Below are 56,497 nucleotides of genomic sequence, written 5' to 3' on the forward strand. Positions count from 1 at the left end.
AGCGCCGGCGCGCGGGGCCGCCACGCGCGGGGCATCCATGCGCGCCGCATCGCCGCCGCGGCCCTCGCGCGCCTCGGCGCGCTCGCCGCGTTCGGCAAAGCGCTCGTCGCCGCGCAGCTTGAAGATGCTCACCGCCTGGGCCAGCATCTGGGCCTGCTCCTGCATGCTCTCGGCGGCGGCGGCGGCCTCTTCGACCAGCGCCGCGTTTTGCTGGGTCATCTCGTCCATCTGGGTGATGGCCTGGTTGACCTCCTCGATCCCGCTGCTCTGCTCCTGGGTCGCGGCCGTGATCTCGCTCATGATGTCGGCCACCTGCTTGATCGAGGTCACGATCAGGTCCATGGTGTGGCCGGCCTCGTCGACCAGCTTGCTGCCGGCGTCGACCTTGTCGACCGAGTCGCCGATGAGCGATTTGATCTCCTTGGCCGCCCCGGCCGAGCGCTGCGCCAGGTTGCGCACCTCGGCCGCGACGACCGCGAAGCCGCGTCCCTGCTCGCCGGCACGCGCCGCCTCGACCGCCGCGTTGAGCGCGAGGATGTTGGTCTGGAAGGCGATGCCGTCGATGACGCCGATGATGTCGACGATCTTGCGCGAGCTCTCCTTGATCGAGCCCATGGTGTCGACCACCTGCGCCACCACGGTGCCGCCCTTGCTCGCCACCGACGACGCCGAAACCGCCAGCTGGTTGGCTTGGCGCGCGTTGTCGGCGTTCTGCTTGACGGTGCTGGTGAGCTCCTCCATCGAGCTGGCGGTCTCCTCGAGCGAACTGGCCTGCGCCTCGGTGCGCGAGGACAGGTCGGCGTTGCCCGACGCGATCTCCTGCGAGGCCACGGTGATGGTCTCGGTCCCCATGCGCACTTCGCCCACCGTCTTGGCCAGGCTCTCGTTCATGTCCTTGAGCGCTTTGAGCAATTCGCTCGTCTCGTCGCGCCCCTCGACCTGCACCACCGAGGTCAGCTCGCCGGCGGCGACCATCTTGGCCACCAAGACCGCGCCCAGCAGCGGCTGGGTGATCGAGCGCGTGATCACGATCGCGCAGATGACGCCGACCACGATCGCGACGGCGCCGAACACGATCAGGATCAGCAGCAGCGCGCGGTCGGCCGAGACCGACTTGGCCAAAAAGGCGCGCGCGGCCACGGCCTGCATCTCGACGAGCTTGTTGAGGGCCGTGAGCGAGAGCTCGTTGAGCGGGTCGATGCGCCCGGCGATGACCTTGGCCGCGCCCTCGCTGTTAAACGCGAGCACCTGACCGATCGCCTCCTTGAAGGCGACGTCGACGTCGCGGTCGAGCTTGGCGATCTCGTCGAGCAGCGATTTCTCCTCGGCGCTCAAGCCCTCGGTGAGCATCTTGGCGGCCGCGTCCTCGTAGCGCTTGCGCTGCACCTTGACCTTGGCCTCCTCCTTTTGCATCAGCGCCACGTCCGACTGCAGGCCGATGTTGCGCATCGCGATGCCGGTTTCGAGCATCGCGCTCTTCATCGCCACCGCGTGCTGGTTCTTGGCCATCGACAGCCGCAAGCCGTTGCTCAGGTCGTTCTTGTTGACGTAGTTGAGCACGTTGGCAAGCACGACGATGGCCGCGAGGATCAGCAATATGACGCCGAAGCCGATGGAAAGTCGGGTACCGATCTTGATGTCGCGCAGTGTCATGCTGGTCTCCTAGTATTTTCTGTTCTGAGCGGCGCGGTCGTCGCCGCGCCCGCCGCCTGCCGGTGTTCAGGCGGCCATCTTGTCCATCAGGCCCATCTCGCTCGACGACATCAGCTTGTCGATGTCGACCAAAATGAGCATGCGCTCGTCGATCGTGCCCAGCCCGATCAGGTAGTCCGAATTGAAGGTGCTGCCCATCTCCGGCGGCGCCTTGACCTGGTCCGGCATCAGGGTCGTCACGTCCGAGACCGAGTCGACCACCATGCCCATCACGCGCCCGCCGATGTTGAGGATGATGACCACCGTGAACTGGTCGTACACCGGCGTGCCGAGCTTGAACTTGATGCGCATGTCGACCACCGGGATGATGATGCCGCGCAGGTTGATCACGCCCTTGATGAACTCGGGCGCGTTGGCGATGCGCGTGACCGCCTCGTAGCCGCGGATCTCCTGCACCTTGAGGATGTCGATGCCGTACTCCTCGGAGCCGAGCGTGAAGGCGAGGAACTCGCTGCCGACGCCGTCCTTGTTGTCGCCTGCCTTGCCGTTTGCTGTGATCATGGTGTTTTCCTTTGCTGGTGTCTGTGTCTGGTCTGGCCGCCGGCGCCGCGCCTACGAGTAGACCGGGTCGTCGGCGATCTCGCGCGAGGAGCGCATCAGCGCCGACACGTCGAGGATCAGCGAGACGCCGCCGTCGCCGAGGATGGTGGCGCCGGAGATCCCGGTCACCTTGCGGAAATTCGATTCGAGGTTCTTGACCACCACCTGCTGCTGGCCGACCAGGTCGTCGACGAACAGGCCGGCCTTGCGCCCGTCGGACTCGAGGATGACGACGATGCCGTCGCACGGATCGGTGTAGCGCGGCGCGATCTCGAACATCTGGTAGAGCGGGATCAGGGGCAGGTATTCGCCGCGCACCTTGATCACCCGGCCCTTGCCGCTGATCTCCTTGATGTCGGCCGCGGCCGGCTGCAGCGACTCGATCACGAAGCCGAGCGGCAAAATGTAGACCTCCTCGCCGACCCGGATCGACATGCCATCCAAAATGGCCAGCGTCAGCGGCAGCGAGATCGAGATCGTGGTGCCGAAGCCCTTGGCCGAGCGGATCTCGACGGTGCCGCCCATGGCCGTGATGTTGCGCTTGACCACGTCCATGCCGACCCCGCGCCCGGAGACGTCGGTGACGGTCTCGGCGGTCGAGAAACCCGGCGCGAAGATCAGCTGCCAGACCTCGGCGTCGCTCATCGCGTCGGACACGGCCAGGCCGTTCTGGGCCGCCTTGGCCAGGATCCGTTCGCGGTTGAGGCCGCCGCCGTCGTCGGCCACCTCGATGACGATGTTGCCGCCCTGGTGGCCGGCCGAGAGGAACAGGCGCCCGGACTCGGTCTTGCCGGCGGCCAGGCGCGCCTCGGGCATCTCGATGCCGTGGTCGATGCTGTTGCGCACCAGGTGCGTGAGCGGGTCGACGATGCGCTCGATCAAGCCCTTGTCGAGTTCGGTGGCGGCGCCGTTGGTGATGAAGTCGACCTTTTTGCCCAGCTTGGTGGCGAGGTCGCGCACCATGCGCGGAAAGCGCGAGAACACGAAATCCATCGGCATCATGCGGATCGACATGACCGCCTCCTGCAGGTCGCGCGTGTTGCGCGTGAGCTGGCTGACGCTGTTGAGCAAGCGCTCGTGCAGCATCGGGTCGAGCGCCTCGCTGCGCTGCTCGATCATGGCCTGGGTGATCACCAGTTCGCCGATCAGGTTGATCAACTGGTCGACCTTTTCGATCGAGACCCGGATCGAGGACGATTCGGCGCCCGGCATGGCGACCGACTTGTCGTCTTTTTTGGCGCCCTTCTTCTCGACCACGATCTCGTTGAAGTCGATCTGGTCGAGCGGCGCGGCGGCGGCCGGCTCCTCCATCGGCGCGCTCGGAATCGAGGTCGAGACGCTCGCGGCGCTGGCGCGGATCTGTTCGATCGGCTGGAAGAAACCGTAGCCGTCGTCGGCGGCCGGCTTGGCGGGCGCCTCGGGCGGGTCGAAGAAGCCGAAGCCGAGGTCTTCCTCGGCCTGTTTTTTGGCGGCCAGGTCGGCCGCGACCTGGGCCGGCGTGGGCGCCAGCTCGGTCACCTTGAGCGTGTCCGGGTCGAGCACGAACGAGCAGATCGCGACGATGTCGTCGGCGCTCTCGCGCGTGCTCAGCGTGAGCGCCTGGCCGGCCGCGCCTGGCGGCTCGAGCTCGACGGCGCCAAGCAGGCCCAGTTCGGCCACCAAGGCGTCGGTGTCGGCCTGCGGCAGCGCCGGCAGCTCGACCCGGTAGCGCCGGGTGCCGGCCAGCGGGGCGTCGGCGCGCGGCGCGGGCGCGGCCACCACCATCGGCACCGGCGCGGCCGGCAGCACGATGTCCTTCGACAGCTCCTGGAGCATCATGCGCACGTCGGCGACCGACTCGAGGTCGACCTTGGCGCCGTTGCGGTGGCCGTCGAGCTGCATCTTGAGGATGTCCTTGGCCGCCAAAAAGGCGTCGACATGCTCGGCCGTGAGCGCCATCTGGCCCTTGCGGATGCGGTCGAGCAGCGACTCGAGCACGTGGGTGACGTCGCTCATGTCGTTCAGGCCAAAGGTCGAGGCCCCGCCCTTGATCGAGTGGGCCGTGCGGAACACCGCGTTGAGGTCCTCGGCGTCGGGCGCGCCGATGTCGATCGCCAGCAGCAGCCGCTCCATTTCGGCCAGCAGTTCTTCGGCTTCGTCGAAGAAGACCTGGAAGAATTGGCTAATGTCGATGGTCATGATGAAACTCCGTCAAGGTCACGCTGATGCATCCCTACCCCGTGCTGCCGATGCCGTCCGAAGCCGTCCATTGTCAACAGCGGCCATCAGCCGATGACTTTCTTGACAACCTCGATCAGGCGCTGCGGGTCGAACGGCTTGACCAGCCAGCCGTTGGCCCCGGCCGCGCGCCCCTTGCCCTTCATCTCGTCGGACGATTCGGTCGTGAGCATCAAAATGGGCACCTTTTCGTAGGCCGGCAGCGTGCGCAGCAGCTTGATCAGCTCGAGGCCGTCCATGCGCGGCATGTTTTGGTCCGTCAGGACCAGGTCGACCGTCTGCTGTTTGGCCTTGTCGAGTCCGTCCTGGCCGTCGACCGCCTCCACCACCAGGTAACCGGCGGCCTTCAGGCTGAAGGCGACCATCTGGCGCAGCGAACTGGAATCGTCGACTGCGAGTATTGTTTTAGCCATGCTTTGCTCCTGCCTTTTTTAAATCCGGGCATGTCGCCCATCCGTCGTCCAAATTGCCACACGGCGAGATATTTCTCACCAAAAACCTTTTATTAGAACAATTCTATATCGCCGCTCTCAAGATGCTGCTGATTAACTACTTTCCTCAAGACACTGCGCAACTCCAGCGACTGGATCGCCAGCGCCATGCTGACCTTGCCGAGCAGGTCGGCGATCTCGTCGCTGCCGCTTTCGTGCGCCATGCCGGCGCCGTGTTCGCCGAGCGTGTCGAGGAACAGGTGCAGCCCGCCGACCCGCTTGAGGGTGCGCGAGATCAGCTGGCTCGTCATGTCCTGGAACTGCATGCCGGTGACGGCGCTGTTGACGTGGGCGCCGATCTCGGCCGACATGTCGGCCAGCCGCGCGCGCTCCTCGTCGCTGACGGCGGCGCCCGACAGCAGCAGGTCGACTCCGGCCTGGCGCGCCGCCACCGTGGCGTGGATCGCCATGAAGCTGTCGGTGAGCTTTTCGATCGCCACCTCGAGCAGCTGGCCGGTCTGGACCAGGTCGGCCTCGACCTCGACCAGGTGCTTGCCGCCATGGTCGGCGACCCCCGACAACAATCGCTTGACGTGCGAGCCCAACACTTTTCTTCTCTCAGTCATGATCTCTCTCCGTTCTGGTGCGCGCTCATGGTGCCGCCTGGGCCGCGGCGGCCGGCGCGCCCACCTGCATCGAGGTGCTGTCGCGCATGACCGCCTCCTCCGTCTTTTTGTTCATCACGATGATGCTGATGCGCCGGTTGTTCGGGCTGTACGGGTCGTCCCGGTCGAGGTGGGCGGCCGAGGCCAGCCCCACCACGCGCATGATCTTGGCGTCGCTCATGCCGCCGCTGACGAGCTCGCGGCGGCAGGCGTTGGCGCGGTCGGCCGAGAGCTCCCAGTTGCTGTAGCCGGTGTCGCTGCTGTACGGGGTGGCGTCGGTGTGGCCCGAGACCCCGATCCGGTTGGGCACCTCGTTGAGCACGATGCCGATCACGTGCAGGATCTCGCGCGTGTACGGCTTGAGCTCGGCCTTGGCGAGCGCGAACATGGGGCGCTGCTGCTCGTCGACGATCTGGATCCGCAGGCCCTCGCTGGTGATGTCGAGCAGCAACTGGTTCTTGTATTTGTTGAGCAGCGGATTGTCCTCGATCACGCGCTCGATCTTGCTCTTGAGCGAAGCGAGGCGCGCCGCCTCCTGCTTTTCGAGCGCGGCCTTGGCCGCCTTCAGGTCGTAGCTCTGCCTCTCGGGCGGGATGGCGCCGCGCTTGACCTGGCCGTCGCGGCGGGTGAGGTCGGTGCCGCCGCCGGTCACGACCGACGAGCTGTCGCCGCTGCCCGAGCCGCCCAGCATGGCCACTTTGAGCGGGGTCTTGAAGTACTCGGCGATGCCGTCGAGGTCGCCCCGGGTGGTCGAGCCGAGCAGCCACATGAGCAGGAAGAAGGCCATCATGGCCGTCACGAAGTCGGCGTACGCGATCTTCCAGGCGCCGCCGTGGGCCGCGCGCTTGGTTTTGGTGATGCGCCGGACCACGATCGGGCGCATGCCGTCATCTGCCATCGCGCCTCCGCCGTTGGTGCCGGTTCATCGGTGTGTTCATCCTTGCGCCAGCCTGGTCTTCGATTTCTTGATGTGCTCCTCGAGCTCGGCGAACGACGGCCGCTCCGACGAGTACAGCACCTTGCGGCCGAACTCGACCGACAGCGCCGGCGCGTAGCCGTTCAGGCTCGCCAGCAGCGTCACTTTCACGCACTGGAACATCTTGCTCGACTCCTCGAGCTTTTGCTCGAGCAGGCTGGCCATCGGGCTGACAAAACCGTAGGCGATCAGGATCCCCAGGAAGGTGCCGACCAGCGCCTGGGCGATCAGGATGCCGAGCTCGGACGGCGGGATGCCGACCGACTCCATGGTGTGGACCACGCCCATGACGGCGGCGATGATGCCGAACGCGGGAAAGCCGTCGGCCAGTTTGGACAGGCAATGGACCGGCACCGAGCCCTCGTGGTGGTGGGTGTCGATCTCGTTGTCCATCAGGTTCTCGATCTGGAACGCGTCCATGTTCCCGGACACCATCAGGCGCATGTAGTCGGTGATGAACTCGACGATGTGCGGGTCGCGCATGATGCCGGGGTACTTCGAAAACAGGGGGCTCTCTTCCGGCGCGTCGATGTCGTTCTCGATCGACATCAGGCCCTCCTTGCGCACCTTCGAGAGCACGTCGAACATCAGCGCCATCAGCTCCATGTACAGCGCCTTGGTGTAACGCGAGCGCTGGAACAGGGTCGGCAATGCCTTCAGGGTGGCCTTGATCGCCTTGCCGTTGTTGCCCACGACAAAAGCGCCGAGCGCGGCGCCGACGATCATGAATAGCTCGACGGGCTGGAACAGCGACGCCAGATGGCCGCCGGTCATGGCGAAGCCGCCGAACACGGCCACAAAAACGAAGACGAAACCGATGGTGACTAACAAATGCGCTCACTCCCTAAAGGTGAAAAAAGCAGGGGACGACCTGGCGTTTTCAAGCAGACAACTTACAGACAAGGCCATGTCGCCTTGACAAGGACGGGAGGCTTGAAAGGCGCGTAATTTTTACAAATTGATGCTTGGAACTACAATAACGTGAGATCGCTGCCCCGGCAAGTAAAACTGCCCGGGGTGTCGCCTAAAAGTGCCATAGATAAAGTATCGTTAAGCTCCCGGCTACATTGATGCTTACATCGGGCGCGCGCCCGGCGATGACGAACGCATAACGGCCAGGCCGAAAGCGGCGCATTGGACCAGCAAAGCTTGCGGCGCGGGGGTGCGCCAGATGCGGCGAAGGGCAAGGCTTGCGCCCTGCCCTTCGTGGTCGGGGGCGGACGAACCGCCCGTCACGCCGCCAGCAGCGCGGCGGCGGCGGCGTCCTTGGATTTTTTGGTTTTGCCGGCGCGCGAAGGCATGTGGCACAGCCCGCACAGATAGCCGGTGTTGAGGTCGAGGCAGTTGACCACGAATTTGCCCTGGCATTTGTCGCACGGGGCCATCGCCAGCATTTTGCTGTTGAAGAAGCGCACCAGCGTCCAGGCGCGCGTGAGCGAGAGCACCGGCTCCTGGCCCGGCTCGGGCGGCATCTGCTCGAGGTACAACTGGTAGGCCTTCATGACGGCCTCGATGCCGGTGGCGCCGGCATGGTCGACCAGGAATTTATGGATGTTGATGAACAGCGAGGAATGGATGTTCGGCTGCCAGGTCAGGAACCAGTCGGTCGAAAACGGCAGCATGCCCTTCGGCGGGCTCACGCCCTTGAGTTCCTTGTAGAGCTTGAGCAGGCGCTCGCGCGACAGCGAGACCTCGGTTTCGAGCAGCTGCAGGCGGGCGCCGAGCTTGATCAGCGTGATCGCGAGCTGGATTTCCTGGGCTTCCGAGACGACGCTTTTTTTGCTCATGGTGGGCTCGCGGTGGGCGTTGCGGTCGTTGTTGTGGCCGGTATTGTGGTCGCTAAGTGTTGCGACAGCTTAGACGATTTCTTCGGCGGCCTGGCCGGCCATCAGGATCGCGGCGTGCGACTGGGCCAGCTGCTTGTCTTTGTTGTAATTGGTCAGCATCGACAGGATCGCGCTGTCGTCGAAGCGGAAACGGGCGAGCATCATGTTGCCGCCGGCCAGCTTCAGGATCTGGGCGTTGCTCATGCTTTCGATGAGGTCGGCGATCTCGCCGGCGATGCCAAGGCGGAAGATTGCGGTGACACGGTCGGCGCGGATCATCTGCTGGGCCAACATCAGGTAGCTCAGGTTAGCGTCGCGAATTTCGGCCATCATGTCGTTTGCAGTCATTTCCATCTCCTTGAACCGTTTTATTCCGGTCTGGCTTCGTATTGCCAGTGAGATATATTTTGACTGTTGGAAATTTATTCAGGAATAGGTGGCTGGCTGTATTTTCCGTCGGAGAATAGACGGAATGAACCGTAGGTGTTTGTCTTACAAACACTGCGCGGTCATTGTCGCGCCCCTTTGGGAAGGAGCGGAATGGGATGTGAAAAATTTACAAATTAACAGCGTTTTCGCCGCGCAGTTTCTGTCGTCTTATACCGGTTACGTCAAACTTTTGGGGAACTTGAGGGTTTTTCGAAAATAAATTCAAAAAGATTTTGAACGCTCCGAAAAGACCGGATTCCCGCCTGACTGAACCTGTAACGGCGGCGTTTTTGGGAACTTGAGGGTTTTTTTCGGATTTTTTGATTTATTTTTCTGAAACGAAGAAAAACGACCCACAACGCATCCCCGTCATCCCCGTCATCCCCGTCATCCCCGTCATCCCCGTCATCCCCGTCAGCCGCGTCATCCCCGTCAGCCGCGCGCCCCCCCCGTCATCCCCGCGCAAGCGGGGACCCATACAGAATGTGCAGCCATGCGGCGTGAAAAAGACCTGGGCCAAATATTTTGGGCGTCGCGTACACGCACGCTCAGCATGGGTCCCCGCTTGCGCGGGGATGACGGGGGGTTCGGGGATGACGGGTGGGTGCGGGGTTGACGTTGGGTGGGTGCGGGGTTGACGTTGGGGGGGCGGGGTTGGCGTTGGGGGGGGCGGCGGTTTCAAGGTCGTCTTCCTTAAATGTATACGATCATCCTCGCTCGCTTAATTTTGCGACATCATTTCTCCCGCTCCCGCATCCGCATCCGCATCCGCATCCGTATTCGCATCCGCATCCGCATCCGCATCCGCCACCGTCACCGCCCACCAAACCACACCGTCATTCCCGCGAAGGCGGGAACCCATCCTGAGCATGCACCTTGGTACAGTCACAAAGTTCACCCACACAACACCGCGACATCATTTCTCTGCCGAAGGCCATACATTTCTTGTTAAACTGCGCCTTCCGACCTCAACGCTTGAGGCTTAAAGTATTTTTTGAAGGGCCACGCATGGTATCCCCACTTTCCGGCAGCATCTCCCCCCTGCCCGCCAGCCGCGCCGCCTGCGCCGCGCTCGACGCCCAGGATCCGCTGGCGCCGCTGCGCGCCAAGTTCGACCTGCCCGAGGGCGTGGTCTACTTGGATGGCAATTCGCTCGGCGCCCGTCCCGTGGCGGCGCTGGCGCGCGCGCAGGACGTGATCGCCCGCGAATGGGGCCACGACCTGATCCGCAGCTGGAACACGGCCGGCTGGTTCGAGCTGCCCGGGCGGCTCGGCGACCGGCTCGCGCCGCTGATCGGCGCGGCCAAGGGCGAAGTCGTGGTCACCGACAGCACCTCCCTGAACCTGTTCAAGGCGCTGGCCGGCGCGCTGCACATGCAGGCCGGCGGCGCCGGGGCGGCGCGGCGGGTCATCGTGACCGAACGCGGCAACTTCCCGACCGATATCTATATGGCGCAGGGTTTGGCCGGCTGGCTCGCGCGCGGCTACACGGTGCGCCTGGTCGACTCGGTAGAGGAGCTACCCGCCGCCATCGACGCCGACTGCGCGGTCGTCATGCTCACCCACGTCAACTACCGCACCGGCTACCAGCACGACATGGCGGCCATGAGCGCGCACGCACATGCGCAGGGCGCGCTGATCGTGTGGGACCTGGCCCATTCGGCCGGCGCGGTGCCGCTCGACCTGCACGCGGGCGGGGCCGACCTGGCTGTCGGCTGCACCTACAAATACCTCAACGGCGGCCCGGGCGCGCCGGCCTTTATCTGGGTGCCCAAGCGCCACCAGGCGGCGTTCGCGCAGCCGCTGTCGGGCTGGTGGGGCCACGCCAACCCGTTCGCGATGGGACCCGAATTCGCCCCCATCGACGGCATCGGACGCGCCCTGTGCGGCACCCAGCCGATCATCTCGCTCACGCTGGTCGAATGCGGGCTCGAGGTGTTCGAGCAGACCAGCATGGAAGCGATCCGCGCCAAGTCGCTGGCCCTGACCGACCTGTTCATCGCCCTGGTCGAGGCGCGCTGCGCCGGCCACGGCCTTGGGCTGGTGACACCACGCGAGCACGCGCGGCGCGGCAGCCAGGTCGGCTTCACGCACGATCATGGCTTCGCGGTGATGGCGGCGCTGATCGCGCGCGGCGTCATCGGCGACTACCGCGAACCGGCCATCATGCGCTTTGGCTTCACCCCTTTGTACACCAGCTTCACCGACGTTTGGGACGCGGTCGAGATCCTCCGGGATATCCTCGACAACGGCGCTTACGATGTCGCCGCCATGCGCGGCGCGGTCACCTAAAAGAGAAAACAGCATGTCAAGCGATACGACTAAAGTAGACAATAAAGACAGCAATAAGGACGACAATAAGGACGACAAGGCCTGGCACGGCGCCAAGATGGACTTCAGCGATGCGATGAGCTACGGCGACTACCTCGGGCTCGATCGCATTTTGACGGCGCAGCATCCGCGCTCGCCCAACCACAACGAGATGCTGTTCATCATCCAGCACCAGACCAGCGAATTGTGGCTCAAGCTGATGCTGCACGAGCTGCAGGCGGTGCGCGTGAACATGCGCGCCGGCGAGCTGCCGCCGGCCTTCAAGATGCTCGCGCGCGTGGCCCGCATCATGGACCAATTGGTACACGCCTGGGACGTGCTGGCGACCATGACGCCGCCCGAGTACACCGCGATTCGCCCGTACCTGGGGGCCTCGTCGGGCTTCCAGTCGCACCAGTACCGCGAGCTCGAGTTCATCCTCGGGAACAAGAACGCCAAGCTGCTCGACGTGCACAAGACGGCGCCGCCCGCGTTCGAGATCCTCGACCGCGAGCTGCGCCTTCCGTCGGTGTACGACGAGGCCATCATGCTGCTGGCGCGCAGCGGCTTTGCGATCGCGCCCGAACGGCTGTCGGGCGACTGGACCGCGCCGACCACCTCGGACGAGTCGGTCAAGGCCGCGTGGCTCGGCGTCTACAAGGACCCGAGCCGCCACTGGGCGCTCTACGAGCTGGCCGAGAAGCTGGTCGACCTCGAGACCGCGTTCCGTTTCTGGCGCTTCCGACATGTGACGACGGTCGAGCGCATCATCGGATTCAAGACCGGCACCGGCGGCACGGCAGGGGTGAGCTATCTGCGCAAGATGCTCGACGTGGTGTTGTTCCCGGAGTTGTTCGCGCTGCGCACCGAACTCTAAGCTGTCCTGAGAATCCCTAGATCGATCAGCGCTTGCCGGCCGGCTGCCTGAACCTGCGCCGGTACTCGGCCGGCGTCTGCCCCACCAAGCGCTTGAACAGGCTGCCGAAGGTCGCCACGTCGGTGTACCCGACCTTTTCGGTCACCTGCGCCAGCGCCAGGCCGGTCGACTCGAGCAGCAGCTTGGCCTTGTCGATGCGCGCCGTTTGCAGATAGGCGAGCGGCGAGTGCCCGGTCTCGGCCTTGACCCGCCTTAGCAAGGTCCGCGGGCTCACATGAAAGGCCGATGCCATGCGGGCGAGGTCATATGGTTCGTCCATACGGTGGGCCAGCCACGCGTGCACATTGACGGCAAAACCGGCGTCGGGTTTGTCGAGCATGCGGCTGTCCACATATGCCGCCTGGCTGGCGCGCCCCGCTTCGAGCAATCCCATTCGGCCCACCGCGCGCGCCACCTTGGCGCCGGCCGTCTGCCGGATCAGGAGCATGGCCAGATCGAACGCGGCGCTGAACGAGCCGGTGGTGCTGACCCCCGCGTCCTCGAGCAGGATCGCGGCGGGGTCGATCCGCGCCAACGGAAAGCGCTGCGCCAGTTGGGCCGCGAACATCCAGGAGGTGGTTGCGCGGCGCCCGTCGAGCAGGCCGGCCTCGCCCAGCATGAACGCGCCGACGCAGATGGCCGCCACCGGCGTCCCTTTGGCGAACGTTTTGGCGATGTAGGCGGTCTGCGCGCCGAGGTGGGACAGCGGCTTGAGGCAGGCGGCGCGGTCGCTTAGGTCCATGCCCGGAACAACAAGCAGGCCGGGCGAGCGTGGCGGGCGCCGGGTACCGATCGTGATCCCGCCGGCCGCCACCACATTGCCGCCGCCAAGGCTGACGACCGACACCGCGAACACCGGCTCCGACCCGGGGCCATTGATGGCCAGCGCCACGCGGTTGGCCAGCAGCAGGGTGTCGCAGATGCCCAAGACCTCCATTCCCATGCAGCCGTCGTAGGCCAGCACTGCAATCGCGCGCGTCGCCATGCAGATTCCCGTGTTGTTGATCGATTTGGCGATAATGCCATATATATAGTCGGTATCGCCACTTCTATCGCCACTTCCAAGGCCGGATAATTTGTCCATTCAAACAGCAAGGAGCGCACATCATGCACATGGCCGTGGTTTTATTCGATGGTTACACGGCCCTCGATATCATCGGCGGATACGAAGTGCTGGCCAACATACCGGGCATGAAAGTCGATTTCGCCGCCGTCGATAAAGGGTTGGTGGCGGCCGACACGGGCCGCCTTGGCATCGTCGCCTACAAGCGCCTGGACGACATCGGCGCGACCGACCTGCTGTACATTCCGGGCGGGCCCGGGGTGCGGTCAGCCATTGCGGACGCAGCCCTTATGGACCATGTGCGCCGGCTGCATGCAAGCGCCAGCTGGACGGTCAGCGTTTGCAACGGGGCCGAGATCCTCGGCGCCGCGGGACTCATCGACGGCAAGGAGGTCACCACCAACTGGTTTGCGCGCGACCGGGTGCGCGCCTACGGGGCGACGGTGCTAGAGAAGCGCTTTCACCGCGACGGCACCATTGTCACCGGCGCTGGCGTCTCGGCCAGCATCGACGCCGCGCTCTACCTGGCGGCGCTGATCGGGGGCGAGGAACTGTCGCGCATCCTCCAGTTGGGGATCGAATACTACCCCGCCCCACCCTTTGGCAGCAGCACCCCGGACCTGCAGCCGGCACGCGCCAAGCAGATCATCGAGGGCGTTGAGAAATCGGCGTCGCAACGACTCGCCGCCCGCACTATCCCATTCTGAAGGATCCGTCATGCACATCACCCAACTGCGCAACGCCACCATCATCGTACGGGTTGGCGCGTACACCATTCTGGTCGACCCGATGCTCGCCTCAAGAGGCGCGCTGCCGCCGCTGCGTCTGGCCGACGGAATGCGCCGCAATCCAGTGGTCGAGCTGCCGGAAGGCGCCGATGCGCTGCTCGACACAGTCACCCATTGCCTGATCACGCACTGCCAGAAGGGGCACTTCGACCATCTGGACCGGGCAGGAAAAAAATGGCTGCGTGAACGGCAAATTCCCGTGATCTGCACCCCGCACGACGCCGGCCATTTGCGCAAGCGCGGCCTGAACGTGCAGGCGCTCGAGGCGAATCACGCCGACGGCCTGCCGTTCTTGGGCGGCACCATCCGCACGCTGCGCTGCACGCACGGGCTTGGGCTCATCGGACGCCTGATGGAGCATGGCGTCGGCTACCTGATCGATCTGCCCGGCGAACCGAGCCTGTTCCTCGCCGGCGACACCATCTTGACGGCGCCTTTGCGCGACTTCATCGTGCTGCACCAGCCAGATGTGAGCGTGGTGCCGGCGGGTGGCGCCCGCTTCGATCTCGGCGCCGAGATCCTGATGGACGCGGCCGGGGTGATCGAATTGACCCGGCTCGCACGCGGCATGGTGGTGGCGAACCACCTCGAGGCATTGAGCCATTGCCCGGTCAGCCGCGAAGATATGAACGAGGCCGCGCGCGCGGCCGGTCTGCTCCCGCGGCTGCGCATTCCGCGCGATGGCGAAACACTCGTCTTCCATGCGCACGCGTGCGGTTGAAGAGCGGCTGCATCTGTGTCATCATGCTTCGCATATATTTTTAATAACCATGCAAAGAATGTCATGAAAACCGTCGTCGCCGCCCTGCTCGTTCCCGTTGTCCTGCTCACCGCGTGCAAGAAAGAAACCGATCCCGTGCCACCGACGGTCAACACGGTCGTGGTCCCCGTTGCCACCACCGCCGCCGCCGAGCCCGCAGCCACGCCCGCGGAGCCAGCCGAGTTGACGGAGGAACAAAAGGAAATGGCGCGCAAACAGGCGCAGCTCGATTACACGACCATGGATGACGGCTACATCAACGAGCCTTTGGGGCAATGGGCGACCGGCGCGACGGCGACATCTTCCTACGGCGGCTTCGATCCGGTCAATGCGACCGGCAAGGTCGATGGCGAATACTGGCGAAGCAATGGCGGCACGGTCGGATTCGATTCGATCGAGCTGAGCTTCTCCAAGCCCGTGCTGGCCACCGAAGTGCGCGCCGCGTTCGACCAGGGCAGCGGCATCGAAAGCGTTACCAAGGTCGAGTTGCAAGACACAGACGGCAAATGAAATGTGGTATGGTCGGGTATCAGCGATGTCAAGCAAGACGACCGCGGCCGCCGCACTTGGTTCAACCGCACGTTTCCAAAGACCACGTACACGGTCAGGGGCGTGAAGTATACGATGATGAACACTGGCGCCACCAAACCTGAAGTCGACGCTGTCCAAATTCTTGGTGAGTAAGTTTCTTTTGCGTTAGCGGAGGTGAGATGGAATGCGAAGTCCTGATCCTGGCCGGCCTGTGGAATTCGGGGCCGGAGCACTGGCAAACGCAGTGGGAGCGCCGGCACCCTGACTGGACGCGGGTGCCGCATCGCGACTGGAACAATCCCGAGTGCCGCGAGTGGGTGGCCGAGCTTGACGCGGCCATTGCCGCGTGCGAGGGGCCGCCGGTGCTGGTGGCGCACAGTTTGGGGTGCGTGCTGGCGGCGCAATGGGCCAGGTCGGGGTCGTCACTCAAGGTGGCGGGCGCGTTTTTGGTGGCGCCCAGCGATGTCGAGGCGGCGTCTTATCCGATCGATACCAATGGGTTTGCGCCTGTGCCGATGGAGGCGTTGCCGTTTGCGAGCGTGGTGGTGGCTAGCGCGGATGATCCGTACGTGAGCGTGGAGCGGGCGCGGGCGTTTGCGAAGGCTTGGGGCAGCCGGTTTGAAGAAATCGGGGATGCCGGGCATGTGAATGAGGCAAGCGGGCACGGGGCTTGGGCCCAGGGCGAACAGTTGTTGATGGCGTTTTGTCGGGAGATTGGGGTCGAAAAATAGGATGCGTCCCGTGCTCTCATACTCAGCATGGGTTCCCGCTTTCGCGGGAATGACGGGGGGGGGGCGCGGGAATGACGGGGGGCGCGGGAATGGCGGAGGGCGCGGGAATGGCGGGTTGGTGATACGGCGCAGTAATATAAACCGTCATTCCCGCGAAAGCGGGAACCCATAGTGAGCTGGCACAACCGCGGCGCATCCAATTTTTTCCCGCGCACGTTTGCGAAAAATGCACCCCACCCGAACGCCCGCCCCTGACCATAGGGGAATGGATAAGCAAAGCTACGTCTACATCATGGCCAGCGCCAGAAACGGCACGCTCTATATCGGCGTCACATCCGATCTGGTAAAACGCGTGTGGCAACACCGTGAAGGCCAAGCGGATAGTTTCACAAAGATGTACGGCGTAAAAATGCTGGTATGGTTCGAAGCCCACACCGACATTGCCGAAGTAATCACAAGAGAAAAACAACTGAAAAAGTGGAATCGCAGCTGGAAGGTCGATCTGATCCAGAAGGATAATGTGCGCTGGCGTGACTTCTACGAGGATATTCTAAGCCGATAAAAACTGCGGAAACCACGGCGCAGCCGCGGTTTCCGCCACTTCAATTACTTGCCCGTCGAGGCGAGCAACATCTCATTCAAACGCTTCACAAACGACGCCGGATCGGCCAGCGAGCCGCCCTCGGCCAGCAGCGCCTGGTCGAACAAAATGTGCGACCAGTCGCCAAACTGGGTGCTCGCCGCGTCTTCGTACTTGAGGCGCGTCACCAGCGGGTGGTTCGGGTTGATCTCGAGAATAGGCTTGGACTCCGGCGCGTTCTGCCCCGCCGCCTTGAGCATGCGCAGCAGGTTGCCCGACAGTTCGTTCTCGTCGGCCACCAGACACGCCGGCGAATCGGTCAGGCGGAACGTCACGCGCACATCCTTGGCCTTGTTGCCAAGCGCGCCCTTCATCCGCTCGACCAACTCCTTGTACGAGGTCTCGGTCTCTGCGTGTTCCTTTTTCTCGGCTTCGTCCTCGAGCTTGCCCAGATCGAGCCCGCCCTTGGCCACCGACACCAGCTCCTTGCCCTCGAACTCGGTCAGGAACGACAGCATCCACTCGTCGACGCGGTCCGTCATGAGCAGCACTTCGACGCCCTTCTTGCGGAAGATCTCGAGGTGCGGGCTGTTCTTGGCCGCGGTGTAGTTGTCGCCGGCGACGTAGTAGATCTTGTCCTGGCCTTCCTTCATGCGCGCGATGTAGTCGGACAGTCCGGTGTTCTGGTCGGCGTTCTCGTTCGCGGTCGAGGCAAAGCGCAGCAGCTTGGCCAGACGGTCCTTGTTGGTCGCGTCCTCGCCTATGCCCTCTTTGAGCACCTGGCCGAACTCGGTCCAGAAGGTGGTGTACTTGTCTTTTTTCTCTTGCTCGTCGGCGTTGGCCAGTTCTTCGAGCATGCCCAGTACGCGCTTGGTCGAGCCTTCGCGGATCACCTTGACGTCGCGCGACTCCTGCAAAATCTCGCGCGAGACGTTGAGCGGCAGGTCGTTCGAGTCGATCACGCCTTTAATAAAGCGCAGGTAGGCCGGCATCAGCTGCTCGGCGTCGTCCATGATGAACACGCGCTTGACGTACAGCTTGATGCCGCTGCGCTTGCTGCGGTCCCACAGGTCGAACGGCGCGTGCGCCGGCACGTACAGCAGCTGCGTGTATTCGCTGCGGCCTTCGACACGGTTGTGCGTGTGCGCCAGCGGCGCCTGGAAGTCGTGCGAGACGTGCTTGTAGAATTCGTCGTACTGCTCGGGCGTGATGTCGGCCTTGTTGCGGGCCCATAGCGCGCTGGCCTGGTTGACGGTCTCGTACTCGTCTTTGAGGACGGTCTCTTTTCTCTCCTCGTCCCACTCGTCCTTTTGCATCAGGATCGGCAGCGAGATGTGGTCCGAGTACTTGCGGATGATGCCCTTGAGCTTCCAGGCCGAGAGCAGTTCGTCCTCGCCCTCGCGCAGGTGCAAGATGACGTCGGTGCCGCGCGAGACTTTTTCGATCGCCTCGACGCTGTAGTCGCCCTCGCCCGCCGACTCCCAGCGCACGCCCTCGTCGGCGGCCGCGCCGGCGCGGCGCGTCTCGACCGTGATGCGGTCGGCCACGATGAAGCCCGAGTAAAAGCCCACGCCGAACTGGCCGATCAGGGCCGCGTCGGCCTGCTGGTCGCCCGACAATTTGCCGAAGAACTCCTTGGTGCCCGACTTGGCGATCGTCCCCAGGTGCGAAATGACGTCGTCGCGGTTCATCCCGACGCCGTTGTCGGAAATGGTGATGGTGCGCGCGGCCTTGTCGAAGGCGACCTTGATTTTCAGTTCGTGGTCGTTTCCGTACAGGGCGTCGTTGTTGATCGCCTCGAAGCGCAGTTTGTCGGCCGCGTCGGACGCGTTCGAAATCAGTTCGCGCAGGAAAATCTCCTTGTTCGAATACAGGGAGTGGATCATCAGTTGCAGCAACTGCTTTACTTCAGCTTGAAAGCCAAGGGTTTCTTTTTCGGCGACAGCCATTTTTTTCCTCGTTTGAGACAGGTTGAAGGGATAGTCAATGTTGGCAGATGGGGATTATAAGAGCGATTTCAAGGACCCCGGCAAAACCGGCCTTACGCCCCCCGCATGGCGCCGATTTCGCGCTCGAGGAACTGCCAGATCGACGGTTCCTGGATCGCCGGCAGGTTCATGCGCATACGCGTCGACGGCAGCTGGTTCGGCGAGAACAGGCTGCCGGGGGCCAGCAACAGCCCGCAAGCGAGCGCGCGCTCGGTCAGCACGTTGGTGTCAACGCCCGTGTCGACCCAGGCGAACAGGCCGGCGCGCGGGGGCGCGTCGACCCGCATGCCAAGCTGCTCGATGCGGCGCACGGTCTTGTCGCGCAGCGTGTCGAGGCGGGTGCGGATGCGGTCGGCGTGCTTGCGGTAGGCGCCCTCGGACAGGATTTTGTACACCACGCGCTCGCCGATGTCGCTGGTGGTCAGGGTGCCCAGCATTTTGCGGTCGCACAGACGCTGCGCCCATTCGGGCGATGCGGCGATGAAGCCGACCCGCAGGTTGGCGGCCATGGTCTTCGAGAACCCGCCCAGGTAGATCACGCGCTTGAGCTGGTCGAGCGAGGCCAGGCGCGTGGCCGGCTGCACCGCGCTGCCCGGATTGAGGTCGCAATAGATGTCGTCCTCGACGATCGCAAAGCCGTGCTCCTCGGCGATGCGCAGCACCTGGAACGCCTTGGCCGCCGACAGCGAGGTCGAGGTCGGATTGTGCAGCACCGAATTGATCACGTACAGCCGCGGCTTGTGCTCGGCCGCCAGCTGCGCCAGCTGGGCGATGTCGGGGCCGTTGGGCAGGCGCGGAATGCCGACCACCTTGGCCCCGAGCGCGGCGAAGGAGCCGAACATGAGGTACCAGGCGGGGTCGTCGACAAAGATGGTGTCGCCCGGGCGCGTGAATTCGCGCGCCACGATGTCCAGCGCCTGGGTCACGCCGACGGTGGTGACGATCTGCGACGGCGCGGCGGCGATTTCGAGCTCGGCCAATTTGCGCTGGAGCTGCTGGCGCAGCGGCAAAAAGCCTTGCGGCGCGCCGTAATTGAGCAGCAGGCTGGCGTGCTGCGAACCGATGCTGCGCAGCGCGTTGCCGATGGCGGCGCCGTCGAGCCATTCGGCCGGCAGCACGCCCGAGCCGGGCGCCTTTTGCTGGGGCGTCTGGCGGAACATATTGCGGATCAGCCAAACCACGTCGAGCGGACGCGCCTCGGCCGCCTCGACGCGGGCGGCCTCGCAGTCGGTGCCCGAGGAGCGCTCGCCCGCGTTCAGGGGCGAGCGCTCGCGCACGAAGAAGCCGGCGCCGCGGCGCGACTCGAGGAAGCCCTTCGCCACCAGCCGGTCGTAGCTGGCCACCACTGTCGAGCACGAGACGGCGTTGGCGGCGGCGAACTGGCGGATCGAGGGCATGCGCGCGCCGCTGCGCAGCAACTTGTCGTCGATGCGCGCGGCCACCGTGCGCACGATCTGGTCGATCAGCGACTCGCCCGATTCGCGCGAGAGCAGGCCGGCAAACGCGCCCGGCCGGCCACCACCCGGCCCCGCAAGGGCCGATAACGGGGATAATGCGTGTTCCGTATTGCTCATATAACCACTACAGTATGGGGAGTTTTTTGGGGCTTTGTACTTGTACTGTACTTGCTTTGTGCACTAGGATACACCCATCCCGTTTTGCGCACTTTTGCCTTACCAATACGACCAGCCATGCCTTCACATACCCTCCTCGCCTTTGCCGCGATTTCGGCGCTGTCGATCATGACACCGGGGCCCGCGGTTTTGCTTACGCTGCGCAACGGCGCGACCCACGGCGCCAAGTCGGTGCTCCGTTCGGCGGCGGGCAATATCGCGGGCATGTTCATGCTTTCGGCGGCGGCGATGCTCGGTCTGGGCGCGCTGATGAACTCGTCGGCGCTGTTGTTTGGCGCGGTCAAACTGATCGGCGCGCTTTATCTTTTTTATATCGGCCTGCGGGCGCTGTTTGCGCGCGTTCCGCCCGCGCAGGATGGTGCGCCTGAAAGCGCCGTGGGCGCCGCGCCCACCTCGCGTCAGCTGTTCGCCGAGGCAATCCTGACGGCGACCACGAATCCGAAGGCCTTGTTGTATTTCACGGCGCTGTTCCCCCAGTTCGTGGACGCCAAGGCGGCATTGCTCCCGCAGTTCTTCACACTCACGGGTATTTTCATGGTGCTCGCATACGCGATTCACATGGCTTATGCGGCATTGGCCTCGCGCGCCCGGCGCTGGCTGATCCAGCCGCGCGTAGCCGTTTGGATGAAGCGCGTGTTCGGGGCCGTTTTTATCACCTTCGGCACGCTGCTGCTGACCGTGCGGCGCCAGGCCGCCTGACCCATATGTTCGACATGCAAGGAGAAACATGATCCAGGTTCTCGGCAAGCCCTCGTCCATCAATGTGCGCAAGGTCTTATGGACGTGCGTGGAGATTGGCGAGCCGTTCGTTCAGGAATCGTGGGGATCGGGCTTTCGTTCGACCGATGCGGCGCAGTTCAAGGCGCTCAATCCCAACGCGATGGTGCCCGTCATCCGCGATGGCGACTTCACGCTGTGGGAATCGAATACGATCTGCCGCTATCTGGCGGCCAAGCACGGGCGCGCCGATTTGCTGCCGCGGGACGCGGCCGCGCGCGCCAAGGTCGAACAGTGGATGGACTGGCAGGCGACCGAATTGAACAACGCGTGGCGCTACGCGTTCATGGCGCTGGTGCGCCAAAGTACGCTGCACCCGGACGCGCACGCGGTCACAGCAAGCGTCGCCGGCTGGAACCGGCATATGGGGATTCTCGACGACCAGCTGAGCAAGACGGGGCCCTATGTCTGCGGGCCCGAATTCACGCTGGCCGACATCGTGCTCGCGCTGTCGGTCAACCGTTGGCTGATGACGCCGATGACGCGCCCCGCTTATGCTGCGCTTGCAGCCTATATGGAACTGCTGCGGCAGCGCGAGGGCTTTCGCCTGCATTGCGCAAATGGCAGCCCCTGAGCTGTCGACACCGCCCCCAGGCCAATATAGGAATCCGCCACGAACGCAGTAAAGCTGCTTGTCGTCTTCGTCGCCCTGGCGGCCGCAACAGCGCCTGCTTTGGCTGAAGAGGGGCATATCAAAGCCGCAGCAGCGGTTAAAGCCTTATTTCCAAATCAAGGATTCAGCATTTGGAATGCTGAATTTTGCGACTTGAACGGCGACGGAATTGAGGATCTTGGCCTTATCCTGACAAATACCGAGGGTCCCGGCGAGCGCAGCGAAAGACTGGCGGTACTCGCCGGCCACCGGAACGGCCAATACACGATCCTCTCGCTTTCTGATGAGTTCTGCAAAATCCGCCAGTTTTACAATATGGCCGTCGAGGGCGGGACTTTGCTCGTCACCGGTTACTCCTCCTCGTCTTCGCGCTTCAGTATGCGGTTCAGGTACAACGACAAACGGAAAGATCTCGAACTCATTGGTGAGGATGAACAGAATGAGGACGACGAAGCCAAGACTGCGGACAAACTAAGCATCAACTACTTAACGAGAAAAATTTCGTACTCGAAAAATATGGGCGGCAAGCGCAAAGAAGTTGCCACCATAATGCCGCCGCAAGGGCTGGTCGGTCTTCAAGGGTTCGACTGCGGAACGTATGATGACAAAAACACTGAACGGTATTTTTACCTGAATCGAGATCGACCAAATGGCCGATAGCGGCTTTGCAAAGTCGGCATCATCACACGTCTCCCGTCAATTGCAGGAAATGGTCGAGGATGTGGAAATGGTCTTCGAAGAACTGCTCCTCCATCGATAGCAACTGGTCGATCGGCACCCATTTCGCGAGCGCGGCATCGTCCGCGCCCTCAATCTCCGGCAGGTGCTCCGTCTTGAGGTCGAAGAAATGCGCATGCGTGATGGTGCGGCCGCGCTGGCTGCGGTTTGGATGGTCGAACACGGCCACGCCGATCAGCGCGTCCGCCAAGGTTGGCATCAGCACGCCGAGCTCGGTTTCTTCGTTCAGCTCGCGCATCGCGGCCTGCAGCAGGCGCTCGCCCGGCTCGACGAATCCGCCGGGCATCGCCCACAATCCTTTGCCCGGAAAGTCATTGCGGCGGATCAGCAGCACGTAACCCGCCGTCTTGACCACCGCGTCGACCGTGGAAAATATCGGTGGGTACGGCGCGGCGCGCCAGGATGCCTTGTAGGCCTCGACCGCCTTGTGTTCCTCGGCCAGGGGCGCGAAATACGGCAGGAAGGTCCACGCCTTCAGGTACTGGCGCACCGCCGTCGGCACCAACGGCGCGATGACGCTGAGCGATACATCGAGGTCCTCGGCCTCGAACAAGACGCGCCGGATGCGGGTGGCGTCAATCTCGGCCTCGACCTTCACGCTGAGCGGCTCCCATTCGGGGAAGTTATTCAGGTAATAGCTCGATACGTCCTTGAAAAAAGCGACCAGCGCTATCTTCTGCGCCGCTGGCGCCATGCGCTTCACACCGGCACGCACCTCGGCAGCCCAGCGCGGATCGTTATAGTAGTCGCGCGCCGCGAGGTAACTGACGCGCGTGCGTTCTTCGGCCGCCAAACTACCGTCGATCATGGCGGCGCGCTCCTCCCAGGTGAAGGGATTTTTGGCGCTGCGGGAGCGAAACGACGAGCCAAGCACTACCACCACGTGCGGGGCGCTGGCCAATGCCGCCTTCAGGAGCGCGGCATGGCCGTTGTGAAAAGGTTGGAACCGGCCGATAAGTACCGCGACATCGGCGCGCGCATCGTTAATCATGGAATCCCCTGGGTTCAGTATTTTGCCGTGATCGGGATTTGACGCCCGCTGCCGAATGCGCGCGCGCGCACGCGGATGATCGGCGGCGCCTGGCGGCGCTTGTATTCGTTTCGGGCGACCATGCCGAGGATGCGGGTGACCAGCATCTTGCCCTCATCGGTCTCGGTCAGCCGGCTGACGAATCGGCTCGCCGATTGGGCATCGGGCGTTGGCAGGCGGTTGCCTTCGATATGCCACTTCAGGATTTCGTCGAGCACCTCGTAGGGCGGCAGGCTGTCGGTATCCTGCTGTCCCGGCGCCAGTTCGGCCGATGGCGGCTTGCTCAATACCGCCTCGGGAATGATTTCGCGCCCGGCGTTTTGATTGACGTGGCGCGACAATGCATAAACCTCGGTTTTATAGAGGTCGCCGATCAGGCCCAGGCCGCCATTGGTGTCGCCGTACAGGGTGCAATAGCCGACCGATATCTCGCTCTTGTTGCCGGTGGTGATCAACAAGGCGCCGAACGCATTCGAGTACTCCATCAAGATGGTGCCGCGGATGCGCGCCTGCAGGTTCTCGAGCGGCAGCCCGGTCAAGGGCACGTCGAACGCGCTCCCGAAGCCGGCGCTGAATTGATCGACCAGGGCGCGGATCGGATGGGTGTAGAGCTTGATGCCGAGGTTGTCGCAAAGCGCCACCGAGTCCGATACCGAACCTTCGCTCGAGAAAGCCGATGGCATCGTTATCGCGCACACGTTGTGGGCGCCGAGCGCCTCGACGGCGAGCGCCAGCGTCACGGCCGAATCGATGCCGCCCGAGGAGCCGACCACCACCGTGCTGAAATTGCAGCGGCGAGCGTAGTCCTGCAGCCCGAGTACGATCTGGCGCCGCGTGAATTCCACCGCCGACAGGCCGATCGGATCGGGCGTTGGCAGCGCCGAGCCGTCGAGCGCGATGAACCGGCCCGCCTCAAACCCGATCACCTGAAAGTCTTCGGTGAAGCGGGCCGCCTCGAACGCGATGCCCTGCGCGGGCGATACCGCGAACGAGGCGCCGTCGAACACCAGTTGATCCTGTCCGCCCACCTGGTTCACATACAGCAGCGGCAGATTGCTGTGGGCGGCCGCGGCGCTGAATATCTCGTGCCGCTGCTTGCGTTTGCCGATGTCCGACGGGCTAGCATTGATGCTCACAATCAGTTCCGGCGATGCATCGCGCAGGGCGTCGAATGGATTGACGAGGTAATCGCGGCCCTGATTGTTCCACGCATCCTCGCACACCATGAATCCGATGCTATGGCCGGCCACTTCGAGTATGCACGCGCCTTCCGGGCCGGGTTCGAAATGGCGCCGCTCGTCGAAAATGCCATAGGTCGGCAGCAGCTGCTTGTAGTATTCCGCGACCACCTCGCCGTCGCGGATCGCGAGCAGCGCGTTGCGCAAGGCCTTGCCGGGCCCGGTGCCGCGGCGCACCGTGCCGATCACCGCCACCAATGCCGGCATCGCGCGCGAGGCGAGCAAAACCTCGCCGAGCGCGTCATCGAGATTTTGCAGAAAGGCGGCGTCCTCGAGCAGGTCGCCCGGATAGTATCCGCACAATGACAATTCGGAGAACACGACCATGTCGGCGCCCCGTCCGCTCGCGTGTTGCATATGCCGCACCGTGGCCGCCACATTGCCGGCAAAGTCGCCCACGGTGTAGTTCAGTTGGGCGATCGCTAGTTTTATCATTGTCATCTCGGTACCTTAAGTGGCGCAATGGTGGAATACCTGGCCAAGATAGGCCAGGAAGGTCGTGTCTTTGCACAGCGTTTTGCCAGCGGAATCGGAAAGCTTTGCCACCGGCTGGCCGTTACAGCTCATCAGTTTCATCACGATGTTCAGTGCCGGTATCGGCGTGTCGTTCGACAGGTTGGTGCCGATGCCAAAGCCGGTCATGGTGCGGTTGGCAAAGTGCCGATGCAGCGCCAAGGCCTTTGGCAGATCGAGTCCGTCCGAAAATACCAGCCGTTTGGTGCGCGCGTCGATCCGCAGTGTCGCATAATGGGCCAGGGCCTTCTCGCCCCAGACGAACGGGTCGCCCGAATCATGGCGCAAACCGTCGAACAGCTTGGCGAAATACAAATCGAAATCGGCCAGGAATGCGTCCATGCCGACCACGTCGGTCAAGGCGGTGCCGAGTTCGCCCCGGTATTCCTGCACCCAGTCTTCGAGCGCCGCCTTCTGGAAGTCGCGCAGGCGCACGCCAAACGACTGGAATGCCTGCAGATACTCATGCGCCATGGTCCCGATCGGCACCAGATTGTATTTTTTGGCCAGATACACGTTCGACGTACCTTTGAAATACTCGGGGACGGCCTCGGCCAGCGTTCCCACCACTTCGTCCTGCCAGACGGCGGAAAAACGCCGGCGCACGCCGAAATCGAAAAACTCGAAAGGGTGCCGGCAGGCCGACTCGCCCGCGGTTTGTTTAAGCAGCGCGATTTTGGCGCCCAGCCGCTTGCGTCCCTCATCGAGCGCGGCTTGCTGGTCGAAGCGGCGGAAATAGAGTTCGTTGACGATGTACAGGACGTAAATCTCGAAACCCATCACATGGACCAGCGGCCCCTTCGCTTCGATCTTCAGGGTCGGGCCGTCGGTGTCGACGGTGATGAATTTGCGCTGGAAGCGGAACAGCGTCAGGAAATCGACGAAGTCGCTCTTGATGAAGCGCAGGCCGCGCAAGTAGTCCAACTCATCTTCAGCAAACGTCATTTGGCACAAATGATCGAGTTCGCGTTCGACGTCGCCCTTCAGTTCCGCCAGCGGATAGGCCGGCTGGTTGCGGCAGACAAAGGCGTATTCGGTTTGGGCATCCGGATGGCGATGCAGCAGCGCCTGCCACATCGTGAATTTATAGAGGTCTGTTTCGAGCAGGCTGCGTACGATCGGCTTCATGGGATTCCAATTCCGTTAACTTTTTGCGTTGGCGAGCAATTCGGGCAGTATTTCGGCCGCTTTGGCGACCTGCACGCCGCGCGCCTTCATATCCTCGATAAACGCCAGGAACTGCGCGTCGTATCCGGTCACGGCGCTCATGCAATCGGTCAGCAGCACCAATTTTGACAGGTGGCGCTGATCGACATTGGCGACCAGGTGCTCGGTGGTCGCCTTGACGCAATGGCTGCCGGCCTCGCCGGTGATGAACACCCGGTCCGCGCTCGACAGCACCTCGATCAGTGCGCCATTCAACTGGGTGGCCTCGTCGTCGTCGTCCGGCACCTCGGCCTGGATCGCGGAATAGTGCTCGGTCCACGGGTTGGTGCCCTTGATCACCCGGTCGACCTTGCCATGCCCGCCATTCTCCCAGTGGTTCAATGCCGCTTGCACATCGGCGTGCACTTGCCGCCCCCAACTGCCAATCTCGCAATGGACGGGCCAGACCATGAGGCTGTAACGGCCCGCCGCCTCGAGCGTCTCGAGATAATTAAGCACGCGCGGCAAGGCCGCCGGATCGCGCGGCAGATAGCGCCCGGCCCGCACATCGGCGGCCGTTATCTGCGTGAAGGGATGCACTTCCTGTTTTGCGCCATCGGTCCAAAAACCGGGATGGGCGATATCGAGCCTGTGGTGCGAGTCGATCGTCACGCTGATGCCGGAGAGCCCGGCCCGGCCGCGGTTGACCAATTCGGCCACATTCAACATATCGGCGTGCGCGCCCGGCACCGGCAGCGCAGGGGCGTTCCGTCCGGATGCGGGCGCATCGGCAGGGCGGTACCCTTCCGGCAGATCGCAAAAATCGTTTTGCGGATCGATGACGAGTAGATGCAGATTCCGTTTCATTGCGCGTCCTTTCGCATTAGTTGACCCAGTGTAAATCACTTAGTTTTCAAATGCAACTAAGTCGGCTATAATTTTCTCAAAGGAAAAATTTGCGCCTGTTTTTATCCCTGCGCATTGATACTCATCACAATCAGCGGCGACTGGCTTAAGATGGAAAATGTACTTAGCCTCCGAAACGGCTCCTTATTTGGATAAGACAATGAACAATGTCATTTGCACGGTCGATGTGGTTTTGCTCACCATTAAAGACGAGCGGCTCAGTGTCGCCCTGCTCAAAAGGGAGCGCGAGCCGTATCGCGGGGTGGCCGCCCTGCCTGGCGGATTCATCCATGCCGAAGACAACGACGCGCGCGACGCGGCCTTGCGCGTACTCAACGAAAAAACCCGCATCGAGGCGCCCTACCTCGAGCAGTTGGCCACGTTTTCGGGCCCCGCGCGCGACCCGCGCGGCTGGTCCATATCGGTCACCTACTATGCGCTTGTGTCGTTCGACGTGATCGAGCGCGCCGGACACCCGGATATCAAACTGGCCAACGTCGACCAGCTCACCAACCTGCCGTTCGACCACCGCGGCATCATCGAAACGGCGGTCGCGCGGCTGCGCAGCAAGAGCCAGTATTCCTCTTTGCCTTGCTATCTGGCCGGCGAGGCATTCACCCTGCCCCATCTGCAGCGCATCTATGAGGCGCTCATGGGCGAACCTTTGAACAAGGTCAGCTTTCGCAGGAAAATCAAGGAGATGGCGATGCTCGAAATTCTGGAAGGGCAGTTTGACAGCGCGGGCGCGCACCGGCCGGCGCAGTTGCACCGCTTGAAGCCGGAATTGCGCGAGCGATTGACGCTGCTCGAACGTGGCCTTTGAACTAAAACGGGCGCCGCGCGATCAGATCGAAAAACCCATGGTCCGATCGGCCATGTCTCGCGGGGACCCAAAGTCGTCCTTGCGCCGCCGGGCGCCATGTCCATTGGCCTTGCGCTGATGTTCGAACGCCTCGCGCACGCTGTCGCGCACGGCCTGGTCGTCCCACGGCTTGGTGAAAAACCGGAACACCGAACCGTGGTTGATGGCGTCGATGACCGAATCGACTTGCGTGTACCCGGACAGCACGATCCGCACGACCTCGGGATACTGCAATTTGACCTTGGACAGAAAATCGGCGCCGCAAACCTGCGGCAGGCGCTGGTCGGCGATCATGACCTGCACCCGGTGGCTGCCCAGCAGATCGAAGGCCTCGCCGGCGGTGGGCGCGCACAAGAGCTGGTAGTCGTCGGCGCGGAACAAGCGGCGCAAGGATCTGATCACATTGGGGTCGTGGTCGACCAATAGCAAAGTGCCCGCGTCCGCGCCGGCATCCGCGGCGCGCCTGACCGGGCTGGACTGGAGAAGGATGCGCATCCGGTGTTGCAGAAGCGCGTTGTTGATCGGTTTGCACATATAGTCGGTGGCGCCGGCGGCGAACGCGCCGTCCACCGTCGCGCCGTCATCGTGCGCCGTGAACATGAGCACGGGGATGCCCTGGCCGGCATGCTGCCGACGCAGGGCGCGGCACACTTCGACGCCGTCGAGCCCGGGCATGCCGACGTCGAGCAGCACGATATCCGGGCGCACCGACGCGAGGGCGGCAAGCCCCGCCACGCCGTCGCCGGCCTCGACCACTTGCAGGCCGATGCCCTCCAACACCTCACGCGCCAATTGCCGCATGAAACCGTCGTCGTCTATGACCAAGACTATTTTCTCTTGACGAACACGTGAGTCCATTTCCATCCCGGTGATCGTTTCAAAGTCAAACAACCCTGGCCGGGGCCGGGCGCGATTCCATCAACCAGTATTGACAACACTTTTATTATGCGCGGATACAAATTGCTTTTCAAGAAATTTAGTTTCCCGCATGACCTTAGTATGGCCTTGCCGCATCAAGTCGACCACATGAGATCGAGTGTTGCCCGCAAAGCCCCGCGTATTGGCGATCCGGCCAATACAGTATCCGCATTTAGTTGGCCAACTGTACACGTACTGTACTTTAAATCTGCTCTACGATAGATGGATCGACAAAGCCAGTCGCCACTTTCTGGAGCAGGTGATGCAAGAACACATTTCGGCGGCGCACTGCCATCCGGGCGCGCCAAGCCTCAGCCCCGAGACGCGCGGCATGCTGCTGGGCCTGGCGGGCGTGGCCCTTTTCAGCCTCACGCTCCCGTTCACCCGGCTTGCGGTGGCCGAGCTGCCGCCCGCCTTCGTCGCGCTCGGGCGCGCGCTGGTGGCCGCCGTGCTGGCCGGCGCCTTTCTCTGGTGGAAGCGCGCGCCCCTGCCGCCGCGCGGCGCCGTGCTGCCGCTGGCGCTGGTGGCGCTCGGCTGCGTGATCGGTTTTCCGTGGCTCACGTCGATCGCCCTGCGGACCCTGCCCGCGTCGCACGCGGCGGTGCTCGTGGGAATCCTTCCGCTGGCCACGGCGCTGTGCGCGGCGGTGCGCGGCCACGAGAAGCCCTCGCTCGGCTTCTGGCTGATGGCCCTGCTCGGTTCGGGCCTCGTGGTCGGCTTCGCGCTGCGACATAACGGCGGCGGCTTCGAGCCGGCCGACCTGCTGATGCTGGGCGCGGTCGTTCTGGCTGCCATCGGCTACGCCGAGGGCGGGCGCCTGTCGCGCAGCATGGGCGGCGAGCAAGTCATAAGCTGGGCACTGCTGCTGGCGGCGCCGGCGCTGGCGCCGCTGGTGCTGTGGCTGTCGTGGCCGGACCGCGGGGCGATCGCGGCCGCCGGCCTGCCGGCCTGGGCCGCCTTCGCCTACGTGTCGATGTTCTCGATGTTCATCGGCTTCTTCTTCTGGTACCGCGGCCTGGCGACGGGCGGCATCGCCCGGGTCGGCCAGGTGCAGCTGGTGCAACCGTTTTTGACGCTGGCCGGCGCCGCCGTGATCGTGGGCGAGCCGCTAACGCTGGTCAATGGCGTGTTCGCCGGCGCGGTGATCGCCGTGGTCGCGGCGGGCCGCGCGATGCAGGTGCGCCGATAGCGCCAGGCGCCGCACCGGCACCTGCCCGATGGAATTATTCTGTAACCGGGGTCTGACCCCAATATCGGAACTAAGTTTCCGTGCAAACATGCGGGGGCCGGGCGTAGCCCTGGAATCGCGCCAGCTCACCAAATTTTTGGCAAAAAATTCCTTAAGTGGGGTCAGACCCCGGTTAAAAAATTGAAGCTCGACTTGGTCTGTTTTTGGGCGCGGGGGGACTTTAGGGATGGGCTCGGGCCAATGCATAGTGTCCGCCTTTGGGGAAGTGCATGATTTGAATGGGCAGGCACATCGGCAAGACATATTTTGTAACCGGGGTCTGACCCCGATTGCGGAACTAAGTTTCCGTGCAAACATGCGGGGGCCGGGCGTAGCCCTGGAATCGCGCTGGCTCACCAAATTTTTGGCAAAGAATTCCTTAAGTGGGGTCAGACCCCGGTTAAAAAATTGAAGCTCGACTTGGTCTGTTTTTGGGCGCGCGGCGCTTCAGGGATGGGCCCGGGTCGGGGCATAGTGCCCGCCCAAGGAGATGTGCATGATTTGAATGGGCAGGCACATCGGCAAGACGTACAATACCGGCTGTTTATATAATTCTGGAATCCTCATGACCGTTATCGACAAACTCGCCGCGCTTAACATCACCCTCAACGCCCCAGCCGCTCCGGCCGCCGCCTACGTCATGTATGTTCAGACAGGCAATCTGGTCTTCATCTCCGGCCACCTCGCCAAGGACAAGGACGGCGCCATCGTCGTCGGCCAGCTCGGCAAGAACGTCTCGACCGAGCAGGGCCAGGCCGCCGCGCGCAACATCGCCATCGACCTCATCGGCACCCTGCGCGAAGCCTGTGGCGGCGACCTCGAGCGCGTCAAGCGCATCGTCAAGGTCATGAGCCTGGTCAATTCGACCCCCGACTTCACGGAGCAGCATCTGGTCACCAATGGCTGCTCGGAACTGCTCGGCGAGGTCTTCGGCGACGCCGGCAAGCACGCCCGCTCGGCCTTCGGCGTGGCGCAGATTCCGCGCGGCGCCTGCGTGGAAATCGAAATGATCGTCGAACTGGCCGACTAACAGCCCTAGCGCCCCAGATCGCACCGACCCGGGCGACGCTTACCCAGCGCCGCCCTTTCCGGGCACCCTACCCGGCGTGCCCTATAATTGGCCAAGCACCCGACGCGGCCCCATCCTTAGTGAGACCAGCATGAAAATCGAAAATCCAAACCCGATCGAATGGCAATTTTCGGAGCGCGCCAGCCAGCTGCAAAGCTCGTTCATCCGCGAAATCCTGAAGATCACCCAACGTCCCGACATCATCTCCTTCGCCGGCGGCCTGCCTTCGCCCGCCACCTTCCCGGTCGAGGAGATGAAGGCCGCCTTCGACAAGGTTCTGTCCAACAACGGCAAGGTGGCCCTGCAATACGGCCCGACCGACGGTTACGCGCCGCTGCGCGAGTGGGTCGCCAACTCCCTGTCCACGCCAGATTGCACCATCGCCCCCGAGCAGGTGCTGATGACCTCGGGCTCCCAGCAAGCGCTCGACCTGCTGGGCAAAGTGCTGATCGACGAAGGCAGTCGCGTGCTGGTCGAAACCCCGAGCTATCTGGGCGCGCTGCAGGCGTTCTCGGTGTACCGTCCCGAATTCAAGTCCGTCGCCACCGACGAGCACGGCCTGGTGCCGTCGTCGATCGCGCCCGTGGCCGAGGGCGCGCGCCTGCTGTACGCGCTGCCGAACTTCCAGAACCCGACCGGCCGCAGCCTGTCGGTCGAGCGCCGCGTCGAGCTCGTCGAGACCTGCGCCCGCCTCGGCCTGCCGCTGATCGAGGACGATCCATACGGCTCCCTGAGCTACAACGGCGAGCCGTTCCCGAAGATGCTCAACATGAATCCCGACGGCGTCATCTACATGGGCTCATTCTCGAAGGTGCTCACGCCGGGCATCCGTCTGGGCTATGTGGTCGCGCCGCTGCCGCTGGTGCGCCGCCTCGAGCTGGCCAAGCAGGCCGCCGACCTCCACACCGCCCAGCTGACCCAGATGGTCGTCCACGAAGTCATCAAAGACGGCTTCCTCGAGCGCCACATCCCGAACATCCGCACGCTGTACGGCAACCAGTGCCAAGTCATGCTCGATTCGATGGCCGAGCACTTCCCGAAGGCGGTCACCTGGACCAAGCCCGAAGGCGGCATGTTCATCTGGGTCACGCTGCCCAAGCAGATCGACGCGATGCAATTGCTCGACCAGGCCATCGCGGCCAAGGTCGCCTTCGTGCCGGGCGCGCCGTTCTACGCCAACGAGCCTGAGACCAACACCTTGCGCCTGTCGTTCGTGACGGTTTCGCCCGAGCGCATCCGCGAAGGCGTCGCCATCCTTGGCAAGCTGATCGCCGCCCAGCTGTAGTCGGCTGCAAAAATCCCGCTGCAAAAATCCCGCTGCAAAAGCGAAATCGCCGTCACCGCCGCAAGGGCCGTGACGGCGAAATTGTTCAGACCATGCATATTTGAATAGCCGCGCGCGCCGCTATTCAAAATTGCATATCCCGCTACAAGCCTTTGACACGGCAGGCGATCAGCAGCAGGCCAAAACCGACGATCCAGGACCAGGTTGCGTACGGCTCCGGGATGCGCACGATGTTAAATTGCGCCAGCAGCGCGACGATGAACAGCACCAGCGAGATGATCCACACGACGTTGGTTGGGGCACTACCGCCTGAATTGCGCATATTGTTTTCCTTTCATTGAGATCAATTCGGGCGGTCGCCCCAACTGTTGCTGCTTGCCGGCATCGCGCCGCGCATTTACTTGCTTCCCGACGCGCGCCGGTAGGCGCCGTCGAACGTGACGTTGTGCCCGCCGCAGCGGCGATTGTCATCGCTCACCGTCAGCGCATCGCCCGCAAACGTCAACGTCAACATGCAGCCGATCTCCCCCTCGCGATCGCCATTGCCATCGCGGTAGCGCAGCACCTTCTTGTCGAGCGTGGCGACGCCGCTGATGTCGCCGATGTTGACATTGTCCGGATTCGCGCTCTGCCAGTGCGCGCTCCCGAGCACCCGCACCCGGTTGCCCGGCAGCGCGAAGACGTCGATCGTGGCCGTCTTGTCGGGCTTGTTTCGATAGTGGCGCTCGTAGCGCCCGGAAACCCCGCCCGCCGCCGCGCCCGCCCGCGTGTGCCCGCGCAATTCGGCGATCCGGGCGGCGTAGGCAAGCCCGAGGCAGGCGGCGTCGGCGCAGTCGTCGCGGGTCGACCAAAGCCATTGCTTCTGCCACCCTTTGAGCGCGCCCTTGTGCGCCACGCCGGCCATGGTGTCGCGGTAGACCAGCGCCAGCTCGCTGTCGAGCCTGGAGACGGCCGGGTCGGCGCAGATGCGCTTCTCGGTGTCGCTGCGCGCCTTGGCGCAGTCGAAGCTCGCCGACTGGGCCATGCCGCTGGCCAGCAAAAACAGCAGTGCGAGCGTGCGCTTGTGGCCGGAGCGGGGAAGGTTCATTGTTTTATAGCGTGTGGGCATTTGCGAGCCTGACTTTACCATGCTGCCGCGTCCCCACGCGGCGAATTGTTGTTTCCATGCACTTAAAAGCGGCTTGGCGCACGTTAGCGCTCCCGTCCCTGGACAGGTTAAATTTTGGTATGCTGCATTGATCCATCGCAAACAACCGCCGATCGGGAAGTATGCTTTTTCAGCTAACAGGGAACCGGGCACGCCATCGTTGGCGGCCACCGGGTCGCGCCACGCGGCCTTGCGGCCCGTGCGAGCTTGGCCCCGCAGTTATCCGCGGGGGCCGCGCGTGATGCAGATGAGGCTGCGCGCCTCGATCGTCCTGACCGTCATGGTCGGCCTGCTGATCCCGGTGTCGGTGAGCAGCTTTTTGACGCTCGACCAGCGCAAGGATGCGCTCGAGCATCGCATGCAGGCCGAGCACAGGCGCATGACGGCGATCCTCGCGCTGGGCATGCAAGAGCCGCTGTGGAACATCGACCCCACCGGCGGCCTGCCCCTGTTCGAATCGGTGTTCGGCGACCACCGCATCGTCGGCATCACCGTGCAAGACCTCAAGAACGGCACCTTCCTGTCGAAACACCACCCCGAGCGGCGCGCCGGACGGCTGTTCACGCGCAGGCAGGCGGTGCTCTACCGCGGCGAGACCATCGGCAGCGTCAGCGTCGAGATGGACAGCGGCGAACTCGACAAGGAGGTCGCGCGCGACCGCGCCCTGTTCGGCTGGACCGTGGCCGGCCAGCTTTTGCTCAGCCTGCTGCTGATCGTGATCCTGCTGCGGCGCCGCGTGCTGGTGCCGATCCGGCGCCTGATGCAGGAGTCGGCGCGCCTGGCCGCGCGCGACCTCGACACCCCGTTCACGTGGCGGGCGACCGACGAGCTCGGCCAACTGGGCGTGAGCCTCGAACTGACCCGCCAGTCGCTCAACGCCCTGTTCAGCGAAATCAACAGCAAGAACAAAATACTCGAGAGCGACATCGAGCAGCGCGCGCTGACGCAAAAGGAGCTGCAACGCCACCGCGAGCACCTCGAGGAACTGGTGCGCGAACGCACCGTCGAGCTGCAGGCGGCCAAGGAGCGCGCCGACGTCGCCAACCAGGCCAAGAGCGCTTTCCTGTCGAGCATGACGCACGAATTGCGCACCCCGCTCAACGCCATCCTCGGCTACGCCCAGATCCTCAAGCGCGACAAGATGCGCAGCGAGCGCCAGAGCATCGGCCTGAACACGATCCAGCAAAGCGGCGAGCATTTGCTCATGCTCATCACCGACCTGCTCGACCTGGCCAAGATCGAGGCCGGCAAGTTCGACCTCATGCCCGAGCCGGTCAACCTGGCGTCCTTCCTGAACGGCATCGTCAACATCATCCGCGTCAAGGCCGAGCAGAAAAACCTCGGCTTCGCGTTCGCGCCCGCCGCCGACCTGCCGCCCGCCGTGCTGATCGACGAAAAGCGCCTGCGCCAGGTGCTGCTCAACCTGCTCGACAACGCCGTCAAGTTCACCGACGCCGGCCATGTGGGCCTGCATGTGACGGCGCGCCCGGCCGCGGGCGGACGGGTCGGCCTGCGGCTCGAGGTGCGCGACAACGGGGTCGGCATCGCGCCCGACCAGGTCGAGCATATCTTCCGGCAGTTCGAGCAGGTCGGCGACGTCAGGCGCCAGGCCGGCGGCACCGGGCTCGGCCTGGCCATCAGCCGCCAACTGGTGCGCCTGATGGACAGCGAGCTGCGCGTGCGCAGCGAAGTCGGCGCCGGCAGCGCGTTCTGGTTCGAGATCGAGGTGCCGCTGGCGGGCGCCGGATTGGCGCCGGCCAGCCTCGAACGCATGGTGGTCGGCTACGCCGGGCCGCGCAAGCGGATTTTGGTGGTCGACGACGTCGACGCCAACCGGCAGGTGCTCAAGGACCTGCTCGAACACGTCGGCTTCGAGATCGCGCTGGCCGTCAACGGGCGCGAGGGCGTGCGCGTGGCCGGCGAATGGCGGCCAGACGCGGTCCTGATGGACATCGTGATGCCGGTCATGGACGGACTCGAGGCGACCCGCGTCATGCGCGCCCTGCCCGGCGGCGGCGGCCTGCGCATCATCGCCATTTCGGCCAGCGTCACGCGCGAGGACGAGGGCGCCACCTACGAAGCCGGGGTCGACGCCTTCATGAGCAAACCGGTCCGGCAAAACCGGCTGCTCGAAAAGCTCGGCGAGCTGCTCGGCCTGACCCTGGCCTACGAGGCCGAAGTGGCGGACACGCTGGCGCCGGGCCCGGCCCACGACGCCGGCAAGGCGGTGCCGCCGGCGCCCGAGATCGCGGCGCTGTGCCAGCTCGCCAGGGAGGGCAACATGCGCGCCATCCGCAGGCGCGCCGAGGCGATCGAGGCCGACGACGCGCGCTACGCGCCGTTCGCCGCCAAACTGCGGCTGCTGGCCAACGCCTACCAGTCCAAAGCCATCCTCGACATGCTCATGCGGTACGCCGGCCCGAACGGCGCCGAATGATCGCGCCGCCATCCCGATCATCGACGACACCGCGGCCACAGGCTCCCAGGCAATCCTGAGCAATCCCTCACCGCGCCTTGACGCCACCTCCACCTATAAAGTAACGTTGTCGGATCCGGCGCAATTTTTTGGCCCGGATGTGTTGCTTGGTTCTAAACTTGCACTTTACAGATGCAAGATTGAGGAGGAGCATGTCTAAGTGCCGCAGAGTTACATTTTCGTACGATGGGCGGCCGGCGGTCACCTCAACTTTTGAGAGGCAGTAATGAAAGATATAGACGGAAACGAAGTTGGCGTGGGTGATATCGTGCGTTTGGTGTCGGTCAACCAAGAGGTTCTTGATTATTGCCAGGATTTCGTCGAGTATTCGCTCTCCGGCGACCAAAAGGTCGACGACCTTGCCTTGCTCACCAACGATTACCGCATCGATGGCATTTTTGGCGAAGGAACCAAGGCGAGCGTCTCGATCGAGCTGCGCAGCTCCGACGGCCTGCCGATCGGCGGCCTGTTCATGCTGTCGGAGGAATTCCGCTTGCTGCAAAAAAGGAAATAGACGAATGCCGTCCAAGCCAATGCATGGCGGCGCTGCGGACTCGACTGCCGCCGCCGGGCGGTTCATGGCGGCGTCCTAGCTACAAGTAAGCTACAAGTGAGCAAGGCCACCCCGGCGATCAAGAACTCGCATGCGTGCGTCTCTGTCCCCCATCACCGAAAAGGATTGTTCGGAAGGGTCCTTGGGGGCGATTCGGGACAAGGAAACGCGCCAAGACTTTGCGTCGTTCTGCGTACGCCGTGCCACATTCAAACGCACCATCCCCACGCGCACATAATCGCTTTCCGCGCCAGTGCAGCCACCTGGCCGAGAGCGTCTCCGCCGGAATCCTCGTGTTCGGCACCTGGACGGCCCGCGCCACCGCCGCCGGCCGAAGCGCCCCTCACCGGCGGGCTTGACAATTTGCGCCACCCGGCTTTTGCTGGTCGACATCGCCTTTCAAGGAGGGGGCTGAACCCGGACACGTGGCGAGAGCGGCAATCTTGATTTCACTTTAGCAACACCGCATGCTGCAACGCAGCACGCTCTTTCAGGGCTATAATAGTGAAGCTGTAGTGCCTTTGCACCCCGATGCGCTTATGATGGTTACGACGTGAATCCACATCTCGACAAACTGCACCCCTACCCGTTCGAAAAACTGCGCCAACTGTTCGCCGGCGCCAGCCCCAATCCGGCCTACCCCGCCATCAGCCTCGGCATGGGCGAGCCCAAGCATCCAACGCCAGTCTTCATCGAAAAAGCGCTGACCCACGCCATCGCCGGCCTGGGCAGCTATCCGAGCACGGTCGGCGGCGAGCCCTTGCGCGCGGCCATCGCCGGCTGGCTCGAGCGCCGCTACGGCGTGCCCGCGCTCGACCCTGCCACCCAGGTCCTGCCGGTCAACGGTTCGCGCGAGGCGCTGTTCGGCATCGCCCATTGCGTGATCGACCCGGCGCGCGACCCCGCGCAGCCGGTGCTGGTGATGTGCCCGAATCCGTTCTACCAAATCTACGAGGGCGCGGCCTACCTGGCCGGCGCCGAGCCCTACTTCGTCAATTCGGACCCGGCCCGCAATTTCGCCTGCGACTACGCCGGCGTGCCGGCCGCCGTCTGGCCGCGCGTACAGCTGCTGTACCTGTGCTCGCCCGGCAATCCGACCGGCGCCACGCTCACTGTCGACGACTGGCGGCAGTTGTTCGCGCTGGCCGACGAACACGGCTTTGTGATTGCGGCCGACGAGTGCTATTCCGAGATCTACCACGGCGGCGCGCCGCCGCTCGGCGCGCTCGAGGCGGCGCACCAGCTCGGGCGCAGCGGCGGCGAGCGCCCGTACGCCAACCTGATCGTCTTTTCGAGCCTGTCGAAGCGCTCCAACGTGCCGGGCATGCGCTCGGGCTTCGTCGCGGGCGACCCGGCCGTCATCAAGAAATTCCTGTTGTACCGCACCTACTGCGGCGGCGCGATGTCGCCGCCGGTGCAAGCGGCGTCGATCGCGGCCTGGGGCGACGAGGCCCACGTGCAGGAGAACCGCGCCAAATACCGCGAAAAATTCAAGCTCGTCACGCCGATGCTCAAGCAGGTGATGGACGTCGAACTGCCCGACGCCGGCTTCTACCTGTGGGCCGACGTGCGCCGCAGCGGCCTGTCGGACACCGAGTTCGCGCGCCGTCTTTACACCGAATATAATGTGACGGTGTTGCCAGGAAGCTATCTTGCGCGCGAAGCGCACGGGATCAACCCCGGAAGCGGACGCATCCGCATGGCGCTGGTGGCCGAGGTCGACGAGGGCCTCGAGGCCGCCTCCCGGATCGTGCAGTTTTGCCACGCCTTGCGCGAAACCGCCTGAGTTATTCCGTTAATTCCGCATTTATTTGATACAAATAAACATTTCTTACGATATATCCGCCACCATTAGAGACCATGACCCAACAATTGCAAACCATCATCGACACGGCCTGGGAACAACGCGCCGACATCACCCCGTCCAACGGCACGGCCGAACTGCGTGACGCGGTCGCGCACGTGATCGCCGGGCTCGACGACGGCACCCTGCGCGTGGCCCAGAAAACCGGCGCCGACTGGGTGGTGAACCAGTGGATCAAGAAAGCGGTCCTGCTCTCGTTCCGCCTCGAAAACAACTCGGTGATGACCTCCGACGGCACCATGCAGTTCTACGACAAGGTCCCGACCAAGTTCGCCAACTACACGGCCGACGACTTCGCGCGCGGGGGCTTCCGCGTGGTGCCGCCGGCGGTGGCCCGCCGCGGCAGCTTCATCGCCAAGAACGTGGTGCTGATGCCGTCCTACGTCAACATCGGCGCCTACGTCGACGAGGGCGCCATGGTCGACACCTGGGCCACGGTCGGCTCGTGCGCCCAGATCGGCAAGAACGTCCACCTGTCGGGCGGCGTCGGCATCGGCGGCGTGCTCGAGCCGATGCAGGCCAACCCGACCATCATCGAAGACAACTGCTTCATCGGCGCGCGCTCCGAGATCGTCGAAGGCGTGATCGTCGAGGAGAACTCGGTCATCTCGATGGGCGTCTACATCGGCCAGTCGACCAAGATCTACGACCGCGCCACCGGCGAGGTCAGCTACGGACGGGTGCCCTCGGGTTCGGTCGTGGTGTCGGGCAACCTGCCATCGGAAGACGGCAGCTACAGCCTGTATTGCGCGGTGATCGTCAAACGGGTCGACGCCAAAACGCGCGCCAAGACGGGCATCAACGAACTGTTGCGCGGAATTTAAACCAATAGGTTTGTTAGGAGAGCACGATGGCAATGGATCGCTTGTTCCATTTGATGAAGGAAAAGAACGCGTCGGATATGTTTTTCGCCGTGAACTCGCCTGTGCACATCAAGATGAACGGGAACCTTATCCCGATTAATCAGCAAAAATTGGAACGGGAGAACATCCGCGCCCTGCTCGCCGAGGTCGCCTCGCCCGAGCAAATGGAGGAACTCGAACGCGAGAACGAGCTCAATATGGGCATTTCGGTGCCCAACCTGGGGCGTTTCCGGCTGTCGGCGTTCCGCCAGCGCGGTTCGATCTCGGCCGTGTTCCGTTTCGTGCCCGCCGTCATCCCCGCCCTCGCCGACCTCGGTTTGCCGGAGGTGCTGTCCGAGCTGATCATGGAAAAGCGCGGCCTGTTGCTGCTCGTCGGCGCGACCGGCTCGGGCAAGTCGACCACGATCGCCTCGATGCTCGACCACCGCAACGAACTGCGCGCCGGCCACATCCTCACGCTCGAGGATCCGATCGAGTATCTGTTCAAGAACAAAAAGTCGATCGTCAACCAGCGCGAGATCGGCAGCGACGCGGCCACCTTCTACACGGCGCTGCGCAATTCGATGCGCCAGGCGCCGGACTGCATTTTGATCGGCGAGATCCGCGACAAGGAAACCATGGCCGCCGCGCTCGCGTACGCGCAATCGGGCCACCTGGTGCTGGCCACGCTGCACGCGAACAACAGCTACAACGCGCTCAACCGCATCATCAGCTTCTACCCGATCGAGAACCGCGCGGCGCTGCTGCAGGACTTGTCGTCGGCGGTCAAGGCCATCGTCTCGCAGCGCCTGGTGCGCTCGGCGGCCGGCGGCACGCGCCAGGCGGCGGTCGAGATCATGGTCAACACGCGCTATGTGGCCGACCTGATCGAAAAGGGCGAGATCGGCCAGATCAAGGAGGCGATGGAGAAAAGCCTGTCGCCGGGCTCGCAGTCGTTCGAGTCGGCGCTGCTCGCGCTGGTCAAGAGCGGTTTGGTCACGCAGGAGGAGGCGCTGGCCAATGCCGACTCGGCGACCAATCTGTTGTGGCTGCTTAACAACGCCACCGCCGCCAAGCCGGGCGCGGCCGAGGCGCCGCCGGAAAAACCGGAGGACGACGGCAGCTCGTTCAAGGAGTTCACGCTGGGGTAAAAAGCTGGCGTCAGGCCGGGCTTTCGTCGCCCCCGCGCTCTCCGCGTTCCCCGTCATCCCCGCGCGCTCCCCGTCATCCCCGCGCGCTCCCCGTCATCCCCGCGAAAGTGCAAACGCATGCGTTTGCCCCATGCTGAGCACGCGGTTATGCGCCTTGAAAAATTTTTGTCGTACAGTCCCGAGCCTGAAAATTTGAACTCCGCGTATATACACGCTCAGTATGGGTCCCCGCCTCCGGGAGGATGACGTTGGTTTATGATACTTGTGCTTTAACGACACGATTTCTGATGCTGTGCAATATCCTTTGATGATGGCGCCCCCCGGGCGCCATTATGTTATCCTCCCGACTTCCCCCGCGTTGTGTTTTTCGCCCGTGTCGCGCCCTTCCAGGCGCTGCAGCGCATCGACCCTGACCTTGACCCATGAAAACTACCCTGTACGGCATCCCGAACTGCGACACCGTCAAAAAAGCCCGTACCTGGATGGCCGATCAGGGCCACGAATTCGCCTTCCACGACTTCAAAAAGCAGGGTCTCGACAGTGCCACCGTGGCCGCCTGGCTCGAACAACTCGACTGGGACGTCCTGGTCAACCGCAAGGGCACCACCTGGCGCAATCTGCCCGACGCGCGCAAGGCCGCCGTGCAAAACAAAGACAGCGCGCTCGCGCTCATGCTCGAATTCCCCTCCGTGATCAAGCGCCCCGTGCTGCAGGCCCCGGGCAAACTGAGCGTCGGCTTTTCAAGCGACAAATACCAGCAGCTGTTCGGCGCATGAGCACGCCGGCCAAATCGCGCACCCACGCGCTGTCCGAAGCGCTGATGGCACTATCCTCGATCACCCCCGAGGACAATGGCTGCCAGCAGCGCCTGATCGAACTGCTCTCGCCGCTCGGCTTCGCGTGCGAGACCATCGAATCGAACGGCGTGACCAACCTGTGGGCGCGCCGCGGCAGCGACTCGCCCGTGTTCGTGTTCGCCGGCCACACCGACGTGGTGCCGACCGGACCGGCCGAGCAATGGGCGTCCAAGCCGTTCGTGCCGACCGTGCGCGACGGCAAACTGTACGGGCGCGGCGCCGCCGACATGAAGACCTCGATCGCCGCCATGGTCGTCGCGGTCGAGGAATTCACCGGCGCCCACCCGCGGCACCGCGGCTCGATCGCCTTTTTGATCACCAGCGACGAGGAGGGCCCGGCCACCGACGGCACCGTCATCGTCTGCGAGCGCCTGCGCGAACGCGGCGAAACGATCGACTTCTGCCTCGTCGGCGAGCCCACCTCGGCCCACATCCTGGGCGACACCATCAAGAACGGGCGCCGCGGCTCGCTCTCGGGCACGCTGGCGGTCAAGGGCGTGCAGGGCCACATCGCCTACCCGCAACTGGCGCGCAACCCGATCCACCAGGGCGCCGCCGCGCTGGCCGAGCTGGTCGCGGAGCGCTGGGACGAGGGCAACGAGTACTACCTGCCGACCTCGTGGCAGATGTCGAACATCCACGCCGGCACCGGCGCCGGCAACGTGATCCCCGGCCTCATGACGGTCGCCTTCAACTTCCGCTTCTCGACCGCGAGCACGGCCGACGGCCTCGAGGCGCGCGTGCACGCGATCCTCGACAAGCACGGCCTCGACTACACGCTCGACTGGACCCTCAACGGCCTGCCCTTCCTCACGCCGCGCGGCCAATTGTCCGACGCGCTGGCGCAGGCGATCGCCGACGAAACCGGCGTGCACACCGAATTGTCGACCACCGGCGGGACCAGCGACGGGCGCTTCATCGCGCGGATCTGCCCGCAAGTGATAGAATTCGGCCCTCCGAATGCCAGCATCCACAAGATCGACGAGCACATCGAGGTGCGTTTCATCGATCCGCTCAAGAATATCTACCGCCGCACTCTGGAAAACCTGCTGGCGTAACGCCGCGCCCAACCGAAACCCTGGCCATGACTACGACTACTTTCACCACGCCGCGCGACCTGCTGCGCTACGCCGTCACCCGTTTTAATGGCGCCAAGCTGTTTTTCGGCCATGGCAGCGCCGAGGCGCTCGACGAGGCGGCCTACCTGATCCTGCACACGCTGCATCTGCCGCTCGACAAGCTCGATCCCTTCCTCGACGCCCGCCTGCTGCCCGACGAGGTGCTGAAGGTGCTGGCTGTGATCGAGCGGCGCTGCACCACGCGCGTGCCGGCCGCCTACATCACCAACCAGGCCTGGCTTGGCACCTACGCGTTCTACGTCGACGAGCGCGTCATCGTGCCGCGCTCGTTCATCGCCGAACTCATTCCACAACAGTTCAGCCCTTGGGTCGGCGACTACGAGAACGTCGAGAACATCCTCGAACTGTGCACCGGCTCGGGCTGCCTGGCGATCATGCTGGCCGACGCCTTCCCCAACAGCGTGGTCGACGCGGTCGACATCTCCAGCGACGCGCTGGCCGTGGCCGAGCGCAACATCCGCGACTACAAGCTCGACGGCCGGGTCAACCCGATTTGCTCGGACCTGTACCAGAACGTGCCGTTCAAGAAATACGACCTGATCGTGAGCAATCCGCCCTACGTCAACAGCGACTCGATGAGCAAGCTGCCGCCCGAGTACCTGCACGAGCCGCAGATCGCGCTCGGCGGCGGCGCCGACGGCATGGACCTGGTGCGCAAGATCATCGCCGGCGCGGCCGAACGCCTGGCCCCGGACGGCCTGCTCATCATCGAGATCGGCAACGAGCGCGAATACGCCGAGGCGGCCTTCTGCGACCTTGGCCTGACCTGGCTGACCACGAGCGCGGGCGACGACATGGTGTTCATGATCGGCGCCGACCAGTTGCAGTGATGACGATGCAGTGACAAGGACGCAGTAAAACCGATATAAAAACCTTCATGGCCACGGCCATGGCGCGGGCGGACCGGCTTGAAAGGCCTGCCGCCCGCACGCACCTCCTAGAAAAGAAAAGAATGATACGTTTCCTCTCCGTTAGCCTCATGCGCGGCACCAAGCCCCTGCTCGAGAGCGTCGACCTGACCCTCAACCCGGGCGACAAGATCGGTCTGATCGGCGCCAACGGCGCCGGCAAATCGAGCCTGTTCGCCATGCTGCGCGGCGAACTGCACGCCGACCAGGGCGAGATCGACTTCCCGAGCAAGTGGCGCATGGCCTACGTGGCGCAGGAGACGCCGCCGCTCGAGCGTTGCGCGCTCGACTACGCGATCGACGGCGACGTCACGCTGCGCAAGCTCGAAGCCGAGCTGGCGCGCCTCGAGTCGATGCCCGACACGGCCGAAAACGGCATCGCCATCGGCAACATCTACAGCGCGCTGGCCGACGCCGACGCCTACACCGTCACCTCGCGCGGCGAGCAGCTGCTGCTTGGCCTGGGCTTCACGCTCGACCAGATGCAGCAGCCGATCGTGAGTTTTTCGGGCGGCTGGCGCATGCGCCTGAATCTGGCGCAGGCGCTGATGTGCCCGTCCGACCTGCTGCTGCTCGACGAGCCGACCAACCACCTCGACCTCGACGCCATCATCTGGCTCGAGGATTGGCTCAAGCGCTACACCGGCACCCTGGTCATCATTTCGCATGACCGCGACTTCCTCGACGAGATCGTCAACGTGGTCGTGCACATCGACGAGCGCAAGCTCAAACGCTACTCGGGCAACTACTCGAGCTTCGAGCGCCAGCGCGCCGCCCAGATGATCCTGGCCGCCGGCATGATGGAAAAGCAGGCGCGCCAGCGCGCCCACCTCGAGTCGTTCGTGAACCGCTTCAAGGCCCAGGCCTCGAAGGCGCGTCAGGCGCAGAGCCGGATGAAGGCGCTGGCCAAGATGGAGGAGATGGCGCCGCTGCGCGCCGCCGCCGAATTCTCGTTCGAGTTCCGCGAGCCGCTGGCCGCGCCCAACCCGCTGCTGGTGATGGAGGACGTCGACTGCGGCTACCACCTGCTCAACGAGCACGGCGACGTCATCGGCGACAAGGCGATCGTGCGCGACGTCAAATTCTCGCTCCAGATCGGCCAACGCATCGGCCTGTTGGGCGTCAACGGCGCCGGCAAGTCGACCCTGATCAAGACCATCGCCGGCGAATTGGCGCCGCTGACGGGCGACGCGACCATCGGCAAGGGCCTGTCGATCGGCTACTTCGCCCAACACCAGGTCGAGATGCTGCGCCACGACGAGTCGCCCCTGTGGCACCTCGCCAAAATCGCGCCGACCGTGCGCGAGCAGGAGCTGCGCAACTTCCTGGGCGGCTTCAACTTCCCGGGCAATATGGTCACCAGCTCGATCCGCCCGTTCTCGGGCGGCGAAAAGGCGCGCCTGGCGCTGGCCCTGATCGTCTGGCAGCGCCCCAACCTGCTGCTGCTCGATGAGCCGACCAACCATCTGGACCTCGAAACGCGCGAGGCGCTGACCATGGCGCTGGCCCAGTTCGAGGGCACGCTGGTGGTGGTGTCGCACGATCGCCACCTGCTGCGCGCCACGACCGACCAGTTCATCATCGTCGCCGACGGCAAGCTGCAGCCGTTCGACGGCGACCTGGACGACTACAAGGATTGGCTGTTCCAGACCAAGCTGGGCAAGGGCACCAGCGTGCTGCCGGCCGCCGGCAAGGACAACAAGACGGCGTTCCCGACCGCCTCGGCGGTCGCCGCGCCGACCGCGGTGGTCGACAAGAAGGACCAGAAGCGCGCCGACGCCGAGGAGCGCCAGCGCATCGCCGCGCTCAAGAAGCCGATCGAGGTCAAGATCAAGCATCTCGAGGTGCAGATCGCCAAGCGCAATGGCCAGAAGGCGGAAGTGGACGCCAAGCTGGCCGAGTCGAGCATCTACGACGCGGCCAACAAGGCCAAGCTCAAGACGCTGCTGGCCGACCAGTCGTTCTTTGGCAAGGACCTGGCCCAGCTCGAGTCCGAGTGGCTCGAGCTGCAGGAGCAGCTCGAAGGGCTGGCGGCGTAAGCCGCAGTTACGGCGCCTGGGGGCACTGCTCCTTACGCGGCCCGGCGCGCCCCTTCTGCGCGCCGCACCGACATCAGCATGTCGATGTCGACCAAAATCAGGCGCCGCCCCTCGAGCTGGCCGAGCCCCATCAGGTAGTCGGGCACGCCGCGCTGGGCGATCGGGCTGATCTGGCCGGCCTCGAGCGCCACCACGTCGCTGACGGAGTCGACCACCATCCCCATCACGCAGCTCGAGAGCTGCAAGATGATGACGTCGGTGAGCCGGTCCGGCGCCGACGGCCGCGTGCCGAGCGCGACGCGCATGTCGACCAGGGGCATGATCACGCCGCGCGCGAGCGCCACGCCATGCACGATCTGGCCTTCATTCGAGACGCGCTCGAGCGCGGTGAGCGGGCGCAGTTCGCGCACCCGGTCGGCGTCGAGACCATACTCGAGTCCACCAAGCCCGAAACTGAGGAATTTCCTCGCGCCGGGAACCGCTGGGTCGACTGCGTCTGGGTGCATGATGGTCCTTTCGTCTGTCATGAAGCGGCCAAATTACTGAAATTCCATGCTACGGGGAGTGGCGCCGGCCATCGTTGACTGCGGTCAATATTTCCTGATGAAATGTATTAGCCCGCGAAGCTCGCGCCGGGCGCCGTACAATGCGGTGCTGGTTCCGCCGTCTGGTTTCCTGTCCGATTTTTTGTCCGATTTTTTGTCCGGTTTTTTGTCCGATTATTTGTCCAATCTTGCTGCCGAAGGGGTTGCCGATGTGTCGATTGTGGAGCCTGCGGTGAGCCCGCAGCTGGTGCCGGCCGAGGTCGAACTAAGCGCGATCCGCGCCCAGGGGCCGGGCGGCCAGAACGTCAACAAGGTCTCGTGCGCGGTGCACCTGCGCTTCGACATCGGCGCCTCGTCGCTGCCCGACGCGATCAAGGAGCGGCTGCTCGCGCTGGCCGACCAGCGCATCACGCGCCACGGCGTGCTGGTGCTCAAGGCGCAGCAATCGCGCAGCCTCGAGCAAAACAAGGAGGACGCGCTGCGGCGCCTGCAGGAACTGATCGACAGCGTGGCCGTGGTGGCGGCGGTGCGCAGGCCCACGCGCCCGACCCGCAGCTCGCAGCGCAAGCGGCTCGACGGCAAAGCCTCGCACGGCCAGACCAAGGCGCTGCGCGCGAAGATCAGCGACTAAGGAGCCGTGAATATACGAGTGTGACAATTGGGCGGCTTTGGCGGATTGCGATGCAAGGCGCGAGAAGGAGTCATAGCAAACTATGGCGACGACGAACAACGCGGCAGCGCGCCCGCCAGGGCCAATCCAATTGTTACAGTTATTTTTGAACGACTCCTAGGCTTCGCCCACTAAGCGCTGAATTTCCTCCTGTAACCAACCGAACTTTCCCGCCGCGTGTTACCGAACACTGCAAATCCATCCGCTTTCCGTGTCTGGCCTCCTTATCGGCGACGGCGTGTCACCAAACTTTGAAGTCGAGCCCCTTCCCGTCCGGCGTCCGGTGGCACACGAAATATATGTTGACCGTGCACCAGAGCGCGAGCAGCACCAACGGATTTGTCTGGAAAAGTACGTCGGCAATGAGCATCCCTATCCCGCTCCCGAGCATCATTTCCAGCATCAACCTCAACCCAGTAGGGGCGGCGAGCTTGAGCCGCAATCCCTTCCCCAAAAATTTCGCCATAGCCAAACCTCCTGTAAACACTACAAGTTCCAGTCGCGTGTTACCGCGCCTGGCCCTTCGCGGAGCTGACGATGGGACCGAGCACCCATTCCTACAGCTTCCTGCGATCCTGTTGAATGTCGGCCTCCAGCGTCATGCCCGGCTTGAACTTTACCGTCCTGCAGTAGGCTTTCGAGGGCTTTCTGGAGCGGCAGTTGGGCGCTCAAATCGGCTTCCACCTGGGCGAGGGCGCGCTGCATAAAACCCTGCTTCGCAAGCTCGGCGTAGCTCTGCAATTTTTCCTTTATTCTAGAGTTAGGCTGGAGGCTGTATTTGCGCCTTCACATCAAATCATTCGTATCAAAATCAAATCATTCCATCCGAAATCATCGCCACATGAGTTGGGGTTGGACCGGACCTCGGTGCGCGGTTTTAGCGCAGGCGAAAACCCGGACTGTTGGAAGGGCAGCCCAAATAACTTGCTGGCGGAACGGTTCATCGTTGCCCCGATTACGGGGGGCATTCGGCTTGAGGCACCACGCTTGCATGAACGCCAAATAAGGGACATTTGCGAGCCAACTGGTGCGGTTGCCTTCTGCTGCGAGCGGCTGCACAGGCTCGAGTACCGACAATCAGACATGTAACTTGACCGTTTTCAGGTTGCGATCACACCTTGGTGTTCGGGGCACTGCTCCTTACGGGGGTTGACGCGCCCCTTCGGCGCGCCGCACCGACATCAGCTTGTCGATATCGACCAGGATCAGGCGCCGTTCGGGGACGCCGCAGTACACAATCAAGCTGATCTGGCCGGCCTCGAGCGCCACCACGTCGCTCACGGAGTCGACCGCCGCCCAACCCGCAGCTCACAGCGCAAGCGGCTCGACGGCAAAGCCTCACACGGCCAAGGCGCTGCGCGCAAATGTCAGCGACTGATCTTCGATAGGTATGCAGCGGGAGCGTCTTGATTTCTATAATCTTGTCGATGGCCCGCAACGTGGAGGAAATGGTGCGGCCGCGCGGCAAGCCGGGCGCACCCAAGGCTCACTTCAATGGCGCAGGCGGCTTAGCGGGCTTAGCCCGCTTGCTTGAGTGGAGCAGGAACCAGACGGTGAGGCCGTATAGCAGTACCGCTGCCCATGCCGGCAACAACTCGCCGTACACGAGCTTGGAAATGCCCACGCCGATGGCGGGACCAAGCAGCGCGTACAACACCATCTTGCGGCGGCTCGCATAAACGGGAGGTCGGTTCATGGCCACCCTCATTGACTGGAATATTGTTCGATATACCAGTCGGACTTGTTTTCACCGCCGGCGCCGCCAGTCATTTTCGAGGCGCCAAAGCCGGCGCCGCCGGTGCCGGAGGCGCTGCCGAACTTTTGCAATAGGTCGAGCCCGCCACCGCAAGCCGATCCTTCCAGCGACTCCATGGATACAACGTGCATGAGGTATTCCTTCGTTAAGAAGCTTCAAACAATCCGGCGCGGCGTCATCGCGCCGTCCGGCCCCTCGCTAAGCTAATTGAAGGGATCGATGCCCGAGTCGCGCACACCGCCGGAGCTTAGGCCGCTTTTATTTTAGAGTTAGTCTGGAGGCTGCGTTTGCGGCTTCCCATCCGGTCTTCAGTCTTTTCCCCATAAGCCGAAGATGAAAAATTGGGCACCCCAATTGAAAAGGCCCGCGAAACCGGCGGGCCTTTTGTTGTGTCAGCGGCGTGGCGGCTTGCCGTAGATGTCCTGCCCGGCCTCGTTGATCTGGCGCCGCAGGTCGGCCCGCTCGCTCGGCGTCAGGCGGCCCTTGCGACCCGAGTCGCCGCCCTGCTGGTCCTGGGCGCGGCGCTGGTCTTCTTGGGCGCGGTCGGCCTGGCGCTGTTCGAACTGGCGCTGGTTGTCGACCTGGCGTTGGTCGTACTGGCGCTGTTGCTCGTAATGGCGCTGCACATTCTGGCGCTGCACGTCCTGGCGCTGCTCGAATTGGCGCGTTTCGCGCTCGGGCGCGCGCTGGGGCGCGTAGTACTGTCGCTCGGAGCGCGCGTCGCGCTGCCCCTGCTCCTGGCGCGGGCCGTCGCGCTCCTGGTCGAAAGGCCCGGCGACGGCGGCCGACGCCACCGCAAAGCCGAGCACACAGCCCGCGACTGCGGCGCGGACGAACGAAAAACGGCGATGCGAATTTGCGCTTTTGGCTGCGGCGATTTGATTGAGCGCGATATTCATGGTGTTCCTCTTCCGTGATGCCTTGTAAACAGATAAGCTTGTTCCGCTTTAACCCAGTGTATGACCATTCACCTTCAGGTATAAGACCAATTGGGTAAAGTTTGTAACACAATGTAATGCCTTGTAGCGAGTCGCCACCTTGCGCGCGCCTAGACGTTACCATAGCAACATGCATATGACAAACTTGACTGCGATATGACCACTCAATCGAACCAGACCACGGGCGGCAATACAACGCCCACGCCCGCCAGCGGCCACGCCTCCAAGATCATGGTGGTCGACGACGACGTGCGCCTGCGCGACCTGCTGCGGCGCTACCTGACCGAGCAGGGTTTCGCAGTCACCACCGCCGAGAACGCGACCGCGCTCAACAAGCTGTGGCTGCGCGAGCGCTACGACCTGCTCGTGCTCGACCTGATGCTGCCGGGCGAGGACGGCCTGTCTATCTGCCGCCGCCTGCGCGGCGCCGGCGACAAGACCCCGATCATCATGCTCACCGCCAAAGGCGAAGACGTCGACCGCATCGTCGGCCTCGAGATGGGCGCCGACGACTATCTGCCCAAGCCATTCAACCCGCGCGAACTGGTCGCCCGCATCGGCGCCGTGCTGCGCCGCAAAGGCCCCGACGAGATCCCCGGCGCGCCGTCCGAGACCCCGGCCTCGTTCGAGTTCGGCCAGTTCGTGCTCGACCTGGCCACGCGCACGCTCAAAAAGAACGGCGAAACCGTGCCGCTGACCACCGGCGAATTCTCGGTGCTCAAGGTGTTCGCGCGCCACGCGCGCCAGCCGCTCTCGCGCGAGAAGCTCATGGAACTGGCGCGCGGGCGCGAATACGAGGTGTTCGACCGCAGCCTCGACGTGCAAATCTCGCGCCTGCGCAAGCTGATCGAACCCGACCCATCGAGCCCGCTGTACATCCAGACCGTCTGGGGCCTCGGCTACGTGTTCATCCCCGAAGGCCAGCCGCGCTAGTGCGCAGCGCCGCCGCAACCGCGTCCAAACCGGTCCGCCTGTCCTGGCTCAGGAGCGGGCTGTTCTGGCGCACCTTCCTGCTGCTCGGGATCCTGACCACCTTGTCGATGGCCTCGTGGATCGGGATGATCAGCATGGTCCAGCGCGGACCGCAGGCGCAGCAGATCGCCGCCCAGGTGATCTCGGTGGTCACCATCACGCACGCCGCACTGACCCACTCGGCGCCCGACCTGCGGCGCGAACTGCTCTTTGAACTGGTCAGCAACGAAGGCATCCGCATCTTCCCGCTCGAGCCTTCCGACGAGGTCGGCCCGCCGCCCGACAATACGCTGATGGGCGACATCGAGGCCATCGTCAAGGCCAAGCTGGGCCAGGACACGCGCTTTTCGGCGCGCGTCAATGGCGTGGCCGGATTCTGGGTCAGCTTCAAAATCGCCGGCGACGAATACTGGCTCATGCTCGAACGCGAACGCTTCGAGGGCCTGACCGGGTTCCAGTGGCTTGGATGGGCCGGTCTGGTGGGCCTGCTCTCGCTGCTGGGCGCGGCCATCATCTCGAGCCTCGTCAACCTGCCGCTGGCGCGCCTGGCGGCCGCCGCGCGCGCGATCGCACAGGGCCGGCGCCCCACACCGCTGCCCGAAAAAGGGCCGCAGGAGATCCTCGAGGCGAACCGCAGCTTCAACCAGATGGTCGACGACCTGCAGCGCGTCGAGTCCGACCGCGCCGTCATTTTGGCGGGCATCTCGCACGACCTGCGCACGCCGCTGGCGCGAATGCAGCTCGAGGTCGAGATGGCCAAGCTGTCGATCGAGGCGCGCGACGGCATGCAGTCCGATATCGCCCAGATGGACGCCATCATCGGCCAGTTCCTCGACTATGCCAAGCCGACCGATGCGGCGTCGTTCGTGCCGGTCGACGTCGGCGCGCTGTTGACCGACAGCGCGCACGAGGCCGAGCGCATGCTCGACGTGCGCGTCACGGTCGACATCGGCGACCGGGTGCACGTGATGGGCAACCCGACCGATCTGCGGCGCGTCTTCAACAACCTGGTCGAGAACGCGCGCCGCTATGGCAAAACGCCCGACACCGAGCTGTGCGAAATCGACATCCGCTGCCACCTGCGCACCCTCGCGCAGGGCGAGCGCGTGGTGATCGAGGTGCAGGACCACGGCCACGGCGTGCCCGACGACCAGATCGACCAACTGCTCAAACCGTTCACCCGCCTCGACAGCGCGCGCGGCCAGGCCAACGGCGCCGGCCTTGGCTTGGCGATCGTCGAGCGCGTGGTGAGCCGCCACAACGCCGAACTGAACGTGCGCAACCGCGAAGGCGGCGGCCTGCTGGTCCAGATCCTGATGCACCCACTTACTTGAAGCCGGCCCGAGGATCGACATGCACCTGCCCGACATGAATCTACTCCAATACAGCGAAGTCGAAAAGGCGGCCCAGCGCCTGCATGGCGTGGCCCACCGCACACCCGTGCTGACCTCGCGCACGGCAGACCAGGCGGCAGGCGCGCAGCTGTTTTTCAAGTGCGAGAATTTGCAGCGCATGGGCGCTTTCAAGTTCCGCGGCGCCTACAACGCGCTCGCCAAATTCAGCGCCGAGGAGCGCCGCGCCGGGGTCCTGACCTACTCGTCTGGCAACCACGCGCAGGCCATCGCGTTGTCGGCCAGCCTGCTCGGCATGGGCTCGACCATCATCATGCCGCACGACGCGCCCGAACTGAAGGTGGCCGCCACCAAGGGCTATGGTGGCGCAGTGATCAGCTACAACCGCTACACCGAAGACCGCGAAGAAATCGGACGCCGCCTCGCGCGCGAGCGCGGCATGACGCTGATCCCACCGTACGACCACCCGGATGTGATTTGCGGCCAGGGCACGGCGGCCAAGGAACTGTTCGACGAGGTCGGCCAACTCGATGTGCTGCTGGTGTGCCTCGGCGGCGGCGGCCTGCTGGCCGGTTCGGCGCTGGCCGCGGCGGCGTTGAGCCCTTCGTGCAGGGTGATCGGGGTCGAACCGGAGGCCGGCGACGACGGCCTCCAATCGCTGCGCGCCGGCCGCGTGGTGCATATCGCGGTGCCCGACACAATCGCCGACGGCGCCAAGGTCACGCACCTGGGGGAGCACAACTTCGCCGTGATCTTGCGCCATGTGGACGACATCGTCACCGTCTCGGACGCGCAACTGGTGGCGACGATGAAGTTTTTCGCCGAGCGCATGAAGATGGTGGTCGAGCCGACCGGCTGCCTGGCCGCCGCCGCCGCGCTGCACCACGTGCTGCCGCTCGAGGGCAAGCGCGTGGGGATTCTGATTAGCGGCGGCAATGTCGATCTGGCGGCGTTCGCCAAGTTAGTGGGCTGATTCCAATAAGCGCCGACGTTTAGCTCATAGGTTTATACACAAGTCATGTCCCTTCGTCGCGTAGCGCTTGAAGCGTCAAAGCGGCAATCCGCACTTCCTGCAGGCCCTGCCAAATTGTCTTCACGCCAGGTTCGCCATCGCTTTTGCGTCCAAGAAATCCACCGACCCGTGCAACCATGCGCACCATCTCGTTCAGGGTAGGTGAATCTGGCTTGGGCTGCTTCGTGAGCAGATAGGCGCCGCGAATTTCGTCGGGGTCGAAGAAGTTGCGCGCGTCGAGATCTGGACAGGTGCGTCCCAAACGCATCAGGAACGCGATGCGCCATGCCACGACCATGAACAGCGCCAAGGCCCGTTCGATTTTTTCAATGTGCCCCAGTTGCATGGTCTCGACCTTGCAGCCGTTCTTGAGGACATGGAAGTAAATTTCTATTTCCCACCGCGCGCAGTACCATTCGACCAGTTCGACGACCTCGTCCAATGTCGTGGCGCTGCGGTTGGTCAGCAAGCGCCATTCGACTGCTTCGGAGCCCACTGGAGTATCGATCTCGCGCGCGATAATGCATGTCGCCTTGACCGTGGTCGCGCGTCCGGCCGGCAAGTCGACCTCTTTAGCCCACAGTTGCTGGCGTACCTTGCGCCCTTTCTGCGTTCCGCGCGGTCCCATCATGAAAGTGATCTCGCCCAGTGGTTCGCCCGCCGTCGTCGTCGACCACAACTTGCCACCGTCAGGCAATGCGCGGTTCGTCTTCGCACGCACCAGCCAGTCCGCTGGCGTGCCTGCGTCGTGTGCGCACTTCATCAATTCGATCATGTCCGCTTCGCGGTCGGCTACGTACACCAATCGAGTGCCTGGCATCTCGGCCGCCATTTCGGCTACGCGCGCATAGCCTTCCGGCCACCGAATGCTCTCTTTCATGCCTGGCCGCACGCCGTCTGCGTCACGCTGCTCGCGCGCCCACATCCACGCGTCCACAACCCCCAGTGGCAAGCGCTCCGGCGTTACCGCGTAGGTCGGATGCAGGTACATGCCGCGTTGCGATTCGTAGCTGAGCGGACCAAGGCCGGTGATCTGCTGGCCGTTATAATTCAACTCCGTTGAATCCTGGATGCACAAGACGACAGGATGCTTTGTCATGCGAATTTGGGTTTGCTCCCAATGTGGCGCCATAATGTTGCGCCATTCGACCGCTTCGTTCTCCAGGAAGCGGTAGGTAGCCATCGTTTCGCTCCAGCCACCACATCCCTGTGGGATGCTTGCGCTCAGGTTGGTCATAAATTGCTCGACTATCTTCCTTGCCCGTTTGTCGAGACGAGCATCTCCAAGGTCCAGGTTTTTAAATTCAACATCCATCCATTGCGTCGCTTCGGTCATAATATTGATGAGCAAAAGACAAGAGTAAACCTGAAATTCTCAAAGTTTACAATGCCTTTCGGCAATTGTTGCGAGTAAACGACAATTTTGGAATAGTTGCTGTATTTGCACCGTTCCGCAACATTGAAATGTGTATAAACCTATGCGTTTAACTGCCATGCGTCTTCGGCTGACGTCAAGGCAAGCAACGCTCCAGACTACGTGATTGGGAATTGGTGATTCGAGCCGATCGGCTGGCAGGGCCGCTCTCGTTTTCCTGACTTAAGGCATATAACGGGGAAATTGTTATTCCCCGCCACTTCCCGATCGCTTGCTTGGCGAATGCCGCGACGCGCCGGCAACCGGCGCTCAATCCCCGCCGCCACCATCTCCGCCGCCATCGCAACTGTCCGAATCCGAAGAAGTACGATCGCAGTTGTTTGCGGTACTCGACTGCATGGGAGCGAAGCCACCACCGCCATCGCCAGAACTGGGCGTCGCCTCAGAGGCTGAGAGTTTTTCGGGCGTGTCCGAGCAGCCCGCCAGAAAGCGGCAGATCGAGGCGCAAAGCACAGCCATAGCGGGCTATGGCGAGCATTTGCAACGACGAACTGGCGCTTTCTGGCGTGCTGAGCGGGCATGATCGAAAGACTCTCAGCCTCTCAGTGCTTGAATTACTATACCGGCGATACAGGTGATGAACGCCGAGTGGGCCCAAAACCAAGCCGCTTCCCAAGATGATCGAAAACATCGTCGTTCTCCCTGTTGAAAATAACAGCGGGTGCAGGCAACTGGTGAATTTCCGAACCGCCGTTTGCGCATGTTAACACGGAGGGCTAAATCGCGGCCACCGATTTATGACGGCAGTTTAAAAGCGTCAATGCATTGGAAACGGCCGCGCCGGATGCAGTATTATCGAATATGCACCATACAGTCCTTCCCGCCACATTATGGACGGCGATATCGCGCGCCATGGCGGCCAAATAATCATCTGGGTACGAGGAGTAATAGACCCTTGGATTGCCATGCAGGCGCGCGTAAATCGTATCGGTGGTCGGCACGTGCGCGCCGGCTTGCCCCTTGGGCGGATCGGCAATCACCCGCACAATCGCATGCGACCTTAACAAATCGGTCGCGTCTTCGCCAAACCAAGAAGGATGCCTGGCCTCGCAGGCAAGCTCGCATGGGAACGCGCGTGCCAGCAAATTGAAGAACGAATCGGCCACGGTACTGTCGAACTGCAGACTTGGCGGCAATTGCACCAGCACGCAGCCAAGCTTCTGTTCCAGGCCGGCGGTTTCGGTGGCGAACTTCCGCAGCGGTTCTTCGCACTGCGCGAGCCGCAGTTGATGGCTGATGGTTTTAGGCAGCTTGACCGAAAAGCGGAACTTGGAAGGAACCGAATCGGCCCAGCGCGCGTAAGTCTGGATCTTGTGCGCCCGATGAAATGAGAAATTGATTTCGAGCGTGTTGAAAATCGACGCGTAACGCTCCAGATGGCTGCCTTCGGCTGGAAACGCGGCCGTCGCCTCGGACGGAATGGACGCACCTGCGCAGCCAAGTTGTAGCATGCCGTCTTGATGCTTTCGACCTTCCATTTCCCACCTTTCCAGTCGCGTTTATCCGGGTAAAATATTACAAGAAATTTAATAATGGCCGGCGCACGCCACACTTAGCAAACGGCCCGCCGAACCCCGACATAAGGCAGCAAGCGATGCACAATGTAGTCCTACTTGGCGATTCGATCCTCGACAACGCCGCCTATACCGCCGGTGGCCCGGCCGTCATCGCGCATGTCCGGCAACAGCTTCCGCCGGGTTGGCGCGCCACATTGAACGCGGTCGATGGCGCGACGACCGACGACCTCCAGCCCCAGCTCGCGTCGCTTCCACCGGATGCGTCCCATCTCTTGCTGAGCATTGGAGGCAACAATGCCTTGCTCTGCCAGGACATACTGGAAACGCCAGTAACGTCGAGCGGCGAGGCTTTGCTCCTGTTTTATGCGCTTGCGCAAGATTTCGAGCTCGCGTACCGGGGCGCTGTGCAGGACTGTCTCAAGCGCAATCTGCCGCTTGTGGTCTGCACGATCTACCACGGAAATTTTCCAGACCCGGACTATCAACGACGCGTTGCGGTCGCACTAACCGTGTTTAACGATGTCATAATCAGGATCGCAGTTGAGATGCGCCTCAAAGTGATCGACCTGCGCTCCATCTGCAACTGCGCAGACGACTACGCCAATCCGATCGAGCCGTCAGGATCGGGCGGAGCCAAGATTGCGCGCGCGATTGTTCTCGCTGTCACTGAACCCGCTTCCTCTGCACGAGGCGCCAACGTCGTTGCAAACTAGCAGCCTGGAATCGAAGCGAAAATTCGGCTGGGCGAGGACAGATTGCGACGATTTTGAAGGTCAATAGTTATTCTATTGACCAAAAAAGCGGCGAAATTTGGACCGCCAGGCGGATTTGCAGCCGATTTCCTTTAAGTCCGACAGGCTGCCAGGACTCCCAATCATGGACACCATTTGGTCAACAACCGAA

The 56,497-nt window shown here is 63.4% G+C and carries 57 protein-coding genes (1 of these 57 cut by a window edge); 30 read left to right on the top strand and 27 right to left on the bottom strand.

Annotated features, from left to right (window positions below; translation table 11 throughout):
- From C7C56_RS03730 to flhD, 9 genes are all read right to left on the bottom strand, one after another.
- The coding region (locus tag C7C56_RS03730; RefSeq protein ID WP_106756153.1) for a methyl-accepting chemotaxis protein at positions 1-1,653 on the bottom strand (1,653 nt) is incomplete at its 3' end.
- Between the two features lie 66 nt (positions 1,654-1,719).
- Entirely contained in the window at positions 1,720-2,214 is a 495-nt protein-coding gene (locus C7C56_RS03735) for a chemotaxis protein CheW (protein WP_106756154.1), read from the bottom strand.
- A 51-nt stretch (positions 2,215-2,265) separates the two neighbouring features.
- On the bottom strand, positions 2,266-4,431 hold the full coding sequence (gene cheA, locus C7C56_RS03740) for a chemotaxis protein CheA (protein WP_106756155.1): 2,166 nt from the start codon (positions 4,429-4,431) through the stop codon (positions 2,266-2,268).
- A gap of 86 nt (positions 4,432-4,517) precedes the next feature.
- A complete protein-coding gene (locus C7C56_RS03745) occupies positions 4,518-4,883 on the bottom strand; it encodes a response regulator (protein ID WP_106756156.1) in 366 nt (121 codons plus the stop codon).
- A gap of 92 nt (positions 4,884-4,975) precedes the next feature.
- Complete coding sequence (locus tag C7C56_RS03750) at positions 4,976-5,527, bottom strand: chemotaxis protein (protein ID WP_106756157.1); 552 nt, start codon at positions 5,525-5,527, stop codon at positions 4,976-4,978.
- Between the two features lie 25 nt (positions 5,528-5,552).
- Positions 5,553-6,464, bottom strand: a complete 912-nt coding sequence (gene motB, locus C7C56_RS03755) for a flagellar motor protein MotB (protein WP_106756158.1) — start codon at positions 6,462-6,464, stop codon at positions 5,553-5,555.
- 36 nt (positions 6,465-6,500) lie between these two features.
- On the bottom strand, positions 6,501-7,373 hold the full coding sequence (gene motA, locus C7C56_RS03760; RefSeq protein WP_106756159.1) for a flagellar motor stator protein MotA: 873 nt from the start codon (positions 7,371-7,373) through the stop codon (positions 6,501-6,503).
- A 401-nt stretch (positions 7,374-7,774) separates the two neighbouring features.
- A complete protein-coding gene (gene flhC / locus C7C56_RS03765; RefSeq protein WP_106756160.1) occupies positions 7,775-8,329 on the bottom strand; it encodes a flagellar transcriptional regulator FlhC in 555 nt (184 codons plus the stop codon).
- Positions 8,330-8,398: 69 nt separating this feature from the next.
- On the bottom strand, positions 8,399-8,716 hold the full coding sequence (gene flhD / locus C7C56_RS03770) for a flagellar transcriptional regulator FlhD (RefSeq protein ID WP_106756213.1): 318 nt from the start codon (positions 8,714-8,716) through the stop codon (positions 8,399-8,401).
- A gap of 1,089 nt (positions 8,717-9,805) precedes the next feature.
- On the opposite strand from flhD, the gene kynU reads away from it, so the two are divergent.
- A complete protein-coding gene (gene kynU, locus C7C56_RS03775) occupies positions 9,806-11,089 on the top strand; it encodes a kynureninase (protein WP_106756161.1) in 1,284 nt (427 codons plus the stop codon).
- 97 nt (positions 11,090-11,186) lie between these two features.
- A complete protein-coding gene (gene kynA / locus C7C56_RS03780; RefSeq protein WP_229458070.1) occupies positions 11,187-11,984 on the top strand; it encodes a tryptophan 2,3-dioxygenase in 798 nt (265 codons plus the stop codon).
- 25 nt (positions 11,985-12,009) lie between these two features.
- Here the strand turns inward: kynA and C7C56_RS03785 are convergent, their stop codons facing one another.
- Positions 12,010-13,008: a GlxA family transcriptional regulator gene (locus C7C56_RS03785; RefSeq protein WP_181373012.1), complete on the bottom strand. Its 999-nt coding sequence runs from the start codon at positions 13,006-13,008 to the stop codon at positions 12,010-12,012.
- A gap of 122 nt (positions 13,009-13,130) precedes the next feature.
- Between C7C56_RS03785 and C7C56_RS03790 the strand changes: the two genes are divergently transcribed.
- From C7C56_RS03790 to C7C56_RS03810, 5 genes are all read left to right on the top strand, one after another.
- Positions 13,131-13,793, top strand: coding sequence for a DJ-1/PfpI family protein (locus C7C56_RS03790; protein WP_106756164.1), 663 nt, complete (start codon positions 13,131-13,133; stop codon positions 13,791-13,793).
- 10 nt (positions 13,794-13,803) lie between these two features.
- Positions 13,804-14,595, top strand: coding sequence for an MBL fold metallo-hydrolase (locus tag C7C56_RS03795; protein ID WP_106756165.1), 792 nt, complete (start codon positions 13,804-13,806; stop codon positions 14,593-14,595).
- Positions 14,596-14,658: 63 nt separating this feature from the next.
- Complete coding sequence (locus tag C7C56_RS03800; protein ID WP_229458031.1) at positions 14,659-15,144, top strand: hypothetical protein; 486 nt, start codon at positions 14,659-14,661, stop codon at positions 15,142-15,144.
- A 200-nt stretch (positions 15,145-15,344) separates the two neighbouring features.
- Positions 15,345-15,896: an RBBP9/YdeN family alpha/beta hydrolase gene (locus tag C7C56_RS03805; protein ID WP_106756166.1), complete on the top strand. Its 552-nt coding sequence runs from the start codon at positions 15,345-15,347 to the stop codon at positions 15,894-15,896.
- 265 nt (positions 15,897-16,161) lie between these two features.
- Positions 16,162-16,458: a GIY-YIG nuclease family protein gene (locus tag C7C56_RS03810; RefSeq protein WP_106756167.1), complete on the top strand. Its 297-nt coding sequence runs from the start codon at positions 16,162-16,164 to the stop codon at positions 16,456-16,458.
- 44 nt (positions 16,459-16,502) lie between these two features.
- Here the strand turns inward: C7C56_RS03810 and htpG are convergent, their stop codons facing one another.
- The gene (gene htpG, locus C7C56_RS03815; protein ID WP_106756168.1) at positions 16,503-18,425 is read right to left on the bottom strand and encodes a molecular chaperone HtpG; all 1,923 of its coding nucleotides are present in this window, start codon (positions 18,423-18,425) and stop codon (positions 16,503-16,505) included.
- A gap of 92 nt (positions 18,426-18,517) precedes the next feature.
- Complete coding sequence (locus C7C56_RS03820) at positions 18,518-20,038, bottom strand: aminotransferase-like domain-containing protein (protein ID WP_106756169.1); 1,521 nt, start codon at positions 20,036-20,038, stop codon at positions 18,518-18,520.
- Between the two features lie 117 nt (positions 20,039-20,155).
- Between C7C56_RS03820 and C7C56_RS03825 the strand changes: the two genes are divergently transcribed.
- From C7C56_RS03825 to C7C56_RS03835, 3 genes are all read left to right on the top strand, one after another.
- On the top strand, positions 20,156-20,797 hold the full coding sequence (locus tag C7C56_RS03825) for a LysE family translocator (RefSeq protein ID WP_106756170.1): 642 nt from the start codon (positions 20,156-20,158) through the stop codon (positions 20,795-20,797).
- A gap of 28 nt (positions 20,798-20,825) precedes the next feature.
- Entirely contained in the window at positions 20,826-21,449 is a 624-nt protein-coding gene (locus C7C56_RS03830) for a glutathione S-transferase family protein (RefSeq protein WP_106756171.1), read from the top strand.
- A gap of 99 nt (positions 21,450-21,548) precedes the next feature.
- The gene (locus tag C7C56_RS03835; protein WP_146204267.1) at positions 21,549-22,148 is read left to right on the top strand and encodes a hypothetical protein; all 600 of its coding nucleotides are present in this window, start codon (positions 21,549-21,551) and stop codon (positions 22,146-22,148) included.
- Between the two features lie 22 nt (positions 22,149-22,170).
- Here the strand turns inward: C7C56_RS03835 and C7C56_RS03840 are convergent, their stop codons facing one another.
- The 4 genes from C7C56_RS03840 to C7C56_RS03855 are packed head-to-tail and all read right to left on the bottom strand — an operon-like array spanning position 22,171 to position 27,020.
- Positions 22,171-23,217, bottom strand: coding sequence for a bifunctional nicotinamide-nucleotide adenylyltransferase/Nudix hydroxylase (locus C7C56_RS03840; RefSeq protein WP_106756173.1), 1,047 nt, complete (start codon positions 23,215-23,217; stop codon positions 22,171-22,173).
- Between the two features lie 14 nt (positions 23,218-23,231).
- Positions 23,232-24,929 (bottom strand): NAD+ synthase, encoded by a 1,698-nt coding sequence (locus tag C7C56_RS03845; RefSeq protein WP_106756174.1) that lies wholly within the window; start codon positions 24,927-24,929, stop codon positions 23,232-23,234.
- A 15-nt stretch (positions 24,930-24,944) separates the two neighbouring features.
- Positions 24,945-26,135, bottom strand: coding sequence for a nicotinate phosphoribosyltransferase (gene pncB / locus C7C56_RS03850; RefSeq protein ID WP_106756175.1), 1,191 nt, complete (start codon positions 26,133-26,135; stop codon positions 24,945-24,947).
- A 15-nt stretch (positions 26,136-26,150) separates the two neighbouring features.
- Positions 26,151-27,020 carry a cysteine hydrolase family protein gene (locus tag C7C56_RS03855; RefSeq protein ID WP_106756176.1) on the bottom strand — a complete coding sequence of 290 codons (870 nt, stop codon included), beginning with the start codon at positions 27,018-27,020 and terminating at the stop codon, positions 26,151-26,153.
- A 199-nt stretch (positions 27,021-27,219) separates the two neighbouring features.
- Here C7C56_RS03855 and C7C56_RS03860 point away from each other — a divergent pair, with 199 nt between their 5' ends.
- On the top strand, positions 27,220-27,882 hold the full coding sequence (locus C7C56_RS03860) for an NUDIX hydrolase (RefSeq protein ID WP_106756177.1): 663 nt from the start codon (positions 27,220-27,222) through the stop codon (positions 27,880-27,882).
- Between the two features lie 21 nt (positions 27,883-27,903).
- On the opposite strand, the gene C7C56_RS03865 is transcribed toward C7C56_RS03860, so the two are convergent.
- The gene (locus tag C7C56_RS03865; RefSeq protein WP_181373013.1) at positions 27,904-28,746 is read right to left on the bottom strand and encodes a response regulator; all 843 of its coding nucleotides are present in this window, start codon (positions 28,744-28,746) and stop codon (positions 27,904-27,906) included.
- A 355-nt stretch (positions 28,747-29,101) separates the two neighbouring features.
- Here C7C56_RS03865 and C7C56_RS03870 point away from each other — a divergent pair, with 355 nt between their 5' ends.
- The 3 genes from C7C56_RS03870 to C7C56_RS03880 all read left to right on the top strand — a co-directional run bounded on the left by C7C56_RS03870 (position 29,102) and on the right by C7C56_RS03880 (position 32,421).
- A complete protein-coding gene (locus C7C56_RS03870) occupies positions 29,102-30,028 on the top strand; it encodes a DMT family transporter (RefSeq protein WP_229458040.1) in 927 nt (308 codons plus the stop codon).
- A 604-nt stretch (positions 30,029-30,632) separates the two neighbouring features.
- A complete protein-coding gene (locus C7C56_RS03875; protein ID WP_106756179.1) occupies positions 30,633-31,097 on the top strand; it encodes a RidA family protein in 465 nt (154 codons plus the stop codon).
- A 130-nt stretch (positions 31,098-31,227) separates the two neighbouring features.
- On the top strand, positions 31,228-32,421 hold the full coding sequence (locus tag C7C56_RS03880) for an aminotransferase-like domain-containing protein (protein ID WP_106756180.1): 1,194 nt from the start codon (positions 31,228-31,230) through the stop codon (positions 32,419-32,421).
- A 142-nt stretch (positions 32,422-32,563) separates the two neighbouring features.
- Here C7C56_RS03880 and C7C56_RS27900 read toward each other — a convergent pair whose 3' ends face one another.
- Positions 32,564-32,743, bottom strand: coding sequence for a hypothetical protein (locus C7C56_RS27900; RefSeq protein WP_146204268.1), 180 nt, complete (start codon positions 32,741-32,743; stop codon positions 32,564-32,566).
- A 75-nt stretch (positions 32,744-32,818) separates the two neighbouring features.
- Entirely contained in the window at positions 32,819-33,508 is a 690-nt protein-coding gene (locus C7C56_RS03885) for a lysozyme inhibitor LprI family protein (protein ID WP_106756181.1), read from the bottom strand.
- A gap of 301 nt (positions 33,509-33,809) precedes the next feature.
- Here C7C56_RS03885 and C7C56_RS03890 point away from each other — a divergent pair, with 301 nt between their 5' ends.
- The 9 genes from C7C56_RS03890 to C7C56_RS03930 all read left to right on the top strand — a co-directional run bounded on the left by C7C56_RS03890 (position 33,810) and on the right by C7C56_RS03930 (position 45,397).
- Positions 33,810-36,005 carry an ATP-binding protein gene (locus C7C56_RS03890; RefSeq protein WP_106756182.1) on the top strand — a complete coding sequence of 732 codons (2,196 nt, stop codon included), beginning with the start codon at positions 33,810-33,812 and terminating at the stop codon, positions 36,003-36,005.
- Between the two features lie 265 nt (positions 36,006-36,270).
- Positions 36,271-36,558 carry a hypothetical protein gene (locus C7C56_RS03895; RefSeq protein ID WP_146204269.1) on the top strand — a complete coding sequence of 96 codons (288 nt, stop codon included), beginning with the start codon at positions 36,271-36,273 and terminating at the stop codon, positions 36,556-36,558.
- 592 nt (positions 36,559-37,150) lie between these two features.
- Positions 37,151-38,383, top strand: coding sequence for a succinyldiaminopimelate transaminase (gene dapC, locus C7C56_RS03900; protein WP_106756184.1), 1,233 nt, complete (start codon positions 37,151-37,153; stop codon positions 38,381-38,383).
- A gap of 74 nt (positions 38,384-38,457) precedes the next feature.
- On the top strand, positions 38,458-39,285 hold the full coding sequence (dapD, locus tag C7C56_RS03905) for a 2,3,4,5-tetrahydropyridine-2,6-dicarboxylate N-succinyltransferase (RefSeq protein WP_106756185.1): 828 nt from the start codon (positions 38,458-38,460) through the stop codon (positions 39,283-39,285).
- A 26-nt stretch (positions 39,286-39,311) separates the two neighbouring features.
- Entirely contained in the window at positions 39,312-40,454 is a 1,143-nt protein-coding gene (locus C7C56_RS03910; protein WP_106756186.1) for a PilT/PilU family type 4a pilus ATPase, read from the top strand.
- Between the two features lie 422 nt (positions 40,455-40,876).
- The gene (locus C7C56_RS03915; protein ID WP_106756187.1) at positions 40,877-41,230 is read left to right on the top strand and encodes an ArsC family reductase; all 354 of its coding nucleotides are present in this window, start codon (positions 40,877-40,879) and stop codon (positions 41,228-41,230) included.
- A complete protein-coding gene (dapE, locus tag C7C56_RS03920) occupies positions 41,227-42,369 on the top strand; it encodes a succinyl-diaminopimelate desuccinylase (RefSeq protein ID WP_106756188.1) in 1,143 nt (380 codons plus the stop codon). The genes C7C56_RS03915 and dapE overlap by 4 nt, the downstream gene beginning before the upstream one ends.
- A gap of 26 nt (positions 42,370-42,395) precedes the next feature.
- A complete protein-coding gene (gene prmB, locus C7C56_RS03925) occupies positions 42,396-43,280 on the top strand; it encodes a 50S ribosomal protein L3 N(5)-glutamine methyltransferase (RefSeq protein WP_106756189.1) in 885 nt (294 codons plus the stop codon).
- A 122-nt stretch (positions 43,281-43,402) separates the two neighbouring features.
- A complete protein-coding gene (locus C7C56_RS03930) occupies positions 43,403-45,397 on the top strand; it encodes an ATP-binding cassette domain-containing protein (RefSeq protein WP_106756190.1) in 1,995 nt (664 codons plus the stop codon).
- 32 nt (positions 45,398-45,429) lie between these two features.
- On the opposite strand, the gene C7C56_RS03935 is transcribed toward C7C56_RS03930, so the two are convergent.
- On the bottom strand, positions 45,430-45,903 hold the full coding sequence (locus C7C56_RS03935) for a chemotaxis protein CheW (RefSeq protein ID WP_106756215.1): 474 nt from the start codon (positions 45,901-45,903) through the stop codon (positions 45,430-45,432).
- A 271-nt stretch (positions 45,904-46,174) separates the two neighbouring features.
- Here C7C56_RS03935 and arfB point away from each other — a divergent pair, with 271 nt between their 5' ends.
- Positions 46,175-46,573: an alternative ribosome rescue aminoacyl-tRNA hydrolase ArfB gene (arfB, locus tag C7C56_RS03940; protein ID WP_229458043.1), complete on the top strand. Its 399-nt coding sequence runs from the start codon at positions 46,175-46,177 to the stop codon at positions 46,571-46,573.
- 280 nt (positions 46,574-46,853) lie between these two features.
- Here the strand turns inward: arfB and C7C56_RS03945 are convergent, their stop codons facing one another.
- Entirely contained in the window at positions 46,854-47,078 is a 225-nt protein-coding gene (locus C7C56_RS03945; RefSeq protein WP_106756192.1) for a hypothetical protein, read from the bottom strand.
- Positions 47,079-47,272: 194 nt separating this feature from the next.
- On the opposite strand from C7C56_RS03945, the gene C7C56_RS27905 reads away from it, so the two are divergent.
- On the top strand, positions 47,273-47,701 hold the full coding sequence (locus C7C56_RS27905) for a hypothetical protein (protein WP_146204270.1): 429 nt from the start codon (positions 47,273-47,275) through the stop codon (positions 47,699-47,701).
- 51 nt (positions 47,702-47,752) lie between these two features.
- On the opposite strand, the gene C7C56_RS28585 is transcribed toward C7C56_RS27905, so the two are convergent.
- The 4 genes from C7C56_RS28585 to C7C56_RS03955 all read right to left on the bottom strand — a co-directional run bounded on the left by C7C56_RS28585 (position 47,753) and on the right by C7C56_RS03955 (position 49,267).
- Positions 47,753-47,893 carry a hypothetical protein gene (locus C7C56_RS28585; RefSeq protein ID WP_181373014.1) on the bottom strand — a complete coding sequence of 47 codons (141 nt, stop codon included), beginning with the start codon at positions 47,891-47,893 and terminating at the stop codon, positions 47,753-47,755.
- A 205-nt stretch (positions 47,894-48,098) separates the two neighbouring features.
- Positions 48,099-48,308 (bottom strand): hypothetical protein, encoded by a 210-nt coding sequence (locus C7C56_RS03950; protein WP_146204271.1) that lies wholly within the window; start codon positions 48,306-48,308, stop codon positions 48,099-48,101.
- A gap of 8 nt (positions 48,309-48,316) precedes the next feature.
- On the bottom strand, positions 48,317-48,499 hold the full coding sequence (locus tag C7C56_RS27910) for a hypothetical protein (RefSeq protein WP_146204272.1): 183 nt from the start codon (positions 48,497-48,499) through the stop codon (positions 48,317-48,319).
- 261 nt (positions 48,500-48,760) lie between these two features.
- Entirely contained in the window at positions 48,761-49,267 is a 507-nt protein-coding gene (locus C7C56_RS03955) for a hypothetical protein (RefSeq protein ID WP_106756194.1), read from the bottom strand.
- 270 nt (positions 49,268-49,537) lie between these two features.
- Here C7C56_RS03955 and ompR point away from each other — a divergent pair, with 270 nt between their 5' ends.
- From ompR to C7C56_RS03970, 3 genes are read left to right on the top strand one after another with little or no spacing between them, the layout of a single operon-like run.
- Positions 49,538-50,239, top strand: coding sequence for an osmolarity response regulator transcription factor OmpR (gene ompR / locus C7C56_RS03960; protein WP_229458088.1), 702 nt, complete (start codon positions 49,538-49,540; stop codon positions 50,237-50,239).
- Positions 50,239-51,612, top strand: a complete 1,374-nt coding sequence (locus C7C56_RS03965) for a sensor histidine kinase family protein (RefSeq protein WP_229458050.1) — start codon at positions 50,239-50,241, stop codon at positions 51,610-51,612. Before ompR ends, C7C56_RS03965 begins: the two co-directional genes overlap by 1 nt.
- A gap of 19 nt (positions 51,613-51,631) precedes the next feature.
- Complete coding sequence (locus C7C56_RS03970) at positions 51,632-52,603, top strand: threo-3-hydroxy-L-aspartate ammonia-lyase (RefSeq protein ID WP_106756196.1); 972 nt, start codon at positions 51,632-51,634, stop codon at positions 52,601-52,603.
- A 43-nt stretch (positions 52,604-52,646) separates the two neighbouring features.
- On the opposite strand, the gene C7C56_RS03975 is transcribed toward C7C56_RS03970, so the two are convergent.
- Together C7C56_RS03975 and C7C56_RS03980 are read right to left on the bottom strand one after the other, a co-directional pair.
- Positions 52,647-53,987 carry an IS4 family transposase gene (locus tag C7C56_RS03975; RefSeq protein ID WP_441295166.1) on the bottom strand — a complete coding sequence of 447 codons (1,341 nt, stop codon included), beginning with the start codon at positions 53,985-53,987 and terminating at the stop codon, positions 52,647-52,649.
- 806 nt (positions 53,988-54,793) lie between these two features.
- Positions 54,794-55,555: a DUF72 domain-containing protein gene (locus tag C7C56_RS03980; RefSeq protein WP_219933099.1), complete on the bottom strand. Its 762-nt coding sequence runs from the start codon at positions 55,553-55,555 to the stop codon at positions 54,794-54,796.
- A gap of 116 nt (positions 55,556-55,671) precedes the next feature.
- Here C7C56_RS03980 and C7C56_RS03985 point away from each other — a divergent pair, with 116 nt between their 5' ends.
- Positions 55,672-56,307 (top strand): SGNH/GDSL hydrolase family protein, encoded by a 636-nt coding sequence (locus tag C7C56_RS03985; RefSeq protein WP_106756197.1) that lies wholly within the window; start codon positions 55,672-55,674, stop codon positions 56,305-56,307.
- Positions 56,308-56,470: 163 nt separating this feature from the next.
- A protein-coding gene (gene frp, locus C7C56_RS03990) for a fluorescence recovery protein (RefSeq protein ID WP_146204273.1) crosses the window boundary here: on the top strand, positions 56,471-56,497 show its beginning. 297 nt of this gene lie beyond the right edge of the window; only the first 27 of its 324 coding nucleotides appear in the window; it begins with the start codon at positions 56,471-56,473; its stop codon lies beyond the right edge, outside the window.

The sequence above is a fragment of the Massilia glaciei genome (genome assembly GCF_003011895.2).
Taxonomy (GTDB): Bacteria; Pseudomonadota; Gammaproteobacteria; order Burkholderiales; family Burkholderiaceae_D; genus Telluria_A; species Telluria_A glaciei.

Coding starts and splice junctions, on each gene's coding strand:
- C7C56_RS03805 (WP_106756166.1), top strand. CDS start 15,345: ATGGAATGCGAAGTCCTGATCCTGGCCGGCCTGTGGAATTCGGGGCCG.
- C7C56_RS03880 (WP_106756180.1), top strand. CDS start 31,228: ATGAAAATCGAAAATCCAAACCCGATCGAATGGCAATTTTCGGAGCGC.
- C7C56_RS03735 (WP_106756154.1), bottom strand. CDS start 2,214: ATGATCACAGCAAACGGCAAGGCAGGCGACAACAAGGACGGCGTCGGC.
- C7C56_RS03810 (WP_106756167.1), top strand. CDS start 16,162: ATGGATAAGCAAAGCTACGTCTACATCATGGCCAGCGCCAGAAACGGC.
- dapD (WP_106756185.1), top strand. CDS start 38,458: ATGACCCAACAATTGCAAACCATCATCGACACGGCCTGGGAACAACGC.
- kynU (WP_106756161.1), top strand. CDS start 9,806: ATGGTATCCCCACTTTCCGGCAGCATCTCCCCCCTGCCCGCCAGCCGC.
- C7C56_RS03830 (WP_106756171.1), top strand. CDS start 20,826: ATGATCCAGGTTCTCGGCAAGCCCTCGTCCATCAATGTGCGCAAGGTC.
- prmB (WP_106756189.1), top strand. CDS start 42,396: ATGACTACGACTACTTTCACCACGCCGCGCGACCTGCTGCGCTACGCC.
- C7C56_RS27910 (WP_146204272.1), bottom strand. CDS start 48,499: ATGCACGTTGTATCCATGGAGTCGCTGGAAGGATCGGCTTGCGGTGGC.
- C7C56_RS03750 (WP_106756157.1), bottom strand. CDS start 5,527: ATGACTGAGAGAAGAAAAGTGTTGGGCTCGCACGTCAAGCGATTGTTG.
- C7C56_RS03875 (WP_106756179.1), top strand. CDS start 30,633: ATGACCGTTATCGACAAACTCGCCGCGCTTAACATCACCCTCAACGCC.
- cheA (WP_106756155.1), bottom strand. CDS start 4,431: ATGACCATCGACATTAGCCAATTCTTCCAGGTCTTCTTCGACGAAGCC.
- C7C56_RS03945 (WP_106756192.1), bottom strand. CDS start 47,078: ATGGCGAAATTTTTGGGGAAGGGATTGCGGCTCAAGCTCGCCGCCCCT.
- C7C56_RS03825 (WP_106756170.1), top strand. CDS start 20,156: ATGCCTTCACATACCCTCCTCGCCTTTGCCGCGATTTCGGCGCTGTCG.
- C7C56_RS03895 (WP_146204269.1), top strand. CDS start 36,271: ATGAAAGATATAGACGGAAACGAAGTTGGCGTGGGTGATATCGTGCGT.
- C7C56_RS03800 (WP_229458031.1), top strand. CDS start 14,659: ATGAAAACCGTCGTCGCCGCCCTGCTCGTTCCCGTTGTCCTGCTCACC.
- dapE (WP_106756188.1), top strand. CDS start 41,227: ATGAGCACGCCGGCCAAATCGCGCACCCACGCGCTGTCCGAAGCGCTG.
- pncB (WP_106756175.1), bottom strand. CDS start 26,135: ATGAAGCCGATCGTACGCAGCCTGCTCGAAACAGACCTCTATAAATTC.
- C7C56_RS03820 (WP_106756169.1), bottom strand. CDS start 20,038: ATGAGCAATACGGAACACGCATTATCCCCGTTATCGGCCCTTGCGGGG.
- C7C56_RS03970 (WP_106756196.1), top strand. CDS start 51,632: ATGCACCTGCCCGACATGAATCTACTCCAATACAGCGAAGTCGAAAAG.
- C7C56_RS03840 (WP_106756173.1), bottom strand. CDS start 23,217: ATGATTAACGATGCGCGCGCCGATGTCGCGGTACTTATCGGCCGGTTC.
- C7C56_RS03785 (WP_181373012.1), bottom strand. CDS start 13,008: ATGGCGACGCGCGCGATTGCAGTGCTGGCCTACGACGGCTGCATGGGA.
- C7C56_RS03795 (WP_106756165.1), top strand. CDS start 13,804: ATGCACATCACCCAACTGCGCAACGCCACCATCATCGTACGGGTTGGC.
- C7C56_RS03890 (WP_106756182.1), top strand. CDS start 33,810: ATGCAGATGAGGCTGCGCGCCTCGATCGTCCTGACCGTCATGGTCGGC.
- C7C56_RS03745 (WP_106756156.1), bottom strand. CDS start 4,883: ATGGCTAAAACAATACTCGCAGTCGACGATTCCAGTTCGCTGCGCCAG.
- C7C56_RS03885 (WP_106756181.1), bottom strand. CDS start 33,508: ATGAACCTTCCCCGCTCCGGCCACAAGCGCACGCTCGCACTGCTGTTT.
- htpG (WP_106756168.1), bottom strand. CDS start 18,425: ATGGCTGTCGCCGAAAAAGAAACCCTTGGCTTTCAAGCTGAAGTAAAG.
- C7C56_RS03855 (WP_106756176.1), bottom strand. CDS start 27,020: ATGAAACGGAATCTGCATCTACTCGTCATCGATCCGCAAAACGATTTT.
- C7C56_RS03980 (WP_219933099.1), bottom strand. CDS start 55,555: ATGGAAGGTCGAAAGCATCAAGACGGCATGCTACAACTTGGCTGCGCA.
- kynA (WP_229458070.1), top strand. CDS start 11,187: ATGGACTTCAGCGATGCGATGAGCTACGGCGACTACCTCGGGCTCGAT.
- C7C56_RS27900 (WP_146204268.1), bottom strand. CDS start 32,743: ATGCGCAATTCAGGCGGTAGTGCCCCAACCAACGTCGTGTGGATCATC.
- C7C56_RS03870 (WP_229458040.1), top strand. CDS start 29,102: ATGCAAGAACACATTTCGGCGGCGCACTGCCATCCGGGCGCGCCAAGC.
- motB (WP_106756158.1), bottom strand. CDS start 6,464: ATGGCAGATGACGGCATGCGCCCGATCGTGGTCCGGCGCATCACCAAA.
- C7C56_RS03955 (WP_106756194.1), bottom strand. CDS start 49,267: ATGAATATCGCGCTCAATCAAATCGCCGCAGCCAAAAGCGCAAATTCG.
- C7C56_RS03845 (WP_106756174.1), bottom strand. CDS start 24,929: ATGATAAAACTAGCGATCGCCCAACTGAACTACACCGTGGGCGACTTT.
- C7C56_RS03950 (WP_146204271.1), bottom strand. CDS start 48,308: ATGAACCGACCTCCCGTTTATGCGAGCCGCCGCAAGATGGTGTTGTAC.
- C7C56_RS03790 (WP_106756164.1), top strand. CDS start 13,131: ATGCACATGGCCGTGGTTTTATTCGATGGTTACACGGCCCTCGATATC.
- C7C56_RS03935 (WP_106756215.1), bottom strand. CDS start 45,903: ATGCACCCAGACGCAGTCGACCCAGCGGTTCCCGGCGCGAGGAAATTC.
- flhD (WP_106756213.1), bottom strand. CDS start 8,716: ATGACTGCAAACGACATGATGGCCGAAATTCGCGACGCTAACCTGAGC.
- ompR (WP_229458088.1), top strand. CDS start 49,538: ATGGTGGTCGACGACGACGTGCGCCTGCGCGACCTGCTGCGGCGCTAC.
- flhC (WP_106756160.1), bottom strand. CDS start 8,329: ATGAGCAAAAAAAGCGTCGTCTCGGAAGCCCAGGAAATCCAGCTCGCG.
- C7C56_RS03985 (WP_106756197.1), top strand. CDS start 55,672: ATGCACAATGTAGTCCTACTTGGCGATTCGATCCTCGACAACGCCGCC.
- C7C56_RS03910 (WP_106756186.1), top strand. CDS start 39,312: ATGGCAATGGATCGCTTGTTCCATTTGATGAAGGAAAAGAACGCGTCG.
- C7C56_RS03860 (WP_106756177.1), top strand. CDS start 27,220: ATGAACAATGTCATTTGCACGGTCGATGTGGTTTTGCTCACCATTAAA.
- C7C56_RS03915 (WP_106756187.1), top strand. CDS start 40,877: ATGAAAACTACCCTGTACGGCATCCCGAACTGCGACACCGTCAAAAAA.
- C7C56_RS03930 (WP_106756190.1), top strand. CDS start 43,403: ATGATACGTTTCCTCTCCGTTAGCCTCATGCGCGGCACCAAGCCCCTG.